A 57,123-nucleotide genomic window follows, 5' to 3' on the forward strand; every position below is an offset into this window, starting at 1 on the left:
CAATTTCACTGTAGAATAACCCCGCGCAAAGGCGTCAGGGGATGCCGGAGAGCGATTTTCCGAATACCGGGTGGGGTTTGCAGACCGGCAGTGGCCGCCTCGCCGGCACGGGCGGCGGCGGCAGGTCGGGGAAATCGCCGGGCGGGAGCGCGCGGATCAGGCGCAACTCGTCCGGCGCGAAGATGGCAAACGCACCCGCCTGCGGGGTCGTCATCATCGCGTCGAGGATATGCTCGTGGAGACTTTTCAACAGGCGGGACCGTCCCCTTGCGCGGAGCCTTTCCTCCTCGCTGCGGGATTTCCTCGCCCTTGCGGGTTTCGCCGCCCCGGGAGTGTCCTTCGTGAGCGACCATGGCACCGGGCAGACATCCGGCACGTCGACCCCTCTGGCCACCGACTTCAGCAGCGAGGTGATGACATTCCCCATCCCCCTGCGTCCGGCACGATCCAGCCATGCCCTTTCGGCACCATCCGCCGAGGCGACGGATTGCGCCAGGGAGTTGTCCTGCAACCGGCGGAACCAGTCGCGGGAGTGGAACAGCAGCAGACGGTGGAGGATCGCCCGAAGGCCATGACCGCCATGTGGGGACAGTCCCGCCCGCATCGCCGACAGGACACCTGCCACATGCGGCAGATGTTCCAACCCGTCGACCTCCGCCAAATCGAGCCGGACCGCCGGCCCCGCCAGCACCCCGCGCCGCCCGGTCGCCACCAGCCAGCACACCTTCAAAAACCGCGGTGCGCCCCAGCGAAAGACCCGGCCGGCGAGTTTGCGCGGCAATATGGGGGGTGTGGGAGAAGTGTGGGACATGGGGGGAGGTTATGATGGAAAGGCAGTACGAGAGTCAAGGATTATTTTCTTATTAATTCGACAATCCCTCATGCCCGCAATTCCCATGTATCGGGGTGTCACTGCAATTATTTAATACACATTAGTTGACTATCTGATATCAGATACTTTCACAGTTTGAGTAACTTACAGAAAAGAGACCGAACACAAGGACAGTTCGCCTCTCAGTTCAACAATCGACACGCAGGTTCCCGCCTGGACGAACCTGCCGTCCGCCGCCGCGGAGAAGGAGAAGACGATGAATATTCAGCGTTTCGAGCAACGGGACCAGGCGCGGTTGAAGTTCCATTACGATATCGAGTGCGAACTGGCCGACCGGTTGCGCCATTCGAGCCGTGCCGAGCGGATCGGCGGCCTCTACGGCCACGTCTACAACGAGCTCTTCCGGCGCGTGAGCGATCATCCGCAGCATATCAAGCGTCATCACGACGAACGGACGATGCAGGTCGGCATGTCGATCCGGGCCCTGCGTCCATGGCTGAACCCCGATGTCACGTTCCTCGAAATCGGCGCCGGCGATGCCGATCTCAGCCTGACCCTCGCCTCGCAGGTGCACAAGGCGATCGCACTGGACGTCGCCGAACTCGACGACGACGACCATGCCGGCACGCCGGGCTTCGAATTCGTGCTCTCCAACGGCATCGACCTGCCGCTCGGGGACGGGACCGTCGATGTCGCCTACAGCAACCAGCTCATCGAACACCTGCATCCCGACGACGCGCTCGAACAGATGCAGGAGGTCCGGCGGGTCCTGCGGCCCGGCGGCGTCTATCTGTGCTCCACCCCCAACCGCCTGAACGGCCCGCATGACATCTCGCAGCGATATGCGGATACGGCGCGCGGCTTCCATCTCAAGGAATACACCTATGGCGACCTTGCCCGGCTGATGCGGAGCGCCGGATTCGACCGGCTCGAAACGGTGATGATCATCAATGGCTGGCGCATGTCCCCCCCTCTGGCGCTGGTGGCGGTGCTGGAGGCCGTCGCCCGCATCGGCGGACGCGGGTTCGCCGGCAGCCGCCTCGTCGAACCGTTCCTGCGCATCCAGATTGCCGCCACCCGGTCGTGAACGCCCGGTACCGGGACCTTGCCGGACCTTCGTGACAATTCCTTGACGAAGGGGCGCTCCCACTTCAAAGATCGCACGCACAGATCAGGATCCTTTCAGGGAGGACGAGATGGTAGCGTTGACCCGACGGTTGCTCGCATGTGCAGTATTCGCCTTTGCCCTGCCGCAGGCGGTACTGGCCGAGGACTGCCCCCATGGCGACCTCGATGCCCGCTTTTGCGATGCCGATGGCGATCTCATCGCCGACATCCCGACCGATCCGGCCCAGCTCGTCGATCCCGACCAGCTGATCTTCGCCTATACCCCGGTCGAGGACCCGGCTGTCTATCGCGAGGCCTGGGCCGATTTCCTCACCTACCTGGAGGAGAAGACAGGCAAGACCGCCGTCTTCTTCCCGGTCCAGAGCAATGCCGCCCAGATCGAGGCGATGCGCTCCGGCCGCCTGCACATCGCCGGCTTCAACACCGGCTCCAATCCGCTGGCGGTGAACTGCGCCGGCTTCCGGCCGTTCACGATCATGGCCTCCAAGGACGGCCATTTCGGTTACGAGATGGAGATCATCACCTATCCGGGATCGGGTATCGAGAAGGTGGAGGATCTCAAGGGCAAGACGCTGGCCTTCACCTCACCCACCTCCAATTCCGGTTTCAAGGCTCCCTCCGCCCTGCTCAAGGGCGAGTTCGGGCTGGTGGCGGACACCGATTTCCAGACGACGTTCTCGGGCAAGCACGACAATTCGATCCTGGGCGTCGCCAACAAGGACTATGACGCGGCGTCGATCGCCAATTCGGTGCTGCACCGCATGGAGAGCCGCGATGTCGTCAAGCCCGAGCAGATCGTGAGCATCTACAAGTCGCAGACCTTCCCCACGACGGGCTTCGGCACGGTCTACAACCTGACACCGGAGTTGCAGGAGAAGATCAAGGAAGCGTTCTTCACCTTCCCGTGGGAGGGCAGTTCGCTCGAAAGGGAATTCTCCAAGTCGAACGAGGGCCAGTTCATTCCGATCACCTACAAGGACCAGTGGGAGGTCATCCGCAAGATCGATGCGGCCAACGACGTGTCCTACGCCTGCCAGTAGCGGGTCCGCGTGCTTACCCTCAAGGCGCTGACCAAGCGCTACCGTACGGGCGATCTCGCGCTCGATCATGTCGATCTCGACGTGCCGAAGGGGCAGGTCGTCGGCCTCATCGGTCCTTCGGGCGCCGGCAAGAGCACGATGATCCGCTGCATCAACCGGCTGGTTGAGCCGACCTCGGGCGAGGTCGTGCTCAACGGCGAGACCATCAGCAGCCTCGGTTCCGCCGGGCTGCGCCGCGCCCGCCGCCGCATCGGCATGATCTTCCAGGAATATGCGCTGGTCGAGAGGCTGTCGGTGATGGAGAACGTGCTCTCCGGCCGCCTCGGCTATGTCGGCTTCTGGCGCAGCTGGTTCAGGCGGTTTCCGAAGGCCGATGTCGAGGAAGCCCTGCGGTTGCTCGAACGGGTCGGGCTGGAGCAGTTCTACGACAAGCGGGCCGACGAGCTGTCGGGGGGCCAGCGGCAGCGCGTGGGCATCGCCCGTGCCCTGATCCAGGACCCCGAGCTGCTGCTGGTGGACGAGCCCACCGCCTCGCTCGATCCCAAGACGTCGAGGCAGATCATGCGACTCATCGGCGAATTGTGCGAGGAACGGGGTCTGGCGGCCATCATCAACATCCACGATGTCGCCCTCGCCCAGATGTTCGTTGCCCGCATCGTCGGCCTCAAGGCGGGGGCGATCGTCTATGACGGCCCGCCCGATGGACTCACCGCCGATGTCCTCACCACGATCTATGGCGAGGAGGACTGGACCCTGACCAAACCGGCGAAGTCCGGTACGGGAGGCGACGGCGACGAGGGCTTCGGTCAGGACGAGCGGCTGGCGGGGGCCCTTTGAGCGGCTCCCCGGCCATCGACGGGCTGCGCCCGTGGCGCGGCCGCCCGATCATCGCCGATCCGCGCCTGCGCTGGGGGCTCGGCATCGGCTTTGCCGTCTATCTCGTCCTGGCCCTCGGCAGCATCGAGGTGAACTGGCTGCGGGTGTGGGAGGGGCTCGACCGCGGCTGGGCCTTCATCCGCGCCTTCAGCGAGCCCGATTTCGTCAGCCGCTGGCGCGATATCAGCGAGGGGCTGATCGAGAGCCTGACCATGACGGTCGTATCGACCGTCGTCGGCATCGCGATATCCGTGCCCGTGGCGCTGGGGGCCGCGCGCAATCTGGCACCGCTGCCCGTCTACCTGCTGTGCCGCGGCATCATCACCCTGTCGCGTAGTTTCCAGGAGGTCATCGTCGCCATCCTGTTCGTGGCGATGTTCGGGTTCGGACCGTTCGCCGGAATGCTGACGCTGTCGTTCGCGACCATCGGCTTCCTCGCCAAGCTGCTCGCCGAGGATATCGAGGATATCGACAGGAGCCAGGCCGAGGCCGTGCAGGCGACCGGCGGGTCGTGGCTGCAATGGCTGAATTACGGTATCCAGCCGCAGGTCATGCCGCGACTGATCGGCCTGTCGCTCTATCGTCTCGACATCAACTTCCGTGAAAGCGCGGTGGTGGGGATCGTCGGTGCCGGCGGTATCGGCGCGACCCTGAACACCGCCTTCGACCGTTACGAATTCGACACCGCCGCCGCCATCCTGATCATCATCATCGCCATCGTCATGCTGGCCGAATACAGTTCGGGCCTGATCCGCCGGAAGGTGCAATGATGCCCATGACTGCGTCGAGAGCCTGGCAGCGCCGCACGACCTCCACGCAGCTGGCGATCTGGTTCGGCTGGCTGCTCGGTGTCGCCCTGTTCGTCTACTGCTGGCGGGAAATCTCGGCGGCGACCACATGGTTCTTCGTCACCGACAGCCCGCGGGTCATCGCCGACATCGGCAGCCGCATGGTGCCGCCCGCATGGTCCTATGTCCCGACGCTGTGGCAGCCGCTGTGGGACACGCTCAACATCGCGACGCTCGGAACACTGCTCGCCCTTGTCATGGCGGTCCCGGTGGCGTTCATGGCGGCATCCAACACGACGCCCAACACCTATATTGTCCGCCCGCTCGCCCTGCTCGTCATCGTGTCCTCGCGCTCGATCAATTCGCTGATCTGGGCGCTGCTGCTGGTGGCCGTCATGGGGCCGGGCGTGCTTGCAGGTGTATTCGCCATCTCGCTGCGCTCCATCGGCTTCATCGCAAAGCTGCTCTACGAGGCAATCGAGGAGATCGACACCACCCAGGTCGAGGCGATCGCCTCGACCGGCGCCAGCCGCACGCAGGTCATGGCCTGGGGCATTCTTCCCCAGATCATGCCCGCCTTTGCCGGCATCGCGGTGTTCCGCTGGGACATCAACATCCGCGAGTCCACCGTTCTCGGCCTGGTGGGAGCCGGTGGGATCGGCCTGCAGCTGCAATCCTCGCTCAACATTCTTGCCTGGCCGCAGGTCACCGTGATCCTGCTGTTGATCATCGCCACCGTACTGTTCAGCGAATGGGTGAGCGCCAGGGTCCGCCACGCGATCATCTGATCCCAACCGCAGATTATATCGGATCACGATTGCATCGGGACGCCTCGTTGTTGCGATGGACAGGCTTCGATCTACTTTAGAGTGATTTATTGTGACTTCGGGAGCAGCCCATTACGCTTGTCTTGCCGACAACGGACATTTCAGCTGATTTGCGGTATTCAACGGGAAGCCGCGCTCCTACAACCTCCCCGGTGAGTCGCCAAGCCATTTTCCTGGAGGGACATTGCAACATGGGTCGCAAGCCGGATTTTCTGATCATCGGGGCGATGAAATCCGGGACAACATCTCTTTGGGACGACCTTTGTCTCAATGAACAGTTCTTCCGTTCCCCCGAGAAAGAGCCGAATATTCTCATAAAATATGACAATAAAGATGAAATCATAAGACAGTATTCTTCACTGTTCAAAAGGGCGGATCAATCACAGATCTGCGGAGAAGCCTCGACCTGGTACACGAAACTTCCCCACTTCGATGGAGTCCCCCAGCGGGCCCATGATTCGATTGGCGACAATCTCAAGCTCGTCATGATCATGCGCGATCCCGTCAAGAGATTGTACAGCCACATCCAGCATCATCTCGTGATGGACTATGTCAAACCGGAGGATTGCGATCGGGTGATATTCGAAGACGAGCGTTATATCGCCTTCAGCGAATATGACCGGCAACTACAACCTTGGATTGATATTTTCGGGTTGTCCAACCTCCACTGCATCAGCCTCGTCGATTTCAGGAAGGACAGACACGAGACATTGAGGAAACTCTATGATTTTCTGGACATAAGAAATCACGACCAGATAAAGATCAACACGACCGTTTCCAACAGCGGGAATGAACTGCGAAGCAACCACAAATCAAGCTGGAGAAAATTCCTCAAGTCAAGATTCTACACGAGAGTTGTCCGTCCGAACACGCCGGAATTCCTGAGGAGCAGCATCCGCGACCGGTTGATGCCCATCAGGGAGGTTCCCGACTGGACCTTCTCCGAAGAAACAAGGAATTATATCAAAGGTCGACTGTCCGGCGTTCAGGAGCGACTTCAGCACCTGATCCATCACGACATCGTCATCAATGAGTAATCCCGCGCCATAGCAGCGCGTTGAAACCTGCAAATGATCGCAATGTTTCAGAATGCAAAAATTCTCTACCTGGCCCATGATTCGAACGACAGCCGCGTTCTCCATCGCGCGCGCGCTCTTCGCACATCAGGAGTCGATCTCATCGTAGCGGCATTCCACCGCACGAAAATACCTGGCCGGACAGGTAACGAATGGGCCTCGATCGACCTGGGCAGGACCGTCGACTATGCCTATTTCGATCGTGTTGTCCGCCTGTTCCTCGGGGCGGTCCGGTTGTGGCACATGCGGTCCCGGATCCGGTCGATCGATGCCGTCATTGCCCGCAATATCGAACAGTTGCTGCTCGCCTTGTGGGTCAGGCAGCTCTCCCACGGTCCTCTGCCCATTGCCTATGAGTGCCTGGACATTCACCGCATGATGCTGGGTACGGGTGTCACATCGAGAATTTTCCGCCTCGTTGAACGGTTCTGCCTGACACGCACGGAATTGCTGATCGTCAGTTCGCCCAGTTACATCGAGGAGTACTTTGCATCCCGGCAGCATTTTAGGGGAAGGTGGTTGCTGGTCGAAAACAAGCTGCCGGCAGAATTCACGGCGATACCGCGGTCATCCGGTGCGGCGGTGCAACCCGGGAGGCCGACGACGATCGGCTGGTTTGGAATGTTGCGCTGCATGAAGAGCTTCGACCTTCTGCTGAAGATTGCCGATGCGCGGCCGGACGATGTGCGCATTCTCATCCGCGGCAAGCCCACGGAAGTGACCGAGGACGCATTTCGCCGGATGATCGGCGACCGGCCCAATGTGGAATATGGCGGAGTGTACAGGAATCCCGACGATCTTGCCGAACTGTATTCCGCCATCGACCTGACCTGGGCCATCGACTTTTATCAGGAAGGCGATTGTTCCGAATGGCTGCTACCCAACAGGTTGTACGAGTCATGTTTTTTTACCGTCCCTTTGCTGGCGCGCGCCGGCACGACAACTGCCGCCTACACCTTAGAACGGAAGATCGGCTGGGTGCTCGTACCCCCGCTGGCGGAACATCTGCTCGTCCTGCTCGATGAATTGCGGGGGCCAGCCTATCGCACAGTCGTGACGCATATCGCCGCCATGCCCGTTCACAACTGGGTCGACAACGGCGAAGCATCCGACATCGTCGGAGGGCTGATCGAGCCGCCGCGTTCATGAAAGAAACGGGATAACCGGCTTGGACACCGAACAGCGCCGCAGGGCGGAAAACGTGACGATCACCGGTGGTGCTGCCGTGGCACGCAGCGCCATCTGGCGGATCCTGGAGGTTTCCGGCGCGGAGTTCCTGTCCTTCCTGTTCATGATCGTTCTGGCAAGACTCCTGTCGCCTTCCGACTACGGCCTCGTCGCGATCGCATCCGTGATCATCCTTGGCCTTCAGATGCTCGTTTATCATGGATTTGCCGAGAACATCATCCAGCGCAACGATCTGCAGGACGATCACCTGAATGCGGCCTTCTGGGCCAATGTCGGCCTCAGCTTCTGCCTGGCGCTCGTGTGCGTCCTTGTCGCGTGGCCCGTGGCCTTGATGACCGACAAGCCCGGATTTGCACCCGTCATGCTTGCGCTTGCACCGACGATGATCTCGTTCGGCGTGGTGGGCATCTATCAGGCCGTGATGCGCCGCGAACTGGCCTTCAAGGGACTAGCCATCCGCAGTCTGGCCTCGATCGGTGCCGGTGGAATGGCAGGCGTTCTGGCGGCTCTGGCCGGCTGGGGACCCTGGTCGCTCGTCACCCAGCAATTGTGCTATGCCGCCATGAACATGGCTGTCATCCTCGGGTTCTCCCGTTGGCAGCCGAGCTTCCGCTTCCCGCTCGCGCACCTCCGCAGCATGGTCGGCGCCGCGTGGCGCATCGCCGCGACCTGGCTCCTGGAAACCTTCTCCCGAAACGGCGCCATTCTCATTTTGGGAATATTCCTGCAAACATCTCAGGTCGGGTTGTTCTTCGTCGCCTACAGGGTTTTCATGGCGCTGAGCAACCTGACATTCTGGTCCGTCGGGGAAATCTCCCTGCCGGTCCTCTCGCGCCTTCAGGGAGAGCGCGAAACGGAGATCAGGGCCAGCCTGCAGACCCTCGACATGACGGCGCTGGTCTCGCTCGCCAGCTTCTGGGGACTGGCCGCCGTCGCGGATCCCCTGATCATGCTGCTGTTTGGCGAGACCTGGCGCGGCAGCGTCATGCCTCTGCAAATCCTGGCAGCCATCGGCATCCTCAATGGGATGACATCGACCACCAGCCAGATATTGACATCGTTCGGACATCCGGGCAGCTCCCTGAAGATCCAGATGCTGATTGCCCTGCTCCTGGCATCGTTCGTCACGATCACTGCTCCCTTCGGGCTGATTTCGGCCAGCCTGGGCATCGCGGCGGCGTTCATCGTCGCAACCCCCTTCGCGCTCTGGCTCCTGAGGAAGGATATCGGCGTCGACCTCACCACATTGGCTCGCCATCAGGCTCCCGTCTGGCTGGCGGCAGCCCTCATGACCGCCGCCGTGATCGTCCTTCGTTCCAGCCTCCCGGCGAACCTTCCTGCGATCCTGCATCTTGCCTGCGAGATCCCGGTGGGGATATCGGTGTTCACCGGTACCCTGTGGTGCCTGCGGCCATCCCTGCTGAGGACGGTGACGGAGGCATTGGTGGCAGCAACGAGGCGGCGATGATCCCCATCCCCCCGACCGGCTGCCGGGGATCCGGGGCATACCTCGCCATGACGAAGGGACAATGACCGGTCCGGTAATATCAACCCGGGCACCCCTTCCCGCCTGACAGAAATCCGCCCGGTGCGGAGGTTCTGCGGACTTGACGGACGTGCCGCGAACTTCGATCACCTCCAAGGGTGGTTCGACCCGGCACGGGGAACGATAGATGCCTGTTGCAAAGATGACGCCGGAAGCCTTCCATGAACTGGCCACCCAGGGTGTGCCTTATGTCGGGCAACTCGATTTCTCGGTGCTGCTCTTCGAGCATGGATGCGTGGATGTCATGTTGCCGCGCAAGGACCTGCTGCTGCGGCCCGGCGGAACGGTCTGCGGCCCGGCCATGATGGCCCTTGCGGATATCACCCTCTACGGCGTCTGCCTGTCGATGATCGGCGCCGTTTCGCTGGCCGTGACCACCGATATGAACATTCACTTCCTGCGCAGGCCGCAACCGGGCGCCCTGATCGCCCGCGGCCGCAATCTCAAGCTCGGACGAACACTGTTCGTCGGCGAGGTCACGATAGAAAGCGAGCATTCGGACAAAGCCGTCGCCCACGCGACCGGGACCTATTCGATCCCCCCGGACCAGGAGCGATGACGGCTGCGGGCAATCTTCGCGCCCTGCGCGCGACCCTCGCCGAACCGATCTATGGTCGCTACGTCGCCGGCAACAGCATTTCCCTCGTCGGCAACTGGATCCAGCGCACGGCCACCGCGTGGATCGCATGGGACCTGTCGCAAAGTGCTGCATTGCTGGGCCTCGTCGCGTTCTGCGAACTGTTCCCCGCCCTGATCGTCGGCCCCGTGGGCGGCGTCCTGGCCGACCGCCACGACCGGCGGAAGCTCATCATGCGTTTCCAGGTCGCCATGTTCGGTGTCGCCCTGGCCTTGTGGCTGGCCGAGGCCAGCGGTCATCTCGACACAGGCTGGCTCCTGGCACTGGTCCTGTTGCAGGGAACACTGGTCGGACTGAACCAGCCTGCACGACTTTCGATCATTCCGGCACTGGTCACCCATGCACATCTCGGCCCGGCCATCGCCATCAACAGCATGGTGTTCAACGCCGCGCGTTTCGTCGGCCCCGCCGTCGCCGGCTTTCTCATCGCCAGCTTCGGCACGGCCTGGACATTCCTTGTCAACGCCCTGACCTTTCTCCCCTTCCTGTGGGCCCTTTCGACGCTGGTTCCGACAGAAAGGCAACAACCGCTGGCGCGGGGCCGGTTTCTCACGCAGATCGTGGACGGTCTTCGCTACGTGCTGGATGCCCCCGCCCTCCGCGTCCTGTTCCTGCTGGTGATTGCCGGCGCGCTGCTGGTCCGTCCCCTGGGCGAACTGCTGCCGGCACTGGCCGACGGTGTCTTCGGCCGCGGTGCATCGGGTCTGGCCATGCTGAGCGCGTCCCTGGGACTGGGCGCAATCGTCGGTGGACTGATCGTCGCGTCGCGCGATGGCGGCCCTTCCGTCATGGCCCTGGCCTGGTGGCTCGCCGCCGGTGCGGTCTCGGTGCTGGCCGTGGCTTCCGCGCCGTCATTCGCGGTGACGATGGTGCTGGTCGGCCTGACCGGGATCTGCCTTGTCGGTTCGGGCGTCATGGCGCAAACCATGATGCAGATGCAGGTCGCGAGCGAGCTGCGCGGGCGGGTGATGAGTCTCTTCGGCCTGACGATGCGGGCAGCGCCCGCGCTGGGTGCCCTCGCACTGGGAAGCATTGCCGACGGTCTCGGCATCCGCATGACGCTCATCCTCGCCAACATCACCTTTCTGGCCATGCTCGCCCTTGCCGGAATACGGTGGTGGCGGAGCCGGATTGGGCGTTGACAGGACAGGCCCCTGCGACTAGAGATGCGCACCGCTGACGGGTGCCTGACGGTGCCCGCAAATTTTTTGTCGGTCCTGGGTTCGACGAATAGTGGGAACCACAGGCCACTGGACGAGCCCGGGAAAACCATGAAGACATATAGCGCCAAGCCCGGCGACATCGAGCGGGAATGGTTCGTGATCGACGCCGAAGGCCTTGTCCTCGGGCGTCTGGCTTCGATCGTCGCCAACCGTCTGCGCGGCAAGCACAAGGCCATGTACACCCCGCACATGGATTGCGGTGACCACATCGTCATCATCAATGCCGAAAAGATCGCCCTGACCGGCAAGAAGCTGGCCGACAAGACCTATTACCGGCACACCGGCTATCCGGGCGGCATCAAGGAATCGACGGCTGGCAAGATGCTGGCTGGCAAGCGTCCGGAGCAGGTCATCCAGCTCGCGGTCCAGCGCATGGTCCCGCGCGGGCCGCTGGGCAGTCAGGTGATGCGCAAGCTTCATGTCTACGCGGGCGGCGAGCACCCCCATCAGGCGCAGACGCCGAAGGAGCTCGATATCGCCGCAATGAACTCCAAGAACAGCAAGCTGGAGGCCGTCCATGGCTGAAACCGAATCGGCCTTCGCGAAACTCGCCCAGCTCAACGAGGGCGGCGTGGCGCAGGATCAGGCTGCCATTGCCGAACCCAAGATCGACAGTCTTGGCCGGTCCTACGCCACCGGTCGCCGCAAGGAGTCGGTGGCTCGTGTCTGGGTAAAGCCGGGCAGCGGCAGATTCACGGTGAATGGTCGCGAGATGCCGGCCTATTTCGCCCGTCCGACGCTGCAGATGATCATTGCCCAACCCTGCGAGACGATCAGCCGTGTTGGCCAGTACGACATTATCTGCACAGTCACGGGTGGTGGATTGTCCGGACAGGCCGGTGCGGTTCGCCATGGCCTCAGCCGTGCGCTCACCATGCAGGATCCATCCTTGCGCCCTGCCCTCAAGGCTCAGGGGTTCCTGACCCGAGACGACCGTCAGGTCGAGCGCAAGAAGTATGGCCGTCGCAAGGCTCGCCGCAGCTTCCAGTTCTCGAAGCGTTAAGGTTGTTTCACGCATTTTTGAACTGGTTTGGTGTGCAAAGGCAGGTAGGGCTCCAATAAAAGGATTCGAGTCTTATATAACTGAAATTTATCGGGTTCTCGCAATCCGGAAATGAATGAAAGGCCGTTGTGAAAATTCACGACGGCCTTTTTACTATTTGATCAAATCATATTGAGATTTCCGAACACACTGCTATAAAACTAGAAAGTTTATAACAATGAACATCCCTCAACCACGTCGGGTCGAGTCGTATGATTTCGTGTGCGCGATGGCATCGTCTATCGTTGCTGGTGGTATTCCTTTTATGGGCAGCGCCGATTTCGGCCACTGCGCAGGAGACGGCGAAAGTTGACCCGTCATTGTGGCTCTATGAGGTAAAGCCTGGCGACAATATCTGGACGATCAGCCGGCGGTTGCTTGTCGACTGGCATCGTTGGCCGGATGTCCAGGAGCGCAATCATATCACTCAACCAAGAGCCATACCGCCGGGTACCGTCATTGGTATTCCGCGCGACTGGCTTCGTCGCCGCCCCGGGCCGGCGACGATTTCGGCACTGTCAGGCACGGCATTCGCCGATGGTCCCGAGGGTCGGCACCCGCTCGAAGCCGGAGCCTCGGTGGATGCGGGGGAGATGATCGAGACCGGAGACCAGAGCTCGGTACAACTGACCTTCGTCGACGGTTCGACCGTGTCCATCTACGAAAAATCCCGTGTCGTGCTGCAAAAGCTGGATACGTTCGAGGGCACCCGTTCCGCCGACGTGCTGATACGGCTCGAAAGCGGCCGGCTGGATGCGAAGGTGGTGAAGGAACAGGACCGAGACTCGCGGTTCAACTTCCAGTCCCCGGCCCTGATCTCGGCCATACGCGGCACGCAGATCCGCACCGGGATGGTCGGTGGCAAGGACCGCGGCACGACCGAGGTTCTGGCGGGAACGGTCCATGTCGAGGCCGCGGGGTTGGCGGCCAGCGTCGACAAGGGATTTGGCACCGCAGCGAATGTCGGACAGGCAGCGGAGCCGCCCTCGCCACTACTTCCCGCCCCCGTACCGGTCACGGGCGACACACCTGTTCGCTCGCTGCCGGTCAGACTGACCGTCGTACCGGTCCAGGGCGCTGTTCGCTATCACGTCATCGTCGCCAGTTCCGACAGCCCAGCGGCGGCCCTTCTCGACCTTGTGAGCGATGAACCGTTCGTCGACGCGGCAAACCTCCGGGACGGTTCCTATCTGGTTCGCGCGCGCGGTGAGCCAGGGCGACATCGAGGGATACGATGCCCGATGGACCGTCGTCGTCGATGCCCATCCGGTGGCTCCGGACCTCATCCAGCCCACGCCGGGCTCGACGATCCGGACCGATCGGATACATCTGGAATGGGTGCCACGGGAGGATGGGACGACCTATCGCGTGCAGGTTTCGGACACGCCTGACTTCTCGTCACCGATCAGGGATGTCACCGGCCTGACATCAGCGGTGCTGGACCTGGACGAGATGGATGAAGGCCCGTTCCACTGGCGGGTCGCCTCGATCGACAGCGCAGGCAAGCAGGGCCCCTTCAGTACCGCGGCGATGTTCACCCACAGGCTGCAGCAGCCGCCCCCCGATCCGCGACTGGCCGATTTCGATGTCGAGGATGGCCGTATCGTCCTCGACCTGCCGACCGATGGCCGCCGTTTTCGCTATCAGGTTGCACGCGATCGCGACTTCACGTCGATCGTCGAGGATCGAACTGTCGACAAACCCGTAATATCCCTGGTTGGCCTTGTTCCCGACACGTATCACGTGCGCATTCTCAGCTATGAGGACGATGGCTATACGAGCGGGTTCGGTCCGTCGCGCAAGGTCGAACTCAAGCCCTGGCCCTACTGGCCGCTGATCCCTCTCCTGGCCTTGCTGGCCTTCCTGTAATGAAATTCGGCTCCGGCTTCCGCGACCGAATGCCGATAGCCCTACTCGCAGTCTGCCTTGCAGCCACCCTGGTAAAGTTCGGCCTGATCAAGCGCGAGGAACTCTGGGGACAGGACTGCCTGTCCTGGTTTTCGCCCTCTCCCGATTTCCACGATGTCGCGATGGTCGTGATCGACGATGCCAGCCTGGAGGAGTTCGGTCGTTGGCCGTGGTCGCGCGGGCTCCACGCGGAGATCATCGACCGCATCGCCCGCAACGGTGCCCGTTCGATCGGTGTCAACATCGTCTTCGCCGAACGCTCGAAAAATGATCCGGATGGCGACGAAGCACTGGTCGAAGCCGTTCGCCGGGCTGGCAACGTCGCCCTTGCGACCCTGCCGAAAACAACGGACCCGCTTGGCACGCCCTTCGAAGTGATGCCCTTTCCCGAACTCGCCGATGCCGCCGTCACATTGGGGGATGCCCAGATCGAACTGGACCCGGACATGCGTGCCCGGCAGATCAGCCGCGGCTCTCTGGCTCGTGTCACACTCGGCGTCGGCGGCAGCGAAACAACAATGCCGCGGGGCCTCGTTGGCATATTGCCGCCGATCCGCGACCTGCGGGACATCGACGTCATACCTGTTACCGACCTGCTGAGCGACACATTCCATACCAGCCGCCTGCGCAATCGCATGGTCATCGTCACCCAGACGGCCGAAGGGATGACCAACAAGGTCTGGCTCGGCTACTACAACACGCCCGACTTCGTTTCGACCGGCCTTGCCCAGACTCTCGCCCTGGCGGGCCTCGACGAACGACGCATCTTATGGATACCGCAGGCCCCGACAGCACTCGCGACTGGCCTGACGATCATCATGTTGCTGCCGTTCATGCTCCTCGGCCACGGTTTCGCGGCTGCCGTCATCGCGCTGGCGGTCGGCCTGCTGCTGGCCATCACCAGCGTTCTTGGCCTGCAACTGCTGCTGCCGGTCGTGGTGCCCACGACCATCACGCTGTCAACGCATGGCCTGTTCGGCGTGATCGGTTCGATCCGCCGGCATCGGCGCTCCGCACTTGCCGCCCAACGGGCCCACCGGGCGCTGGAGGCGATCTCGGATGCCGTCATCACGACCGCCGGCAATGGCCGGATCAACTATGCCAACCATTCAGCCATCGATCTTCTGGGGTCCGCCGACCGCGAGGTTGTCGGCGTCGATATCGGCGAGGTGCTGCCCGACACGGACCTGCATGACGATTCAGACCTCACCATTCAGGACCGGGAGGGCCGCCGCCGCATCTTTCGTACCCGTCGGCGCGAAATCATGAACGGCGACCGGACGGATGCGGTGATCGCATTGACCGATGTCACAGCCGACCGGCAGCTTGTCGAGGAGATCAACCAGCGGGCCTTGCGCGATTCGCTGACCGGCCTCGCCAACCGCCAGGCCATCGAGCAGCATCTGACCAAAATGATCTCGCGTCCTGACGCAAGGCAGACCGGATCGGCCGCCGCCATTCTCGATCTCGACCGCTTCAAGGCCATCAACGATGCCCTCGGCCACACGGCGGGCGACCACGTGATCTTCGAGCTGTGCTACCGGCTGGTCGAAGGCAGCCTTCCGGGCGATCGCCTGGGCCGCACCGGTGGTGACGAACTGACCCTGGTGCTCGACAATGTCGCCACACGCGATCAGGCCAACGAGCGAATCGTCCACTATCGCAACATTATCGCCAAACCGATCATGGTCCACGGGGAAGAATTGCACCTGCGAGCCAGTATCGGTGTGGCACTGTTCCCCGGTGATGGCGAAAACGCCGACGAACTGTTGCGCCATGCCGATGGTGCCTTGCAGCGCGCCAAGGAAATTGGCGGCAACGACGTTGTCTTCCATCAAAGTACCAGTTCGATCGACGGACGCGAGCGCCTGTGGCTCGAACGCGAACTTCGCATCGCCTTCCAGACCGACCAGCTCGAAATGCACTATCAACCGCGCTTCGAAATCGACACGCGCCAGATGACGGGTCTGGAGGCCCTGGTACGCTGGCGGCATCCACAGCGAGGGCTTGTGGCACCCGGAGCGTTCATCACCTTTGCCGAGGAAACCGGGCTGATCTGCGAACTGGGACGGCTGGTGCTGCGCAAATCCTGCCGGGAACTGGTTCAACGCACCGATGCAGGCGGCCGCGTTCGCCTTTCGGTCAATGCCTCGGTCGTCCAGTTGCGCTGCGATCCCGATTTCGTCGACTTCGTCAAGAATGTCCTGCATGAAACGGGCCTGCCTGCGGGTCGTCTCGAAATCGAAGTCACGGAAAGCCTGTTCCTCGACCCGGCACTGGCCCTTGTCGGCCAGCAGCTCGAAGGACTGGCCGGGCTGGGCATCCAGTTGTCGATCGACGATTTCGGCACCGGCTATTCATCTCTGGCCTATCTCAACCGTTTCCCCTTCTCACGCATCAAGATCGACCGGTCGTTCGTGAACCAGCTCAGCGTCGATCCCCACTCGCAAGCCATTGTCTCCGCCATCGTCGGGCTGGGGCATTCCCTGCACAAATCGACAACGGCCGAAGGTGTGGAGAATGCCGAGCAACTGACATTGCTGGCCGGCCTCGGCTGCGATGAGGTTCAGGGATTTCTCCTCGGCCGACCGCAACCTCTCGACGCCTTCCCGCAATTGTTCTGAATGATCGCTGCCCATCGGGCGCTTGCGGACGACAGGACTGGACAGCGGGATGCTGGAGTCGATAATCACGCCCCGTCCAACGATGCGAAGGGGAAGGCCATGCTGCTGGTGCTGGGATCGGTCAATGCTGACCTTTTGTTCAAGGTGAAGACCCTGCCGGCGCCCGGCGAAACGGTTCTGTGCCCTTCCTACGAGATGGCGCCCGGCGGCAAAGGTTCAAACCAGGCGGCCGCAGCCGCCAAGGCGGGCGGTGATGTCTCGTTCATCGGCCACCTGGGGAATGACGGCCATGCGCCCGAGCTGCGGCGCATCCTCGCCGCGGCCGGCATGAAGATCGATGGCCTCGCCACATCGCCAAATCCCACGGCAATCGCCGTGATTGGCATCGATGAGAATGGGGAAAACGTGATCATCGTCGCGAGCGGCGCCAATCTCGATACCAGTCATGAGCAGATTGCCGACGAGCGTCTTTATCCCGGTGTCACCGTTCTTTGCCAAAATGAAATTCGCCCTGAGGAGACCTTCCGCATTCTCGAACGGGCAAGCGCCCACGGCGCCCGGACGATCCTCAATCTCGCTCCGGCGTGCCGGGTTCCGGCGCCCACGCTCGATTCCATCGACGTGCTCGTGGTGAACGAGATCGAGGCGCGAATGGTCGCCGGCGACAACGACACGCCCCTTGAAGAACTCGCAAGACGGCTCGCCACGACCCACCACCTGACCTGCGTCGTCACGCTCGGCAGTGCGGGAGCCATGGCCCTGACCGCCGGAGGCGGACTGAAGGTCGGCGCACTGCGCATCAATCCCGTCGACACCACGGGTGCGGGCGACACCTTCGTCGGCGTTCTCGCCGCCTGTCTGGACGAAGGCATGTCGCTGGATGCAGCACTCCATCGCGCGGCCGTGGCCGGTGCCCTGTCCTGCGAGGCCGTCGGAGCCCAAAGCGCCCAGCCCCTGCGGACAGCCATCGAGGCCCGACTGGGCGAACTCGCTCCCCCGACACCCATGTGACGTGATCGGCCCGAGCCGGCTCGCCGACGCCCATGCGGCAACGTATCGTCAGCTTCGGGCCAGGGCGACCTGGACGACATCGGTGGAACCCGTTCTGAACCCTGCCTCGCAATAAGCGAGGTAATAGCGCCAGATGCGCTTGAAGCGCTCGTCGAATCCGAGCGGACCGAGATCATCCCACACGGACTGGAATCGCTCGTTCCACATCCGCAATGTTCGGGCATAGTCGAGCCCGAAAGCGTACAGGCCCTTCTCGCTCAGGCCGGCCTTCTCGAACTCCCGGCGAAGAGCCGAAATCGAAGGCAGACACCCACCGGGGAAAATGTACCGCTGAATGAAATCGGCGGTCCGGCGGTATCTATCGAAATAGGCATCGGCGATGGTGATGATCTGCAAACCGGCACGGCCTCCGGGCCTCAGGCACAGTGACAGCTTGTCGAAATAGGCTGGCCAGTAGCGCTCGCCCACCGCCTCGAACATCTCGATGGAGGCAATCGCATCGAACTGCCCGTCGAGATCGCGGTAGTCCTGATAGCGGATGTCGATGCGCTCGCCCAGTCCCGCTTCGTGGACGCGCCGGCAGGCCAGCTCATGCTGCGCACGCGAAATGGTGAGGCTGGTCACCTTCGCCCCGTGATGACGGGCCGCATGCAAGGCGAAACCGCCCCAGCCCGAGCCGATTTCCAGCACCTCCTGTCCCTGCTTCAGGCCGATCATCCGGCAAAGATGCTCGTACTTCGCCTCCTGCGCCGCCTCAAGATCGGCGGTCCCGGCTTCGAACAGGGCCGAGGAGTAGGTCATCGAAGGATCCAACCATGCGGAGAAGAACTCGTTGCCGAGATCGTAATGCGAATGGATATTGCGCTCCGCCTGCGCTGTGGAATTGTCATTGCGCCAGTGCTGGTACCATCGAACCAGCCGTGACGGCCACGGACCGTAATAGGTCTTGCGCCATGCTTCGTGGTTGCTGGCAAGCACATGGAGAAGGTCCGCCAGGTCGGGACTGTCGAAGTCGCCGGCGATGAAGCCTTCGGCAAAACCGACCGCCCCGTTGCGCAGATAGCGGAAGATGAGACGGCCGCGCCTGAGTTCCATGACTGCCGACGGCCCCGCTTCCCGTCCCTCGATCCGCTCGACGCTGCCATCGGGCATGGTCAGCGACAGGCTGCCACGATCAATCTTCCGCAACGTCCTGGCCAGGATCGTGGTGCCGATCCGGTCGACCCAGATTGCCGCCCGATCGTTCCGTCCCTGATGTTCGCCGGTCGCCGGTCGGGTCGTCTCGACGGTTCCGTTTGCGGTCCTTAACGCATTGCTTGCCATGATGCTTTCCGACTTTTCTTGATTCCCCCCAAGGCTTCATGGCGATCGTTCGGACCGTCCATGAACCCCCGACTGTTCATTCGACGGTTTTCGACGGGAAACCGGCGAATGACTTCCAACTCATCAGAAGATTACAGATAACGCAAGACAGTAACCGATGGTCAAATAGTTCTATTGTTGTACGATCCGGCATCCACCTCCCGAAAGTCCATGTGAAGGCGTCGATTCATGGTCTGCTCAACGGGAGATCTTCCACCATGGAAATGACTGGTCTACGAGAATTTGCATCTCAAGATTTCAACTTATAATTTTGGCATACTCACCATGCCAGTATATTCCAAAAGGGAACCGTCACGAACCGGAGTCCATTGATCGGGACACAACAATGACCGAAACGGGATTGTCGGGCAGGCCGGACGCGGCACGGAATGGTTCCGGGAGCCACGGGTCATCACCATCCCGGCCATGGCCCGCCATGCTCCCCGACACCGTCCGGCCCGCCCGACAAGCGAACGCCTGGCTTCGCACGATCGGTCATGATGCTGCGCGAATACGATGGGTATCGATCAGGGAAGCCGAGGAAGCCCCGCTATTCGAGTTGCTCGATGTTGAGACCAACGGTGATGGCACCGATGGCCTTGCCCGTTTCGGGATCGGCCACACTGACACTGACCTGCGACTGGAACATTTCGGTCGAGTCGTCGAACTCGATATCGTCGATGAACATCGCGTCGGCTCCGGCCTGATAGGTCTTCTGCCACTTGGCCTCGTCGCCCTGCCAGTAATCGCTCGTGATGTCGCTCTGACCGACATTCAACCCGCGATCGTCCATGAGAAACATTTCGGTGATGCGGGAACCGGATTCGGCCTTGCGCTGGACGAGAATTTTCGAGATCGGGCGCGATAAAATGTCGCGGATCATGGGTCCATCCCCCTGCTCCGCCTCCGAACGCCATGTCGCATCAAGGGATTCAATCCCTGCCTGATCGAGTCCCGCATGTTCGGCATTCTGCTTTCGCAACGCATCGACGATAGCCGGGTCCCTGAGCCAGGGTCTGATTTTCTGTTCGACGAATCGCTGGATCTGGGGGGCATATTCGTTGGCCATGACCGGCGACGCGGCCATCAGCGCAACGAGGAAGGCACAGGCGGAAACCGGTCGGTCCGTCAGCCGGAACAGCATGACCATACTCTCCTTGCAAGGAAACGATATCTGAGAATATCAACTCATGGGAGAATATGGAAATAATTTTTTCACGATTTAAGTCCCGCAAAATCAGTGGGCAATTAACCCGGAAGTTGGATTTCATCGCGTACCCTGTCGAAAATTGCAGGAGCCGGACGCGAGCATGAGCAGCAGGATATCGACATGGCTAGGTCAATACAGGATCGGCACACGCCTGATCGGAGCGTTCGCCCTGATCATTGCCTTGCTGGTCGCGGTGGGAAGTCTCGGGCTCGCCGCGCTCTTCAAGTTCAATACCGGAGTGTCGACGACAATCGAGATGAGCCATCTGACCAGGCAGCTCGGAATAACGTCCAGCCTCGCCAAGGACTATGTCGGCGGCAAGGGAGATGAGGTTGCGACCGAAGCCGAAAACAGCCTCGCCGGGCTGCGCAGCGCCGTTGTCGATGCCGTGAATGCCGGCGGCATCGAAGACCTGCATGATCTGGGCGAACAGCTCGTTGCATCGGTTTCCAACATCATCGCCGCGGAACGCGCCGTGCGGGCCGGACATGCGAAGATCGACGGGATCAATCAGGAATTCAACACGCTCATGAGCCGCATCGACGATGTGGAGCAGGCGGCATTCGACGAGAGCTCGAATCTCGACCACCAGCTTGCCGACACGGCGGCACGATCCCGCTCGATCGCCGATATCGCCCAGGCAATGCTGGAGAGCAGCATCCGTTCCAAGGCAACGCTGTTCCAGATCCTGACAACGAACAATCTCGACCTGGCTCCCGACATCAAGTCGTCGATCAACGATCTGTTCGGTTCGGCCCTCCGCCTGAAGAAACTCTCCGCGAACGACGACACGCGCAAGCAGGTGACGGTGATCGCCACCAATCTCTCGGCCTATCGTACGGGCCTGAACGACCTGCTCGACCTGCTCGCATCCGTAGACGCCATAGAGGTCGATCTGGCAGCGAAGCAGTCGGTACTCGCCGGAGCAGCCCATGATTTCGCGGCCGCAGGCGAGGCCCTTTCCGGTGTCGCCGCCGATGGAGGCCCTGCCTCGACAACTGATGCCGGAACACGACTCGACCTTGCCTTGCGCATTGGCGAAGTCATGAGACAGATCGAGAAGGCCCGGCTGGCCGAGGCCAGACTTGTCGCCACCGGTGACACGATCCACGAGGAGGAGCTTTCCGGGGCCGTCAAGAGCGTCTTCATCGGTGCGATGAAGCTGAAGAAGGCCCTTCCCGGCGAACCGGGCGCGCATAACGTCCAGGCCATGATGAATGCCGCCCAGACCTACCGCAAGGAGCTGGCGGAACTGTACCGTGCCGTGCGTGCCCGCAGCGATGCCAAGGCCCGCCTTGACCGCCTCCGCGACCAGACGATCGGCCATGCCACGGAGATCGCGAACGAAGTGGCATCGGTCGCCAAGAACGAACTGGACAGCGTCGAACGCGGGCTCCGGGAAAGCGATGCCGCCCGTAACGCACTCTCCATCCACCGCCATACCATGGACCTGGTGGCGACCCTGCGACTGCTCGGCACCGATGCCCACCGCCTTTCGCTGCAGATCGCCGAAAGCGAAGCCGACACCATTACAACGTTCAAGCGGCGGTCAGGCATTCTGGCAGGAAAAACAGGCGCGGCCATGAGTGCGCTCATCAAGCAGGCATCGACCCACGACCTGGAGGAAGTGGCCACACTCTCCGACAAGATGAGCGTGCTGCTTCAACGATATCTGCAGGGAATCCGTGACCTGGCAGGCACCGTTTCCGAGCAGATTGCCGGCCGCGAACAACTCGACGCGAGCATGATGCAGTTCGAACGGCAACTCAGCACCGCCGTTGCCGATCAGGAGGCGGACATGACAGCCATTTACTCGGTCGCGAGAGTCGGAATCGTTGCCGGCACGCTGGTGGCCCTGGCATTGTGCCTGATACTCGCCTGGGCCATGACGAACAGCATGACCATGCCCATTCGCGACATTGTCGCGGCCTTCGAGAAGGTGCGTGCCGGAAAGCTCGACCTTGCCGTTCCGGGAACCGGTCGCCGGGACGAATTCAGCAGCATTGCCCAGGCCGTCGAGCAGTTCCGGCTACGTTCGGCAAAGATCCAGGAACTGGAGGAACGCCTGGAACGGCGGGTGATGGCCGTGGTCGAGAAGCTCGCCGGCAGCGCGGAGATCATGAACACCTCATCGGTGACCATGCTCCAGTCCATGCGGGCCGCCAGCGAAGCGACCCGGTCGGTGGCCGAGGCCAGCCAGCTATCCGCATCGAACGCTGCCGCCATGTCGGGAGCCGGGGAGGAACTCGATACCACCGTTTGCCAGGTAGCGGAGCGCATAGAGGAGTCGCGCAAGATCGTCATCCAGGCATCTTCCCAGATCAACGAGACACGCTCGACATTCCAGAATCTGGAGGTCTCGGCCCAGCAGGTAGGCGCGGTCGTCAGCCTCATCCGGGACATCGCCGAACAGACCAATCTCCTGGCGCTCAACGCCACCATCGAGGCGGCTCGTGCGGGCGAGGCCGGCCGCGGCTTTGCCGTGGTAGCCGCGGAGGTCAAGGCGCTCGCTCACCAGACGGCGACCGCCACGCGCGATATCGAGGAGCATATCGCCTCAATGGGCAGCAACACCCGGGCCACAGCCGATGCCGTGGACAGTTTTGCGGGTGTCATCGAGAAGCTCACCGAGATCGCCATCAGTGTCGCCAGCGCCGCCGAGCAGCAGGCCGCGGCGACGCACGAGATCGTCGGCAACATTCACGAAGTTTCAGACGGCGCCCGGTCCCTCCAGGGACATGGCGAGGAACTGTCGGGCACGGTCGAAGCCACCATGATGGCAGCGGGTACCGTCGAAACGGCGGCGCGCGATCTGCGAACCCAGACCGACAACCTGTCGGCTACCATCCACGACTTCATTCAGGAGGTGAAGGCCGCCTGACCCCGATGACGGACGGACATGGACGATTGCCATCGGGCACATGGTGGTGGCCGGTGACTTCCACGAGTCGGAAAGAACCACACCTCGGATGTCGCAGGCTTGCCGCCCGCGCGTGCGGGAGGTAGCTTCCGCGGACGCAACGACACGATCATCTTCAAGTCACGGGGGAAATGGCTATGGCGAAGACGGCATTCATCGGTCTTGGAGTGATGGGCTATCCCATGGCCGGGCATATGGCAGCCAGGGGTCATGACGTGAAAGTCTGGAACCGAACCGGTGAAAAGTCCGTCCGATGGCGGGAACAGCACGGCGGCCAGGCCATGGCGACCCCGCGCGAGGCTGCCGAAGGCAGCGAACTGGTCATGATGTGCGTCGGCAACGACAATGACGTTCGTTCGGTGGTCTACGGGGAGGATGGCGTCCTTGCCGGCCTGAAGGAAGGCAGCGTCCTCGTCGATCACACCACCGCCTCGGCCGAGCTTGCCCGCGAACTCGGCACAGCGTGCAGCGAGAAGGGAGTGGGCTTCGTCGACGCCCCGGTTTCCGGTGGTCAGGCCGGAGCGGAGAATGGGGTGCTTTCCGTCATGTGCGGCGGTGCCATCGTCGACTTCACCCGTGCGGAAGGAGTGATGCAGGCCTATGGTCGCACGATCACCCTGATCGGCGATATCGGTGCCGGACAGCTTACCAAGATGGTCAACCAGATCTGCATTGCAGGTCTCGTTCAGGGCCTGTCGGAAGCCTGCAATTTCGCCCTGCGGGCCGGTCTCGACACCGACAAGGTGCTTGGCGTGATCGCCGGTGGTGCTGCCGGATCCTGGCAGATGCAGAACCGCTGGAAGACGATGGTGGAAGACAAGTTCGATTTCGGCTTTGCCGTCGACTGGATGCGCAAGGACCTGCGTATCTGCCTCGAGGAAGCGCGCAACAACGGCGCGGCCTTGCCTGTCACCGCGCTGGTGGACCAGTTCTACCGGCAGGTCCAACAACAGGGCGGCGGTCGCTGGGACACCTCGAGCCTGTTGCGGAACCTCACCGTCAAGGACTGACGAACGGGGTCGTGGACGGTATCCCGTTTTCGAAGGGCTTGGAGAAGCGGAACGTTCGTACCATATCTGTGGTTAGGGACATGCCCGTCGAAAGGGGTGTTCCGCGTGATCCGGCATGCCGGCCTTTCGGGTGTCGTGGGACAGGATGAGCACATGAACGAACGAAACGCGCGTTTTTCCATCGGCCAGATCGTCAAACACCGGATCTTCCCGTTTCGAGGTGTGATTTTCGACGTCGATCCGGAGTTCAGCAATTCGGAAGAATGGTACAAGTCCATTCCCGAAGACATGCGTCCCCGCAAGGACCAGCCATTCTACCATCTGCTCGCCGAAAATTCGGAGGCCTACTATATTGCCTATGTCTCCGAGCAGAATCTTCGGGACGATGCAACCGGAGGCCCGATAGGCCACCCCCAGGTCAGCGAGATCTTTGACGAGATCGAGGAGGGTCACTACAAGCCGAAGCAGCATTACGCCCACTGACTTCAACGAGCTGGCCTCAGCGCCAGATCATAGCCAGAGCCCCGCAGGCGGGTGTCGGTATCGGGCATTGCTGCGGGTATCGGAGGAAACATGAAATTCTTCGTCGACACAGGTGATGTCAACGAGATCCGCGAACTTGCCGAAACAGGCCTTGTCGACGGAGTGACGACCAATCCGACCCTCATCGCCAAGACGGGACGCGACTTCATCGAGGTCGTCGAAGAGATCTGCTCGATCGTCGACGGTCCCGTGAGTGCGGAAGTCGCCGCCACGGATCTTGCCGGAATGCTCGCCGAGGGCCGCCGCCTGCGCGAGATTGCCCCCAATGTCTGCATCAAGGTGCCGCTCACCTGGGATGGCCTCAAGGCGTGCAAGGCTCTCTCCGACGAAGGTACCCAGGTGAATGTCACCTTGTGCTTTTCCCCGGCCCAGGCCCTTCTGGCCGGGAAATGCGGTGCAACCTTCATATCGCCGTTCGTCGGCCGGCTCGATGATATCGGCATCGACGGCATGCAGCTTATCGCCGATGTGGTCGAGATTTACAGCCAGTACCCGTCCATCACCACCGAGGTCCTGGTCGCTTCCGTGCGCTCGCCCAACCATGTCATCGACGCGGCCAAGATGGGAGCGCATGTCGCCACTCTGCCCCCCAAGGTCCTCCACCAGCTCGCCATGCATCCATTGACCGACAAGGGCCTCGAAGCCTTCGTCAAGGACTGGGCATCGACCGGACAGAAAATCGTCTGACAGGCTGTAAAAAGCATCCTGGATCCATGGCGCCGCCAATGAAAGAAAGGCGGCGCGACCGTTCTTTGCGACCGTCGTTCACATTTGCCGGCAGAGCGTCCGGTGCCGCGTGGACAAGCGGCAGGCGGTACGCGCAGCCTCCCCCACCATTTGGGCGTTGTTCGTCAAACGAAGATGGTGGAAAGGAAGAAGAGGGTCAGCAGCCACCATGCCGCCAGGTGGATGACATATACGAATGCGCGAACACACCGGCTTTGGGCGCTGTAGACTCCATAATGCCCCAGGGAAACCGCCGGCAGGCAGACATCGAACGCGTAAGTGAGAAGACTGAACCCGCGTCCGCGATCGTCGGCATCCACCGCATTGAATCCCTGTACCCGGGTTGCACGACCATCCCCGAATTCCGACAGAGGCATCGACTCCAGCTTCCTGCGCTGCCGGTCCCACGTCCGGAAATCCCGAAACCCGGATGACGGGTCCCCTTCATCCTCCCGTGTCTTTCCAGGCCGGATATAGCCACGCGTGTCCCTGTAGAGCTTCAAAAGAACAGCGCATGGTCTGTGAAAAACGCACCATAACCCGTAGTGGTAGCTCAACAGGGTCCACCAGGCGAACAGGATCAGAAGGGGGAGCAACATGATCGCATATTCGGGATTGGTGCCGAAGCTCGACGGCCAGAGCGCTCCGTAGCGCACCCGTTCGACCACCCAGCGACGGGCAGCCTTGAACCAGCACCACAAGGGCGACGAACCGACGGTCTCGCCAGCGCCGATACAGAATTGACCGTTCGCGGCATCAGCCGGCCCGTCATCCAGGCCCGTCGCACCGGCTTCCCTGAACAGATCGAACGAACGGCGGATGGGCGGCCAGCCCGGCCACTCCGAAACCGGCTCGTAGATGATCTCCTTGGCCTCCTCCTTGAGCTCCCTGCCCTCGAAGAGCCGACCCCGGCTGAACAGATAATCCGCAAGCATGATCAGGATCTGGTACTGGTCGTGACTGTTCCGGCTGTCGTTCCCGATCAGGATCTTCCGCCATGCCCGGACGACATCGGTAATGACGTCGATATCGTTCACCGCCATTCCTCCGGCAGACCCGATCCGACCATCCTGCCCCGTGAAACCCCGGTCGGCTTCCCGGCCATAGACATCGCCGAGCTGGTCGAATTCCAGCCCCACACCCGTCCATCCCCATTCACACCCCGACATCGGCAATTCGATGTTCAGGACGGCAAGCCTCGCTTCCGACAGGTCCAGCGTCGTGCGCTTCCCGGACCAGTTCTCGATGCGCCTGTTGCAGCCAGGTCTGCGGGGATCCAGTGTCCGGCTCAGATCCCTGAGCCAGAAATCCCGATGCGTCCGGCCGTTTTCGTCGACCAGCCTGACGATCTGTTCCAGGCGATAGTCGTCACTCCACCGGCAACTCTCGCGAATGTTCAGCTGCGTATCGAGAACCGTGCCATTGAGCTTTATTCGTCCGGGCCAGGGCATCCCGGGCCATGCCGCCTCGAATTCCGATGATTTCATGTCCCCGCAGGCGACAGGTGTCAGGAAATCGGCCGATGTCAGCCGCGGCAGGTAGATTTCCGCCGGGCCTCGAAGACGGTTGTAGGTCAGGTCAAGAAGCGGCCTCCGCTTCACCTCGGTACCGGACGCATCGCTCGACACGATCATCGGTGGCAGGTTGTAGGGGGAAATCAGGAGATCGCCGTTGATCTGGTTACCACTGACCTCGAACCCGCTGAATCCCTTGAGATACCTATCCCTGTCGATCCATAGATAAGTGGAAAATATGTTTCCTTTTATCACAAGATATCCACGATATTCGTTCTTGAATAATGATATATTGAACAGATTATTATTTTCTATCGCCAGCAGGCTGGAAAACCTGTTGTTCGATACACTGAGCCTTTTTGCATCCCCATCGATGAAGAAGACGGTCTGGTCGAAAAAATTGTCATCGATCAGGATATCGCTGCCTTCGACAACCAGCTTTTGCCCATAGAACGCCGGCCAGCTTCTTCCCTGGACACTGTCCCGCGCAAAAAAGTCGTTATGCTCGAGAACCAGCCCATCAACGATATGCGTTTCGCGCATCCGCAGCTGGCTTTCCCTGGTCCCGTCGAACTCACGGTCAGGCTTCCGCGAGGGATCGACGAACCTGTTCCTGGCGAAATTGACCCCTCTGCCGAAACGGACATTCTCGATCCGGAGCATGTCGCAAAAACGGTTGCCCTCAAAGAGCACCGCCCCGCCGATGGTCGAATTGAGAAGATCGAAACTGCTCTGGAACTGCGACTCCCGGATTTCCAGGAATGCCCCGAAGGACGCATGGTCGATATGCAGGCCTTCGGCGAAATAGCTGTCCCTGATGCCAATCCCCTTGGGGAATTGAACATGACGGAAGTGGCGCGATACCGGCAGGTCGCCACCTTCGCCCGTCGTGCCGAGCCCGGCCATGAAGTCGATCTTCTCGAAGAAGATCGCCTTGTCCACGACCGACCAGTCTATCTGCTGGAGAGGACCGACCCGGAAATTCCTGAAATGCACGGTCGTTACCGGAGCACGATCGACAACCCCGCCACGTTCGATGAGCTTCACGATCTGGCGATTGTACAGGAATGGCTTGGCCATGCCCGCCATGCCCCTGTCGGGAACAACCGGTGCTGCTCCATCCTTCGATGAAAGACAGGCTGTTGCGTTACGCTCGTCCGTGATTTCAGGGAAACGACGACCGCCCGACCCCGAATCGATCGTCAGGGCACCTCCCTGAATGGAAATATCGAATGGGCAGGAAGCCACCTTACGACCGAGGATGGAACAGATTTTCAACCGGACGCGCCGTTCGTCGAAGCTCGTCTGGCCCCGAGCGTGTCGCATTTCACCCGCAACAACGGCAAACAACAACATCGGACAGGCAATCAGGATGATGCTGCGACCGAACCGCATCATCCGCCTGTCAGTTCGAGGAAACCCCATGATACACCTGCCACCCCGCACAGGAGATCAGGTCATGAACAACATCATTCCCGCTGGAAAACCGAAAGAACCAGCCTGCCGCCAGTCAGCGGCAGGTATTCGTTTCGGTACAGTTCTGCTGGTTCAGTTCGTCCACCGAACTCCCGTCGCCGGGACTTGCCCAATACAGCCCGCTTCCGGCCATCAACAATACAATCAGGAAGATGCCAGCCAAAAATTGACGGTTCATGATCCGTCTCCAGTATCGATTGTCTGATTAATCGAACTAGAGACTATCACAGATTTACCAAAATTCAAAACGGTTCACCTTCCCAAGATATCCGATATTCGTCAAAGGCGATCCGGAAAGTCCCGGTATAGCGCAAATCCGAGGTTTGCCACCTTGCCATAGACAGCCGCATGCAGGCTGGCGGCGGGTTGATCGTTGCGGGCAGCGACGGCGAAGGCGTTGTCGAGTTGCGCCAGATCGCGGGTTTCGATCATGATGTGGAAATCCCCCAGATCGAGACTGGAGAGGCCAAGCTTGCGGCGGGTGAGGCGCCATCCGTGAATGGCCCCCTCACGGCGCAGATGACCGAGCCAGGCATCGACGGCCGATGCGAAATCATGTGCAGCGACGCCCGGCAGCAGGTCGCAGGTGATGTGGTAGATATCCATGGCAGCCCCCTCAGACGCTGATATGACCTTCCATGACCTGAACCGCCCCACCCTTGACATAGACGTCGGTGACCCGGCCCGCCGACTTGATGGCGCGCATCTCGATGACGCTCGGACGGCCCATCTCGACCCCCTGCCCCAGGCGCCAGCACCAGCTTCCATCGACTTCCGGCCTCTGATGGGCCAGAAGCCCCGCAAGAGCGCCGGCGGCACTGCCGGTCGCGGGATCCTCGGAAATGCCGAACCCCGGCGCAAACAGCCGGGCACGCAAGTCGACATCGAGACCGTCAGTCTGGCGCGTGAAGACAAAGGCCTCGCGCCGCAACGGGTGACCGTTGGCCATGCCCTTGAACGATGCCGATGCAAGCACTTCGAGATCGCTCACCTCGATGATCGGAAAAGGCAGGCCCACTCCGGCGAAACAGGGGGCGGCGACGATCGCCCCGGCTTCGAGCCCCAGTGCGAGCATCGCATCGGCCCGGGTAAGCTGTTCCCCAAGGCGGAACGGCTGTGGCGCACGGAACTCGGCCATGCCCGCGGCGTCAAGGACCACCTCGACCGGGCCGGCCGTCTCCTCCAGCACCACCCGGCGATCATCGACACGACCAAGATCTGCCAGGGCAATGGCCGTCCCCACAGTGGGATGTCCGGCAAACGGCAGTTCCGCACGCGGCGTGAAGATCCTCACACGCGGGCCAAATCCCCTTTCGCTGGATGTGACAAAGGTGGTCTCCGACAGATTGAACTCCCGGGCAATATCCTGCATCTGCACAGTATCGAGCCCGTCGGCATCGGGCAGGATCGCCAGCGGATTGCCACCGAAGCGTTCGCTGGCGAAGACGTCATAGGTGAGGAACCGGTAGCGCATCACCCGTCGCGCCCCATCGCCAGCCGCAATGCATCGTCACCCTCCCAGAACGGCCGCGCCGATTCGGCGGCGGCCCGATCCGCCGTGACCGCGATGTCGTCCAGCCGATGCCGGTCGAGCCGGCCCAGGGCCCGTCGCGTGCGCTGCCGGGCAATCCACACATCGACGAGACAAAGCAGGCGCCATGCGAAGCGATTCCGAGTCAATTCCGATTCAATGGTCGAAAACCGATCAAGAACAAGCATACGTACCATCATCCACCCCTCGCTGACATGCGCACCCACATCATGCTTGCAGACAATTCCGAGTCAATATAATCATTGTCACCCTATCAATATGAGGCAAAATCCCGTGCTCGATGACCTGAAGATCGCCACCGGCACCATGCCCCGCTACCGCGCCCTGGCCCTGGCCATCGAGGAGCAGATCCAGGACGGCCGGATCGCCGGAGGCTACCGCCTGCCGCCGCAGCGACGCCTTGCCTATGCGCTCGATGTCACCATCGGCACCGTCGGACGCGCCTACGAATTGCTGATCCAGCGCGGGCTCGCCCGCGGCGAGGTCGGGCGCGGCACCTATGTCCTCGACCCGTCGGCCGGCGGCAGCCAGATCGGCGTGCACGGCACCGATGGCGGGAACGGCATCGTCGACCTGAGCACGAACAACCCGATCCCGACAGCGGCGTGCGAGGAATTGCGCGGATTGCTCGTGTCATTGCTTCAATCGCCGCGAGTCGATCACTTCCTTGCCAACTATCCCTCCACCATGGGTTCGCTGGCCAATCGTCGGGCGGCGAGTCAATGGCTGACGCATCTGGGGGTTTCCTGCCCTGCCGAGCAGATCGTCATCACCGGCGGAGCACAGGGAGGGCTCGCCGCCGCCCTCGCCGCCCTCACGCGCCCTGGAGACGGTCTCCTGCTCGAACAACTGACCTATCCGCGCTTCGCCTCGCTCGCCCGCACCTTCAGCCTGCGCCCCGAAGGTGTCGCCATCGACGCCAACGGGCTCATCCCCGAAGCGCTCGATTCGGCCTGCAGGCAGGGGCGCGGCAAGGTGCTCATCCTCTCGACCAGCATGAACAACCCGACCACCGCCATGCTCGACGAAGCCCGTCGACGCGAGATCGCGAGGATCGCCGACCGGCACGACCTGCTGCTGATCGAGGACGATGTCTACGGCCCGCTGGTTTCCGGCCGGCCGAGACCTCTCGCCACAATCGCACCGGAACGCACGGTCTACATCTCCAGTGTGTCCAAGTTTCTAGCCCCCGGCCAGCGACTCGGCATAGTGGCGGCACCGACCCGGGTCATACCCATGATCAACCAGCGCCACGCCGATCTTGCCCTGAGCGCGCCCAGCCTTACCGCCGAACTCATGGCCCACGCCCAGGCGCACGGCCTGCTGGAGAAGGCCGAAATCCTGCAACGCAAGGCGGTCGCACGGCGACAGGCCCTCGTCCGCAACCATCTCGTGCACGGTCACATTCTCAGCAATGCGCTCGCCCTGCATGTCTGGCTGGAAACACCGCCCGGCCTCGACCCCGACCAGCTTGTCGTGCGGCTCGCGGGCGAAGGGCTGAGAATCGCCTCGGCTCGGGAGTTTTCGACAACTCAGGAAATTCCGCGGGCAGTACGAATCTCCATCGGCGGTTCACTGGACGATACGGAGCTCGTTTCGGCGATCTCGCGGATCAACCACGCCCTCACGCTGCCTTCCGCCGGTGCGGCGATCTGACATCGCGAGCGGAAAACCGGCCGGCCCTTCCCGTCAGCGGTAGCAGCACAACAGCTTGAGCTCGACCGTACCGCCGTCGCTGGCGGCCTCGCCGACCGGCTGGAACCCTGCCTGGAAGCGTACCGCCAACCGCTGCGTCGGCATTCCGTTGGCCACGAGATAGTCGACCACCGTCCCCAGCCGGAGCAATGACATTTCCCAGGCACCGACGGAAACGCCGGCCTGCCGCGCCGCCTCGCCGGCGTGTCCTTCGAGCAGGATCAGCCAGTCACGATCCGCCGGAATCTCGGAGATCGTCCTCGCAAGGTCGAGAACCGCCGCATCGAGCCTGCCGCGCAGCTTGTCGTCGATGGTCGAGCTGTCCGCAGCGAATTCGATCTCGGACTGAAACACGAAACGGCTGGCCGACCCCGAGCCGATCGACGAGGACGAGGCCAGCGCCTCCTCCAGCCGCATGAAGTTCGCCCCCCGGTAGCGGGCACGGACATCGGCCTGATCCTGCATCGCCGCGGCCAGCCGCCTATAGAGGTCGTCGGCTTCGGCATCCCGTTCGGCCAGCCGATTTTCCGCCGACCAGAGCAGGCCGAGCAGCACGAGGCAGGCCACGGCAAGACCGCCGGCGGCAAGGCTCAGAGTGCGGCCGGAGAACAGCCAGTTCACATCGCGTTCGACAACCACCTGCGCCCTCGGGCGCATCGGCCGCTTGGGCTCTTCGACCGCAAGGCGTTCGGCATCGTACTGCATGCGCTTGCGGGCATCGCGAAGGTTGTCATAGGCCTCGCGCAACAGCCGGAACTGGTCGCCATTGGCGCGCTCGTTCCCCTGATCGGGATGAAAGATCTTCGCCCGTTCCCGAAAGGCGATGCGGATGTCTTCTGCACTGGCCGTCGGTGGAACACCCATGATGCGATAATAGCCCTTGGGGTCGGCAGCCGCCGGCATATGCTTCATCTCCTTGGCCTGTCGGGTCGGGGCGAATATATAAAGCGGAACACGGGCTCCACAAGCCCGGCCGGCTCCCTATTCGCCGGTTCGGCACGGTGCCGTCAAGATGCCGTCCCTCGCCGTTTTCGTCTGGCCAGATCGTGGTGGTGCCGATAAACCATTATCATGAAACGGTTTCGAGAGTCGCGACGATCGCAGGGAACGGCTTGAGGAGAGAAATGCCGTGTCACTTCGAAAGGCGTTCAGGCAATGGCTGAAACCCCGGACCGGTGTCACACGCCAGGCCGTGCGGGTACGGCCGGCACAGGCCAGACCACGGGATTTCCAGCGCAGTCGGGTCTATGGCTGGGAACGCGGCCATGTCCTGCCGCTTGCCTGCGACCCGCTGAGCCTCGACGGCTGCCGTGAGCTCGTGCATCGGGTCTATGCCGATCGCGAGGCCAACCGCCGTCACTGCCGGGACTGGACGCCACCCGAGGTGACCGACGGACGTGGCCGCCGGCATGCCTGCGGATCGAGAACGGTGATTAAGCTGCCGCGCTGGGCGCGCACGCCCGCGGTCGTCCTGCACGAATGCGCCCACGGCCTGTCGCATGACGGTCACGGCCCCGGGTTCGTGCGGACCTATGTCGAACTGCTGGTGGATTTCGCAGGGTTCGAACGGGCCTACCTCGAACGCACGCTCACCGTGGCCGGCGTGCGGTGCGACGCAGTGTCGGACGGATCGGCCACGGCTCCTCCCGCAACCTTCACCTGACGGCGCCATTCCTCCTTCGAGAAAAAAATCCCCTTCGATGACATGCTGGCGCCCATTTACCGGCAATTAACGCGCGCACGGTAAGATGTCCGCGTGATGATGCAATTCGAACTGACACCGAACGACAGCCTCAAGACGTTTCAATCGGGCCTGCCTGACGTCGGCCCCTTTGACTGTGTCTCGGAGCATGAAAACAGCCGCCGCCGCGTGCTGCTGCTGGGCCATGGCCTCGCCTGGGGCGAAGTGGCGGGAGCGGAGATGCCGCTGGTGGTCTCGTGGCGGGCGCGGATCGTCATGCGGCGGGACAACTGGAACGAGCCGGTCGCCGCCGGCATCGTCACCACTCTTCGCAACCGCATCAACACCATCCGCGGCCGCTGGCTGGTGGACATCCGGACCGAGGCACGCAGTCTTCCGCGCGCGGATGTCCTGAGCCTCGTGCGCGAGGACATCGAGCGCGGCGAGCTTCCCAACAGGTTGCTGTACAACCGCGGGGTCCGCAACATCGTGCTCGAACAGGTCGGACGCCTGCAAAGGCGCGTCGGCGTCGACCCTGCCTTCAACTGGCGCCGTGTCCGCGTCCATATCGACGCCACGTCCTGAGACGGGTTTGCGCCCGACTGTCAGGAGTCGCGGGTGCCGGAACTCAGTCCTGCCGTTCTCGGGTCAGCTCGCCCACCAGCGCCCCGACGATCAGCGCGACCGAACAGGCGCCCGGATCGATATGCCCCTTGCCGGCGTCGCCCATGGCGGCCGCCTTGCCGCGCATGGGAACCATGTAGCTGGTCCGGTGCAGCGCATGGCCGCAGACGGAAATGGCGAGATCGTCGAGGCCGTTCTCGTGTCCCTGGCCGATGGCCCTGGACAGCCGGTCGGACAATGGTTGCAGTACGTCGAACATGGTCTTCATGCCGACATCGACGTCCCCGTCGGCACGCAGACGCTCCACACCGGCTTCCAGCATCCGCGCGAGTTCCCGCGCTCCCGGCCGGCCCTGCGGTGCTGCTGACGCCATCGCGTCGACGACGCTTGCCATGTAGCGCCCCCCCGCTCCGCCCGCATGCTCGCGGAACAGTAGCGCGGTACGCCGCATGGCCGCTTCCAGCGGCAATGCCTCGATCCCGGCCGCCTCGCCCTGCACCGCCTCGATCCCGGCGAGCATGTTGCGACCATGATCGCCGTCGCCCAGCGCCTCGTCGAGCGCATCGAGTTCGTCACAATGCCTGCCCAGGGTTCCGGCGACCGTATCGATGAGGCGAACATACCATTCACCGCTCATTCGAGCCTCCCTTGATTGAAGCGGATCGTTGATGGTCTCCACTCTGGGCGAACGCGGCCGCCACTGGCAAGGTGGCCCGGTGTCGCTGGTCACTCCGGCCGGGGACCGATGTCCTCGCCCGGATCGCCGCGCATCGTGTAGCCGCCGTCCACAGGCCAGACCACGCCGGTGATGAAGCCCGAGTCGGGATGGGCCAGGAAGGCGATCACGCGGGCGACCTCCTCAGGCCGTCCCCAGCGGCCGACCGGCGTCCGTTCGGCGTAGAGGTCGTAGTCGAGCATACCGCGCTGCGCCCGATCACGAAGCACGTCGGTGAAGATGTAACCCGGTGCAACGGCATTGACCGTGATGCCATGGCGCGCATTTTCCATCGCCAGCCCACGGGTCAGCCCGTTCATGCCGGTCTTGGCCACGCAGTAGCCCAGCCGGTTCGGAAGGCCGACGATTCCCAGCACCGACGACAGGTTGATGATGCGCCCGAATCCCGCGGCCCGCATCGCCGGCACGCAGAGATGCGCGAAATGCGCGGCACCGCCCAGATGAACCGCGAGCATCCGGTTGAAATTGTCCAGAGGCTGGTCGTGATGCGGCATGACCGCCTGCGGCATGATACCGGCATTGTTGACCAGGACCGACACCGATCGGAGTTCGACGGAGATCCGCTCCAGAGCCACCCTGCAGGCATCCGCATCCGTTACGTCCGCCTGCGCCCCGCAAGCGCGGACACCGGCTTGTCCGGCGACATCAGCTGCCGCAGCCTCGGCGGCATCGCCATCCAGATCGACGATTGCGATGTCGGCCCCCATCGCCGCCAGCGCCCGCGCCGTCGCCAGGCCGATGCCGCGTGCGCCCCCCGTCACCAGCGCGGTCCGGCCCGCAAGCCCGTCTCGTGCCATTGTCAACCTCCCCTTGATGTCACCCGACAGATGGTAGCGAAAGACCGCAGGATGGGAAGTCCATCAAAGGGAAATCCCCGACCGCCGGTTCTCCCCGCGATCGAACCGCCGGCCATGCCCGAACGGGCAAAAACCGTGGCCGGTCATCCGCATGGGCCAGCCACGGCTTGCCCGGCGTGGTCAGGCCCGTTACATCAGCGTCAAGGACATCACACTCACAGCCGCATGGAATGTCATGGAAACGCGCGGAAATCTCGTCGACCTCATCGGCAACACCCCTCTTCTCCGCCTGCGCCACCTGTCGGACGAGACCGGCTGCGAGATCCTGGGCAAGTGCGAGTTCCTCAATCCGGGCGGGTCGATCAAGGATCGCGCGGCACTCGCCATTATCGAGGATGCCGAAGCGAGCGGCCACCTGCGGCCGGGGGGCCTGATCGTCGAGGGAACGGCCGGAAATACCGGCATCGGCCTTGCCGTGGTGGGCAATGCCAAGGGTTATCGGACGGTCATCGTCATCCCCGAAACGCAGAGCCAGGAAAAGAAAGACATGATCCGGGCCTGCGGGGCGAAGCTGATCGAGGTACCGGCCGTCCCCTACAGGGATGACAACAATTATGTGAAATATTCGGGCAGGCTGGCCGCCGAACTGGCACAGAGTGAGAAGAACGGCGCCATATGGGCCAACCAGTTCGATAACGTCGCCAACCGCAATGGCCACTTCAACCACCTTGGCGTCGAGATCTGGCGCCAGACGGAAGGCCGGATCGACGCATTCACCTGTGCCGTCGGCACGGGCGGAACGCTTGCGGGCGTCGCCATGCGGCTCAAGAAGGAAAAGCCGGGCGTCCGCATCCAGCTTGCCGATCCGATGGGTGCGGCCCTTTATCACTATGTCAGGCACGGTGAGTTGAAGGCGGAGGGAAGTTCGATCACCGAAGGTATCGGCCAGGGGCGAATCACTGCCAACCTGGAAGATGCCCCCATCGATGACGCCTACCAGATCACCGATGCCGAAGCCCTGCCCTATCTCTACCGGATCATTCAGGAAGAGGGACTGGTCCTGGGCGGGTCCTCCGCCATCAATGTCGCCTCGGCGGTGCGGCTCGCCAGAGAGATGGGTCCGGGTCACACCATCGTCACCGTCCTTTGCGATTATGGCTCGCGCTATCAATCCAAGCTTTTCAATCCGGCATTCCTGCGCGAGAAGGACTTGCCGGTACCGCCCTGGTTCGAAGGCTGAACCATCCGGTGCCGGCTGCGCCGCATCGCACCGCAAGAACAGGAGAAACGCGCCGATGGCCCTGTCATCGAACTCGCCACTGGTCACCACCGCATGGCTTGCGGAAAATCTTCCGGCGCCCGATCTGCGTGTGGTGGATGCCACCTGGTTCATGCCCAGTACCGGCCGGGATGCAAGGCGGGAATATGACGATGCCCATATCCCCGGTGCCGTCCATTTCGACATCGATGATATCGCCGACGAGAAATCCGACCTGCCGCACATGGTGCCAAGCCCGGTGAAATTCGCGGCGCGCGTGCGCAAGCTGGGACTGGGCGATGGCTCGCGCATCGTCGTCTATGACAACAACCTGTTCGCCGCCAGTGCCCGTGCATGGTGGATGTTCCGCCTGTTCGGCCATGACGACGTCGCGGTGCTCGACGGCGGGCTGGGCAAGTGGGTTGCCGAAGGGCGCGAGGTCGAGGACCTGCCATCACGTCCGACCGAACGGCACTTCACCTCAAGGCAGAACAATTTCCTGCTGCGTGACATCGACCAGATGCGCGGCAATCTCACCTCGCGGCGCGAGCAGGTGCTCGATGCCCGGCCATCAGGCCGCTTCGATGGCAGCGAACCCGAGCCGCGGCCGGGCCTGCGCGGCGGCCATATCCCCGGCAGCCGGAACCTGCCGGCCGGTGATGTGATCGCCGCCGACGGAACCCTGAAAACGGCAGCGGAACTGGCATCGCTGGTGGATACGGCCGGCATCGACATGTCCCGTCCGGTAACGACGACCTGCGGCTCCGGCGTCACCGCAGCCACGCTCGCCCTGGCCCTGGCCGTCATCGGCAAGAGCGATGTCGCCGTCTACGACGGTTCGTGGTCCGAGTGGGGAGCACAACCCGATACTCCGGTCGAACGCTGAGAATGCCGGACACGCCAGCAGAGGATGCGACCGGACGTCCCAAGGTCGTCGGGCGGGTGCAGGCGACGGTCAGCTATCTGGAAATGCTGAAGCGCCCGGTCTCCGCTCCCCTGCAACCGCCCGCCGAGGGCTGCGAAATCGTCAAGGCCATCCGGCCGACCGTCGCGTTCTACCGGTTTCTCTACGGGACCGTCGGTGGGCCATGGCTCTGGTGGTCACGGCGCTACCTGAGAGATGAAGAACTTGTCGCCATTATCCATGATGAGAAGGTCGACATTCGCGTACTCTGGGTCCACGGGGTCCCGGCTGGCTTCGTCGAATTCGACGGCCGCGAGGACGGCGAGGTCGAACTGGCGTTCTTCGGGCTGATGCCTGAATTCATAGGTCGCGGGCTGGGGCGATACCTGCTGGACTGGTCGGTCCATCATGCCTGGCGGCGGCCGATCCGGCGGCTTTGGGTCCATACCTGCGATCTCGATCACCCGCGTGCTCTCGCCGGTTATGAAAATGCGGGCTTTTCCCTCTTCGATCGCGAACAGTCTTACGAGAACTTGCTGGAAAACATGACACTACCACAACATGTAGCGGACAGGATAATTGAAGCGCCATAGATACTGGCCATCATCGTGTTGCTGCGCTACAGCATGCCTGTCCGGTGCGGAACAGGCGGCACGATCCTGCCACCGGGTCGATCACGCCTGTCAAACCGCATGGAGGGGATCAGTCAGGATTACGGCACAGGGGACGTCCCTGTGTCATGCGAGGAGCCATAGGCGATGATCAGCGAAGCCCGACAGGCTGACATTCTGGGTGAGCGTTTGCGTGACGTCGGCTTCAGTGATCGTGCCGTGGGCCTGATTCTCGAACAGGTCCAGAGCCTGCGACAGGAATTTCCACCGACTGGGCCGTCGACCGTAACTGCGGTGTCCCCGGGCCTCGACGAAGATGCGACGGCCTATGAGGTCGATCGCACGGTCGAGGTATCGGCCGAGGAGCAAACCGTGACAACCGGAGCACGTCCCCGTCCGGCACGTGTCGACACCCCCACGAGTTCCACGCCCGACGCCATCGACACCCCGGAAGGCCAGTTGATCGAGCCCGACCTGCCCGTGTTGGGTGCAGGGCTGATTGTCTGGGTCATGGTGCTGGTCGGCAGCTGGTCCGGGCTGAGTTGCTCGCCCACCCTTCTCGGAGTAGGCGAGGTCGAGATCGTCGGCAGCGGTTGCGGGGTATCGGCCCCCGGCTTGCTGAGTTTTGCCGGCCTTGTCACCGTATTGTGGCTGCTGGCGCCGGCAGCGTGGAATCCCCTGCGCAGCCTGCTGCGCCTGCCCCGCCTCGCCATCCAGCCGGCGCTGCGGGCCATGGCCATCTGGCTGGGCCTGTCTCTGCTCATCCTCACCACGCTGGTCATGGCCTCGTTGTCCTGAGCGGTACCGTGAACGGTCGCGGCCAGTTTTGAACTGATCCAATTCCGAACAGTGACGATTGGCGTTGAGATCCGCGCCTCTCGATGCGAGATCCTTGCGCATCGATTGCACACAAGCTCCGGAGAGCGCCCCATGCCGAGAGGCCGACTGAAACACTGGATCCTCGCCACCCCCCTGTTGCTGGCGGCGCTGCCGCTGCAGGCAGCCGAACTCAATCTCTACAGCTCGCGCCACTACGATACCGACGAAAAACTCTACAGCGCGTTCACCGAAGAAACCGGCATCCGGGTCAACCGCATCGACGGCGATGCCGACGAACTCATCGAACGCATCCGGCTGGAGGGCGAAAGCAGCCCCGCCGACGTGCTGATCACCGTCGACGCGGGCCGGTTGTGGCGGGCCGAGGAGGCCGGCATCTTCGCGTCGCTGCATTCCGAGGTCCTGGAAAGCAGGATACCGGCTTCCTTGCGCGATCCCGATGGCCGGTGGTTCGGATTCACCACCCGCGCACGCGTGATCGTCTACGACAAGGACCGCGTCGATCCCTCGTTGATCCAGACCTACGAGGATCTCGCCGATCCCGAACTCAAGGGACTGGTCTGCATCCGCAGCAGCACCAACATGTACAACCTGTCATTGCTGGCGAGCATCATCGAACATGACGGCGTGGATGCGGCCACTGACTGGGCCAAAGGAGTGGTGGGCAACTTCGCCCGCGCACCGGAAGGCAACGACACGTCGCAGATCGAGGCCGTGGCTGCCGGTCAATGTGGCGTTGCGCTGGCCAACAGCTATTACGTCGCCAGGATCATGAATGCCGGCGATGATGCCAGCAGGGAAGTCGCCGGCAGGATCTCCGTGATCTTTCCCAATCAGGCCGACCGCGGCACCCACATCAACATTTCCGGTGCCGGCATGATCGCCTCCGCGCCGCACAAGGACGAGGCCAGGGCTTTTCTCGAATTTCTTGCCAGCGACGAGGCCCAGGCACTGCTGGCCAATGGCAACAACGAATATGCCGTGGTCGAAGGTGTGAAACTCGACAATCCGGCACTGGACGAGCTGGGCTCCTTCAAGGCCGATCCCGTCAATGTCCAGGTGCTCGGCGAGAACCAGCCTCTGGCACAGATCGTGTTCGACGAGGCCGGATGGCGCTGATCTGAAGACCGGTATCGTCCGGGCACGGCTATATGGGATCGCGTTCTTCGGGCTCAGTCCCACTCCTCGCCGAGCCCGGCGATCCCGCAACCGAGATGGGCGACATCCGTGTAGCCCATCTCCATGAGGGTGACGGCTCCCAATGCCGAACGTCCCCCTACTGCACAATACAGCAGAATGGGTCGGTCCTCGCTGAATTGCGGATTGTACAACGGACTCGCCGGGTCGGCGACAAATTCGAGCAGCCCGCGAGGCACGTGGACAGCGCCCTCGATCATGCCTTCATCGATCTCCTCGCCTTCGCGCAGGTCGACGATGAGAACATCGGCAGAAGCGATCCACGCCCGTGCAGCGTCCATATCGAGCGACCGGACACGGGCGAGCGCCTCGGCAACCATCGCCAGGCTCGAACGGATCGCCATGCCAGCCTCCTTATCTCGTCGATTGCCTCCGGTGCGAGAAATTACAGTCAACACGAGCCATATCCGTTTGGCGACAGGCGCCCGATCAGGATGTCGTGATCGACAGTGGCAGAACGATGCCCCGCTCCTCCCGTTCATCGACGTCGACAATCTCACCATAGCCGAATCCGTTGAAACGGGTCTTGAGCGCTATGCTGTAGGCACCGGTGAGATCGAAGCGCACCCAATGATCACGAGCGATATCATTGGGAAGCCGATATGGGGTATAGAGCTTGTCCGTGGGGTCGCACGTCACCCCCATGATCTCGAACTCGGCGAGCGGCCCCGAAGGCGGATCGCCGTCGAGCGCCATCGCGGTAGCCGGAAAATGGATCCTGCCGGTCATCGATTCCGAAAGGGAGCCCCACACGCCTTCATTGACATACAATCTGGAACCCTTTCGCAGCAGCACACGAGCCAGAGTGGTGAAGGCCGGCGCGGCGATAGCTCTTCCGGGCTCGCACAGGATACGGGTCGCAGGAGGCAGGTCGAGTTTCGCTACCTCGTCGGCAATGACGGAAAAGATCGACCGGAGCGGCACCTCGACCGTCCCTCCGTAGGCAGCAGGAAAGCCGCCTCCCACATCGAGCGCAAGGACCGGTACCGCGGCCTCCCGCATCACGTCGCCGCACAACCGGATGGCCCTGGTCCATGCAGTCGGATCCGTCACCTGCGAGCCCACGTGAAAGCACAGACCCACGGAAAACCCCTCGAAAGCGGCCTTTTGCATCAGCGCCACCGTATCGGCGGGCGTCGCACCGAATTTGGCCGACAGGTCGTAGGTCGCATCCCCCGGTGTCGCCATGCGCACCATCACGGTCGTCGAATAGCGATCGCCGTGAATGGCTTCCTCGATCTTGCCCAGTTCATCCCGATGGTCGACGGCGAAGTGGTTGACGCCAAAACGGTGCGAAGCGGCATCGATCTCTTCCACCGTCTTGACCGGATGCATGAAGAACAGTTCGCTCTTCGGCGCCATTGTCCTCGCCAGTTCAATCTCCGGCATCGAGGCGACATCGAACTGATGGAAGCCGCAATCGACCAGTGTACGCAGCAATCTTGGCTCGGGATTGCACTTGACCGCATACATCGGTTCGCCGGGAAAATCCTTGAGGAAGGTCTCGGCGGCCCGTTGAAGACGCCCTTGATGCAGACAGTAGAGCGTGCCATCGGGGCGCCGCGCCCTCAGGGCCTCGAGCTCAGACCGATAGTGCATTCGACCGCCCTTGTTCAATTTCCGGTTGATCGAATATGTAACAGTTTGGTGTCAAAATCCATAGGAGGAAAACGCGAGACGTTGATATTCACTTGTGGCATATCGGTGACATGCCAATCAAACCGCAACTCCGCTGGTTCTATCCCATCGACTGGCCGCAAATCAGCCGCCAGATCCGTTTCGGTCGGGCGCAAGGGCGCTGTGAGCAGTGCGGGCGACCCGACAAGCGGGCAATCCGTCAACTGGTTGACGGACGCTGGTATGACGAGAGCGGCGGCCTCTGGCGCGACGATGCCGGCAAGGCCGCCAACTGGCCCGATGTCGTCGAATACAGCACGGTCCGTATCCGTCACGTACGCCTTGCGACAGCCCATCTCGACCATGATCCCGGCAATTCCCGGCACGAGAACTTGCGCGCACTCTGCCAGCGCTGCCACCTGCACCATGACCGTGAAGAGCACGTCCGCAGACGGCGGGTGACGGTCCTCATGCGGCGTGCCCTCGGCGATCTTTTCCACGGCCCCTACCGCCACGGCTAGCCCGTTTCGCTACCCGGCACCGCGCGGCAACCCATCGTACGCTGGTCGCGGAACATCTCTTATTCATAATCTGATGATTCGGGCAGGCAATTCCTTGACATCAATCATGTCTTGGCCTTGCTTTGCAGCCAAAGCAGCTCTCACCCGGTCACCGATGGATATTTATCTGCCTGTCGCCGAGCTATCGGTGAATCTGTTCATGATTCTGGGGCTGGGAGGCGCCATCGGCTTCGTGTCGGGCGTTTTCGGTGTCGGTGGCGGGTTCTTGATGACACCACTGCTCATCTTCATCGGCATTCCCCCGGCTGTCGCCGTCGGCTCCGTGTCGGCGCAGGTTCTGGCCTCGTCGGTCTCCGGCGTGCTCGCGCACATGCGCCGGCAGACCGTCGACCTGAAAATGGGGCTGCTGCTCACGGTCGGCGGCTCCATCGGCTCGGCCGCCGGCGTGTTCATCTTCGGCTGGCTGCAGACACTGGGCCAGGTCGATATCTTCATCTCGATCTGCTACGTGGTCTTCCTCGGCACCATCGGCGGCCTCATGTTCATCGAGAGCCTCAACACGCTCATCCGCAGCAAGCGCAAGTCAGGCGGGTCGCGGCGCAAGCTGCACCAGCACCACTGGATGCATGGCCTGCCGCTGAAGATGCGTTTCCAGCGTTCCAGGCTCTATATCAGCATCATCATGCCCTCGGTGGTCGGATTGCTGGTCGGTCTCCTCGGTGCCGTCATGGGCGTCGGCGGCGGCTTCATCATGGTCCCGGCGATGATCTACATCATCGGCATGCCGACCAACATCGTTGTCGGAACATCGCTGTTCCAGATCGCCCTGGTGACCATGATCACCACCTATCTCCACGCCTATAACAATTATGCAGTCGACATCGTTCTCGCATTGCTGCTGATCGCCGGTGCGGTTGTCGGCGCCCAGTTCGGCTCACGCGTGGGAGCCCTGCTGCGCGGCGAACACCTGCGCATCCTGCTGGCGCTGATGGTGCTGGCGGTGTGCGTCAAGCTCGCCTACGACCTCATCGCCAGCCCCGCCGACCCTTACTCGATTGCGGTCATCGCCCACTGAATCCGTTATCATTCCGGCAAAATCCGGGGGCGGTCGATCAGATCCCGTCGCGACGGTATATCGTGCGCCCGTCGACCAACGTGCGGTGGACCTTGCCATTGACCAGCCTCCCCTCGAAGGCGGTATTCTTCGCAAGACTGGAAAGTCCGGCCTCGCTGATCTTCCACGGCGCATCGGGGTCGAACAGGACGAGGTCCGCGGGAGCGCCGACAGCCAGCCGCCCGGCATTCAGCCCAAGCAGTTGCGCCGGTGCCCAGGTCATCTTGCGCAGCAGGCCAAGCAGGCTCATCTGCCCGTCATGGTACAGCCTCAGCGACACCGACAACATTGTCTCGATGCCAATGACGCCGCTGGCCGCCTGCGCGAACGGCTGACGCTTGCTGTCCTGATCCTGCGGGTCATGATCCGATGCGATGACATCGATCGTGCCGTCGCGCAGCCCCTCGACCACGGCCCGCCTGTCCACTTCGCTGCGCAAGGGCGGCGACACCTTGGCAAAGGTGCGATAGCCCTCCACCTCAAGCTCGTTGAGGGCCAGATGATGCGGCGTGGTCTCGGCAGTCACCCGCAGACCGCGGGCCTTCGCCTGACGGACCGCCTCGATGGCCGCGGCCGTGGAGACATGCGCAACGTGGTAGCGGGCGCCGGTCATCTCCACCAGGCGCAGGTCGCGCTCGACCATCATCACTTCGGCACAACGGGGGATACCTGCCAGACCGAGCCGCACGGAGGTGGCCCCGTCATTCATCACTCCACCACGCGCAAGGCTCGGCTCTTCGGGATGCTGGACGATCAGGGCATCGATGGACGTGGCATAAGCCAGCGCCCGGCGCATCATCTGGGCATCGGCCAGCGCCTTTGCCCCATCGGTGAAGGCGACTGCCCCCGCCTCGCGCAGCAATCCCAGTTCGGCAAGCTGCTGACCCGCTAGTCCCCTGGTCAACGCGGCATAGGGATAGATCTTCACTGAACGGAGCTGGCGGGCCTTGCGGGCAACGAACTGCAGCATCGCCGGATCATCGACCGGCGGGTTGGTACCGGGCAGCAGCGCCACCGACGTGACGCCACCGGCCGCTGCCGCGCGCGCGCCGCTTTCGAGGCGCTCCTTGTGTTCGAAGCCGGGCTCGCCGAACTGGGCCCGCATGTCGACAAGACCGGGGGCCAGACACAGACCGCCTGCATCGATCAGCTCGTAGCGACCACGCGGCGGCGCAAGGAAGCCGCCGATGCCGGTGATGATGCCCTGTTCCACCCTCAACTCGCCGATGCGGTCGAGACCGGTTGCCGGGTCCAGCAGGCGGGCATTGGTGATGAGACAACCCGTCGGGTCGCTGTCTTCTCTCATGCCATCCTCACAGACGACCGGAACGGAAGGGACCGGGCAGGACGGCCGTCATGCCGTCGCCCGCAATTGCCGGGTCAGCACGTCAAGGCAGGCCATCCGTACCGCGACCCCCATCTCGACCTGATCGAGCACGGCACTGCGGTCGATATCGTCGGCCACCACCCCATCGATCTCGACGCCCCGATTCATCGGCCCGGGATGCATGATCAAAGCATCGGGCCGGGCATGGGCCAGCTTGTCGCGGGTCAGCCCGTAGCGCTCGAAATATTCGCGGATGGATGGCACATAACTGCCCTGCATGCGTTCGAGCTGAAGGCGCAGCATCATGACGATGTCGACCCCCTCCAGCCCCTTGCGCATGTCGGTATGGAGCTCCGCACCAAAGGTCTCCATGGCCAGCGGCAACAGGGTCGGTGGACCGACCAGCCGCACCCTCGCCCCCATGGACAGCAGCAGGTGCAGGTTGGAGCGGGCGACACGCGAGTGCAGCACGTCACCGCAGATGGCCACGACCAGCCCCTCGATCCGTCCCTTGCGCCGGCGGATGGTGAGCGCGTCCAGAAGGCCCTGCGTGGGGTGTTCGTGACTGCCGTCACCGGCGTTGATGACGGCACAGCGCACATGACGTGCCAGCAACTCGACCGCACCACTTTCCTGATGACGCACCACCAGCACGTCGGGGTGCATGGCATTGAGCGTCATCGCGGTGTCGATCAGGGTCTCCCCCTTCTTGATCGAGGACCCGGACACCGACATGTTGACCACATCGGCTCCCAGCCTCTTGCCCGCAAGTTCGAACGAGGTGCGCGTGCGCGTCGAATTCTCGAAGAACAGGTTGATCTGGGTAAGGCCGCGCAACAGGTTGAGCTTCTTGTCGGTACGGCGGGACTGCTCGACATAGCCGTCAGCGCAATCCAACAGGTCCCTGATCTCGAAGGGCTGCAGGCCCTCGATGCCGAGCAGGTGCTCGCGTCGATAGGAAAGCTGAGGTTCGGCGGTCATTTCGGCCGCCCTTATGTCCGCGTTTCCACCACGTTGCAAGAGCGATCACACCTGCGGTTCCGGGGCACCCGAGACGATCAATGGTTCGCGGAACGCTTCACGACCAGATCGGCAAGCACGGCAGCTCCGAGTTCGAACGACCGGCATCGGGCGGCATGGTCGTGGATCATCGCCGTGACGATCACTTCGTCGGGACGGTAATGCTCGACCAGCCCCTGCATCTGGTGCCGGACCGTCGTCGGCGACCCGGTCGCCGAGCAGGACAGCGCATTTCTCGCCTGCGAGAGAATCTCGCCAGGCAGAAGGGATTCGATGTCCTCGACGGGTGCCGGAAGGCGTCCCGGACGCCCGGTGCGCAATCGGGCAAAGGCCAGCAGTTGCGACGTCCGCAGCCACTGCGCCTCCTCGTCGCTGTCCGCGACGAACATGCCGGCGGCCATCATCGCATGGGGGCGATCGAGCCATTTCGATACGCGAAATTCTCTCCGGTATGTGGAAAATGCCTGTTCGAGCATTTTCGGCGCGAAGTGCGACGCAAAAGCGTAAGGCAGGCCGAGATAGGCGGCAAGCTGGGCGCCGAACAGGCTGGATCCCAGGATCCATACCGGTACGTGGCTGCCGGCCCCCGGCACGGCCCGCACGGCTGCCTCCTCGGGCTGATCTTCGAGATAGGACAATATCTCCACGACATCCTCGGGAAACTTGTCGGCACTGTCGAAATAGCGGCGCAGGGCCCGGGCCGTCGTCTGGTCGGTACCCGGCGCCCGCCCCAGCCCCAGATCGATGCGGCCGGGGAACAGCGCTTCAAGCGTGCCGAACTGTTCGGCCACCACCAACGGCGCATGATTGGGAAGCATGATGCCCCCCGCTCCGACCCGCATGGAGCGGGTACGTGCGGCAACCTGACCGATGACAACGGCCGTCGCCGCAGAAGCGATGCCGGGCATGTTGTGATGTTCGGCCAGCCAGTACCGGTGGTAGCCCAGGGCTTCCGCGCGAACGGCAAGGTCAAGCGTATTGCCCAGCGCCTCCCCCGGTGTCGCTCCCTCGCTTACCGGAGCCAGATCAAGCAGCGAATAACGTTCCATGGCCAGCCCTTCCCGCCACAGGGGCTCGTGTCCACCCCGCGATCGTTCCTGTTCGACAAATGGCGATCAGGGTAAATTGGACAAGGTCCCCGATGAGATCATAACTGGGCAGCCGACCTGCAAAAGTCGCCGATCGTCAAAATGAGTCCTTGCGTTTGCGAATTTCGGCGAACACCTCGGCATTACTGGCCCGCTGCATGCCGAGACGGGCACGGATTGCCGGATCGCCGGGGCGCAGGAACGGGTTGGTCTGCCGCTCCAGCCCGAGAGTGGTGGGAATCGTGGGCTCGCCCCGCCGTCGCTCACCGTCGATTTCCGCCGCCCGGCGGATCAGCAACTCATTGTCCGGATCGACGGAAAGCGCGAACCGCGCATTGCTCAAGGTGTATTCATGGCCACAATAGACTGCGGTCTCATCGGGCATGGAGGCATATTTCGACAGTGAATGCCACATCTGTTCCGGAGTTCCCTCGAACAGCCGGCCACATCCCAGCGCGAACAGTGTATCTCCCGAAAAGAGCATCTTCGATTGCGGGAAATACAGGCTGATATGGCCGCGGGTGTGGCCCGGCGTCTCAAGCACAACGGCCCGCTGACTGCCGAAATCGAGATGATCTCCTTCTGCCAGCAATACATCCATGTCGGGAATACGCTGGCGCTCGGCCGCCGGACCGGCAAGTCTCGCGCCGGTTTCCGCCTTGAGTTCGGCGTTGCCGGCGGTGTGATCGGCGTGATGATGGGTATTGATGATCCAGTCCAGCTTGCGCCCATGGCGTTCGAGAGCTGCCAGAACACCACCGGCATCGGCTGGATCGACGACACCGCTCGTGTTCGTGACCGAATCGAACAGCAAAAACATATAGTTGTCACTAAGTGCAGGTATCAGTTCGACTTGCAACATGGCCACGGTTCACCTCCCTTTGACGACCCTCGCCGCCGATGGACTTGGCAACTGCCCATCGCGACGCCCAATATCACCCCCGGCGTCGGGCTGAAATCAAGGCTTGCACTCCTCCAAGGCAGTTCCTTGAGCATCGGCCGGTGCTCGCCTATGACAGTTCGCGGCTGTGAGAACCATGACACGGACGTCAAATGCGCCCTGACATCAGCCAGCTGATTTCCTTCTACGACAGCCTGTTGGGAGAAACTACCCGCAGGTTGATCAATGTCGAGCTGCGCCAGCTCTGGCCCGACGTGACGGGACGGGCGATGCTCGGGCTGGGCTTTCCGGGCCCGTATCTTGCCCCCTTCGACGAAGCCGAAAGGCGGCTGGCGCTGATGCCGGCGACCCAGGGCGTGACACGCTGGCCCATGCACGGCATCAACGCGGCTGCCCTCGGGCGCGAGGATGAACTGCCTTTTGCCGACTGCAGCTTCGAGTGCGTCCTCATGACCCATGCGCTCGAGTGTTCCCCGCATCCCAACCGCCTGATGCGCGAGGTCTGGCGCATACTCGCCGATGGCGGCCGCCTGATCGTGGTCGTCCCCAACCGCAGCGGGCTGTGGTGCTGGAGCGAACAGACGCCGTTCGGCTATGGCCAGCCGTTCACCAAGGGGCAGCTTGAACGCACGCTCCGCAATCACCTGTTCAGTATCGGGGGACAGCGCACCGCGCTGATCATGCCGCCCTTTCGCCGTTCCCTCGCGCGTCGCCTCACCATACCGGTCGAACGCATCGGCGTGCGCTACCTGCCGCAGCTGGCCGGCGTGCTGATCATCGACGCGCAAAAGCAGATCTATGCCGGTACCGCGCGCGTGGCGGCGCTACGGCCGTCCAGCCGGCGTTACCTTCCCGTGATCGAGAATCCTGTCGCCTGTTACAGACAAGATTGACCACGACGACGATATTTGATCAAATGGTCAAATATCGGATTTCGCAGGTTTCGCCATTCGCACAAGGGGAGGTGTCCATGGCCGCAGATCTCGGGCAACGTGAAATCGACATTCGCGCCGGTCGCCTCGATTCCGCTGACTATGCGGAGAATTTCGACGACCTGCACCCACCTCTCGACGGGCATGAGGCCAAGGTCGAGGCGGACCGCTGCTACTACTGCTACGACGCCCCCTGCATGCAGGCCTGTCCGACCCATATCGACATCCCGCTGTTCATTCGCCAGATTGCCACGGGAAATCCCGCAGGCTCCGCCAGAACGATCCTGACATCCAACATCCTGGGAGGAATGTGCGCGCGCGTCTGCCCGACGGAGACGCTGTGCGAGGAAGTCTGCGTCCGCGAGGTCAATGAGGGCAAGCCGGTCCGCATCGGTGAATTGCAGCGTTATGCCACCGATCACCTCACCGACCGCGACAACCATCCTTTCGAACGGGCCGCATCCACCGGCAGGCGTGTGGCCGTCGTCGGCGCCGGCCCGGCGGGACTTTCATGCGCCCATCGCCTCGCCATGCTCGGCCATGACGTCACACTGTACGATGCCCGCGACAAACCCGGCGGTCTCAACGAGTTCGGTATCGCCCGCTACAAGAGCACCGGTGATTTCGCCCAGCGCGAAGTCCGGTTCGTCCTGGGTATCGGCGGGATCACACTCCGGACCGGGCAGCGGCTGGGCGACGATTTCACGCTCGACCGGCTCAAGGCCGATCATGACGCGGTCTTTCTCGGACTGGGTCTCGGGTCGGTCAATGCCCTCGGTATCGATGGCGAGGATCTCGACGGTGTCCTCGACGCCGTGCGCTACATTGCCGACCTCAGGCAGGCTGCGGATCCCGCCACCCTGCCCGTGGGACGTCACGTCGTGGTGGTCGGAGGCGGGATGACCGCCATCGACATTGCCGTACAGACCCGGCTCCTCGGTGCTGAACAGGTCACCATTGTCTATCGTCGCGGCCAGGAACGGATGAACGCCAGCGTGTTCGAGCAGGATCTCGCCCAGACTCACGGCGTCACCATTCGCACCCATGCCGGCCCGGTGCGGGCCATCGGCGGAAGCGACGGTCGGTTGCGTGCGGTCGAATTCGAGTACATGAGCGAGAATGAGGACGGACGACTTTGCGGGACAGGCGAACGATTCACCTTGCCGGCTGACCAGTTGTTCAAGGCCATCGGCCAGTCCTTCGCCTCTGCGGAGGGCCTGTCGCTGGCCACGAACGGGGGCCGCATAACCGTCGATTCCGAGCGTCGCACCAGCGATTCGCACATCTGGGCCGGCGGGGACTGCGTTGACGGTGGCGAGGATCTCACCGTGACCGCCGTCGAGGACGGCAAGATCGCCGCCCTTTCCATCCATCGCATGCTGACGGGGGCCTGAACCATGGCCGATCTGCGCAACGATTTTCTCGGCATCAAGTCTCCCAACCCGTTCTGGCTGGCCTCGGCCCCGCCGACCGATCGCGAGACCAACGTGGTGCGCGCCTTCAAGGCAGGCTGGGGCGGCGTGGTGTGGAAGACGCTTGGCGAAGATCCGCATGTGGTGAATGTCAACGGGCCGAGATATGGGGCCATTCACAGCGGTGACCGCCGGCTCATCGGCTTCAACAACATCGAACTCATCACCGACCGGCCGCTGGAAGTGAACCTGCGCGAGATCAAGCAGGTCAAGCGCGACTGGCCCGACCGGGCTCTGGTGGTATCGTTGATGGTCCCCTGCGAGGAGGCCAATTGGAAGGCCATCCTGGCCCGGGTCGAGGATACCGGCGCCGATGGTGTGGAGCTCAATTTCGGCTGCCCGCACGGTATGTCGGAGCGCGGCATGGGCTCCGCCGTCGGTCAGGTGCCCGAATATGTCGAGATGGTCGCCCGCTGGTGCAAGGCCCACACCCGCATGCCGGTGATCGTCAAGCTCACGCCCAATGTCACCGACATCAGGCAGCCTGCCCGCGGTGCACGCAGGGGCGGTGCAGATGCGGTGTCACTCATCAACACCGTCAACTCGGTCATGGGCGTCGACCTCGACCTGATGGCGCCCGAGCCGCATGTCGACGGCAAGGGCACGCATGGCGGCTATTGCGGCCCGGCGGTCAAGCCGATCGCCCTGCACATGGTCTCCGACATCGCCCGCGACCCGGAAACCGCCGGCCTGCCAATCTCGGCCATCGGCGGCATCACCACATGGCGGGATGCGGCGGAATTCATGGCCATGGGTGCGGGCAACGTCCAGGTCTGCACCGCCGCCATGACCTACGGCTTCCGCATCATCGACGAACTCACCAGCGGTCTTTCGGAATGGATGGACGGGAAGGGCTACGCCACGACCGCCGATTTTGTCGGCAAGGCGGTACCCAATGTCACCGACTGGCAGTTTCTCAATCTCAACTATGTCGTCAAGGCGAAGATCCACCAGGAATTGTGCATCCAGTGCGGCCGCTGCCATATCGCCTGCGAGGACACCTCGCACCAGGCGATCACCAGCATGGTCGACGGCGAGCGCCGCTTCGAGGTGATCGACGAGGAATGCGTCGGCTGCAATCTGTGCGTCAATGTCTGTCCGATCGAGGGTTGCATCACCATGGAACGGATGACCGAAGGCACCGATCCCCGCACGGGGCAGCCCATCAGCGACAAGTACACCAACTGGACGGCCCATCCCAACAATCCCCAGCGCCAGGCGGCCGAATAGGCATCCTCCCCGCGCCATGGACAGGATCGGGCGACATCCCCGATGACGAAGACGGGTCTCGCCCATCTGGCCATGCTCGTCTTTGCCACGGCGGTCAGCACCTCGTTCACGGTGGGAGCGGCCATCACCCATGACGTCGATCCGCTGGCCCTGACGTTCCTGCGTTTCGTCATGGCGGCCGCGATCTTTGCCGGACTGATGGCAGGAAGCGGACATCTTGCGCGTCCCACCATCGGCGACATGGCTCGGTATGCGACCATCTCCATTTTGCTGTGCATCTATTTCGTCACGATGTTCTACGGCCTTCGCTGGGCCGACCCGGTGAGCCTTGGCGCGATCTTCACCCTCGCCCCGCTGTTCACCGCCGGCATCTCGCGCCTGCTCGTCGGCCAGCGGACCAGCCTTGCCGTCGCCGCCGGCCTGACCGTGGCCGCGAGCGGTGCCATATGGGTCCTGTTCGACGGCAGCCTCGAACGCCTGGCCGGCTTTGCCGTCGGCCGCGGCGAATGGATCTTCCTTGTCGGCACGATGGCCTATGCCACCTATTCCCCCATGGTACGGAAGTTGCACCGCGGCGAAAGCCTGCTGGTGATGAATTTCTGGGTCCTGCTGCTGGGTGCGGTCATGCTCGCCACCGTCGGCGCGTCGGCCATCGCCGACACCTCCTGGACCGCGCTGTCGTGGCGGGTCTATGCCGGCATCGCATGGCTCGCCGCCGTCAGCACGGCGCTGAGCTTTTCCATGATCAAATATGCCAGCCTCCACCTCCCCGCCGCCAAGGTCCTCGCCTACACCTATCTGATCCCCGCACTCGTCCTGGCCCAGACAACACTGCTGGGCGGCCCGCGCCCGAGTCTGTCCGAAGCCGCGGGAATCATGGTGATCACGGGTGCGATGCTGGTCCTTCAGCGGACAGGATAGGTTTCTTGCTCAACTCGTCACGTCGCACCGGTTCCACACCTCGACATCAGCCGCGCCCGGCCAGAGGATGTGGATCGTTTCGTCGTTGAGCTGGCGCATTTGCACATCACCTCCCGCCCCCGGTTCACCGGCGGGAATGATGTAGATGAAGGTATGGCGACCATAATCGCCTGGAATCCGGTTGCCGCCGGGCGTGACGATCGACGGGCCGTCGATGGTGAGCAAGCGACCATCGACGGCACACCAGTGGCCGTCGATGCGATCGGCACGGGCGGCGACGGGCAGGGCAAGGACGGCGACAAGAACGCACATCCCGCCGATGGCGAGACGGACGGACCTCGATGTCCGGCGAAGACGATGTCCTGATCGAGATGACTGCATGGCGGTTCCTCGGCTTGGCACCACCGCCGGAAGATCAGCTCTCCGGTTTGCCGTTGCTGCGGTAGCGCTCGATGATCGGCCGCGACTGCGACACTTCCTGGTCCCAGGGAAAAAGAATCCACGTGTCCTGGCTGACCTCAGTGATATAGGTGTCGACGATCTCACGACCAGCAGGTTTCGCGTAGACCGTCGCGAAGTGTGCCTTGGGCAGCATCTCGCGGACGATGCGTCCGGTCTGACCGGTATCCACCAGATCGTCGACGATCAACCACCCTTCACCGTCGCCATCCTTGCTCTTGAGAATGTCCGGCGCACGCTGCTGGGTATCGTCATAAGTGGAGATGCACACGGTATCGATGACCCGGACATCGAGTTCGCGGCTGATGATATGGGCCGGAACGAGGCCGCCACGCGTGATCGCGATAATCCCCTTCCACGGACCACCGGCGGCCAGGCGCCAGGACAGGGCCTTGGCATCCCGGTGAAGTTCCTCCCAGGAAACAGGGAAATAGCGCGTATAGGTCTCGCTCACGCGGGTTATCCTCAATGATGGCGGTGGGTGGGCGAAAGCTCGCGGCGCGGGCGACACTTGTCAAGAAGCAGCAGCAATCCGCCCTCCTCTTTGTCCGGGCAGGGGCTTGAGAACGGCTTGAAGGACGATCACTATACGGCGGAAACCACGGCAATGCCTTACCCGCAAGGAGATCTGTGCCCATGTTCGATGATGACGAGCCGCGCAGGAAGCCGGCAACCGAGCTCGGGCAATCGCTCGCGACGCACTCGGTCGACGAGCTGGAAGCCTATGTACGTGCGCTCAAGGCCGAGATTGTGCGGGTACAGGCCGAGATCGCCAAGCGCTCGGACGTGCGCAGCGCCGCCGAGGCGCTGTTCAGGAAACCCGGCGGCTGATGAGCGATGGCCTCTTATTGCAGCCGGTGTGGCGGCCCGATCCGGCAAGGAATACCCGACGGTGATGATCGCCAACGGGATATCTGCCAGGACTGTGGCGAAATTCACTATGTGAACCCGAAGATCGTCGTCGGTGCGGTCTGCGAACATGGCGACCAGTTGCTCCTCTGCCGCCGCGCGATCGAGCCGCGTACCGGCTACTGGACAATTCCGGCCGGTTACATGGAGATTGGCGAAACCGCCGAACAGGGGGCCATCCGCGAGGCGTGGGAGGAAGCCCGCGCCCGCATCGAGATCACCGGCCTCATCGCCTCGTACAGCGTCATTCGTCCGCCTCAGGTCCAGCTCCTCTATCGTGCCGTGCTGCTCGACGCGCAGGTCGCCGCCGGACCCGAAAGCCTTGAGGTGGGACTGTTCACCTGGGACACCGTTCCATGGGAGGAACTGGCCTTTACGACCGTGCGCTGGGTCCTCGAGCGCGCACTCGAACTGCGCGACCATGAGGGCGATCTGATAACGGTCGGTAATCCCGCCTGAACATCCGCTACCATGCGGTTCTTTCCGGACCGTGGATGGGCGACACCAAAACACGTTGTTGACAGGAAAGTCCGAATTGCCGAAGGTCCTCTTACCGCTTCGGCAACCTGCCGACGTGCAGTCTCTCTTTGTTGGGATCTGTTAAGCAATGCGACGACGATGTGATCGAGGAAGCTCCTGCCGCTGATGCGGACCGGATTTGACCGGCCCGGCAGTGGCCCGTCGATATTCCGTATGAAGCTTGCCTGAAGGACATCGCTCCATTGGTTCAGATTCGTCATGAGCTCGCCACCGATCTGTCTTCGGTCGAAGAGTTGCTGGACATTGCATTCGGCACTGGCCGGCATTCGAAGACGTCCTATCGCTACCGCGACGGCATCGACCCGATTGCCGGACTGTCACGGATTGCCGAAGACACGGACGGCGCGCTGATCGGCACGATCCGCTACTGGCCGATCGACCTCTCCGGTCACGGTCCTGCACTGCTGTTGGGCCCGCTCGCCATCCGCCCGGACCACCACGGCCGGGGCATAGGGCGTGCGCTGGTATTCAGCACACTCGCGGATGCCGAAGCCATGGGACATGAAATCGTTTTCCTGGTCGGCGATCCTGCCTATTACAGCCGCTTTGCCTTTGCCCTCGCCCCTGCCCGCATCGTCATGCCGGGAGAGCGGCCCGAACGGCTGCAATACCGCCTTCTGGGCGAGGGCCGACTGCCGGATGCGGCCTCCACGATCCTGCGCGCGAGGTGTCTTCGAGACAAGGTGGCCGCTGTGAAGCCGCCCGAACCCGCCTTTGCAGTCCGCTCTCGGGGCTGACGCGGATCAACCCGGGCTGTCATTGTCCTCCGTCCTGCCGAACATGCGCTGCGTATCGAAGGTCGGGAATTTCCCCCATCGAAGATAAGGGATGATGTTGGCATAATCGTCGGTCCACAGACGCTGGCCGGGCGCTGCATCTAGCGGCTGCCACGACTTGCCCAGTTTCAGCCGGTCAATGACCGCGCGGCTCCTTGCCAGCACCACCCACTGCGAGGAGCTGTGCAACCAGTCCCGACCGCCCGTATTGTCCCATAGAACGGAGCCGACAAGCCCGACCGATGCTGCGATATTGCTCACTGCAGGACGAAGATTGATGGTGCGGTTGGAGATATGGACCATCAGAACTCCATCGTCGCTCAACCTGGAGCGATAGAGCCCGAAGGCTTCCCTCGTCATCAGGTGGAGCGGGATGACATCGGAGGTGAAGGCATCAAGGATCAGCAGGTCAATCTTGCCTTCTTGGGCCTGCCGAAGTTCCAGTCGGCCGTCACCGATGCGAATGCGGGCATCCGGCGCACACCGGCTCAGGAAGCTGAAATAGCCGCTGTCGCGCGCAATGCTCACGACAGTCGGATCGATCTCGACAAACGTCCAGGGACCGGCCTCGGGCGCAAACCGGTAACAGGCCACCGAGCCGGCGCCAAGCCCGACGACCCAGCGTTCGACATGCCCGGTCCGCTTGACCATGGCTCGCATGACGTCTCCTAGCGGGCCATCCGGGTGATAGTAGGAAAGCGGTGTTGTCGCGAGTGCCGGATCGAGCGCTTCCACGCCATGCATCGTGGTGCCGTGGATCAGTTTGTTGACGATCTGTCCCGGCTTTTCCGAAGTCTGGTCCACGGTGTAGATACCGAAGAAACTCCGCTCGCGCAGCAGGACCTCTGGAGATCCGGCCCACCACAGGCCGAAAATGGAGCTCATGAAGATGGTTGCCAGACCGCGCGGAGCGTTCTTGAGGATCGTGCCGAAAACCGGCACCAGCACGAGGAAAAGCGGAAGCCATGAGAAATCGGGGTCGAGCCTGTTCAGCACAGGCTCCAGCAGGATCAGGATGGCTCCGCCTGCCAGATACAGCCACCAGCGCCGGTCCATCGACGGCGACATCGCCGGCAGGCTGCACAGACTTGCTGCGATCAACAGCGGCAACTCGTATTGACGCGAGAAGATCAGGGGAGCGATCAGGGTCGAGAACGTGCCGCCAGCGACGCCTCCTGTTGCCATTACCAGGTAGAAAAGCGTCAGGTGTTGTGCATCTGGCCGCAACGAAGCCAGACGCTGATGACATGCAAGCGCAAGGACGAACAGGAGCGCCAGGGCAACGACAAGTTCAAAGAGCCAGTTCAACGGCAGGCCGAAGGCGACAATTGCCAGCATGACCGGAATCGGCACGAGGAAGCGCAGGACGAAGTCGGCACGAAATATCGGCGATCTGGCAAACGCGATGATGAAGGTGAGCAGATAGAGGGTCAACGGGATCACCCACACCATCGGCGCCGAAACGATATCGGTGGTGATGTGGAGGGTCGTGGCATGGAGCAGTCCGGAGGGCAGTGCGGCCAGCAACAGCCAGGAGACGATGCCCGAAGCCCCGACGGCACCGTCGGGCATCCCGTGACGGGACACCGCAGTCTGGCCGGCGGGGCGCTCGTGACGCAGCGCCTGAATACCGCATGCTACCACGAGGGCACATAACGCCAGATAGATGACGGTCCACAGAACCGCCTGATGACGCAGTCCGATCAGTGGTTCGACAATGAATGGATAACCCAGGAGAGCCAGAATCGAGCCCGCATTGCTGGATGCGTACAGGAAGTAGGGATCGGCGGCATTCTCGTCATCGGTCTGCGAGAACCAGCGTTGGAGGAAGGGGGCGGACGCCGAGACGATGACGAAAGGCAACCCCACCGAGACCAGCATCAAACCCAGCAACCGC

General features: G+C 62.5%; 57 protein-coding genes (1 of these 57 only partly in view). 38 read left to right on the forward strand and 19 right to left on the reverse strand.

Annotation, left to right across the window (positions count from 1 at the left end):
• Positions 1-34: 34 nt before the first annotated feature.
• A complete protein-coding gene (locus H6851_01880; GenBank protein MCB9942361.1) occupies positions 35-811 on the reverse strand; it encodes a hypothetical protein in 777 nt (258 codons plus the stop codon).
• 277 nt (positions 812-1,088) lie between these two features.
• Here H6851_01880 and H6851_01885 point away from each other — a divergent pair, with 277 nt between their 5' ends.
• The 16 genes from H6851_01885 (at position 1,089) to H6851_01960 (ending at position 17,746) form a co-directional block, all read left to right on the forward strand.
• Positions 1,089-1,919 carry a class I SAM-dependent methyltransferase gene (locus tag H6851_01885; protein MCB9942362.1) on the forward strand — a complete coding sequence of 277 codons (831 nt, stop codon included), beginning with the start codon at positions 1,089-1,091 and terminating at the stop codon, positions 1,917-1,919.
• A gap of 109 nt (positions 1,920-2,028) precedes the next feature.
• On the forward strand, positions 2,029-3,000 hold the full coding sequence (gene phnD, locus H6851_01890; protein MCB9942363.1) for a phosphate/phosphite/phosphonate ABC transporter substrate-binding protein: 972 nt from the start codon (positions 2,029-2,031) through the stop codon (positions 2,998-3,000).
• A gap of 9 nt (positions 3,001-3,009) precedes the next feature.
• Complete coding sequence (gene phnC, locus H6851_01895; GenBank protein ID MCB9942364.1) at positions 3,010-3,837, forward strand: phosphonate ABC transporter ATP-binding protein; 828 nt, start codon at positions 3,010-3,012, stop codon at positions 3,835-3,837.
• A 14-nt stretch (positions 3,838-3,851) separates the two neighbouring features.
• On the forward strand, positions 3,852-4,646 hold the full coding sequence (phnE, locus tag H6851_01900; protein MCB9942365.1) for a phosphonate ABC transporter, permease protein PhnE: 795 nt from the start codon (positions 3,852-3,854) through the stop codon (positions 4,644-4,646).
• Positions 4,646-5,452: a phosphonate ABC transporter, permease protein PhnE gene (phnE, locus tag H6851_01905; GenBank protein ID MCB9942366.1), complete on the forward strand. Its 807-nt coding sequence runs from the start codon at positions 4,646-4,648 to the stop codon at positions 5,450-5,452. Before phnE (H6851_01900) ends, phnE (H6851_01905) begins: the two co-directional genes overlap by 1 nt.
• A gap of 122 nt (positions 5,453-5,574) precedes the next feature.
• Positions 5,575-6,528, forward strand: a complete 954-nt coding sequence (locus H6851_01910; protein MCB9942367.1) for a sulfotransferase domain-containing protein — start codon at positions 5,575-5,577, stop codon at positions 6,526-6,528.
• Between the two features lie 33 nt (positions 6,529-6,561).
• Positions 6,562-7,716, forward strand: coding sequence for a hypothetical protein (locus tag H6851_01915; protein ID MCB9942368.1), 1,155 nt, complete (start codon positions 6,562-6,564; stop codon positions 7,714-7,716).
• A gap of 19 nt (positions 7,717-7,735) precedes the next feature.
• Positions 7,736-9,223 (forward strand): lipopolysaccharide biosynthesis protein, encoded by a 1,488-nt coding sequence (locus tag H6851_01920; protein ID MCB9942369.1) that lies wholly within the window; start codon positions 7,736-7,738, stop codon positions 9,221-9,223.
• 220 nt (positions 9,224-9,443) lie between these two features.
• Positions 9,444-9,860: a PaaI family thioesterase gene (locus H6851_01925; GenBank protein MCB9942370.1), complete on the forward strand. Its 417-nt coding sequence runs from the start codon at positions 9,444-9,446 to the stop codon at positions 9,858-9,860.
• Positions 9,857-11,080, forward strand: a complete 1,224-nt coding sequence (locus H6851_01930) for an MFS transporter (protein MCB9942371.1) — start codon at positions 9,857-9,859, stop codon at positions 11,078-11,080. The genes H6851_01925 and H6851_01930 overlap by 4 nt, the downstream gene beginning before the upstream one ends.
• 129 nt (positions 11,081-11,209) lie before the next feature.
• Positions 11,210-11,686 (forward strand): 50S ribosomal protein L13, encoded by a 477-nt coding sequence (gene rplM / locus H6851_01935; GenBank protein MCB9942372.1) that lies wholly within the window; start codon positions 11,210-11,212, stop codon positions 11,684-11,686.
• Positions 11,679-12,164 carry a 30S ribosomal protein S9 gene (gene rpsI / locus H6851_01940; protein MCB9942373.1) on the forward strand — a complete coding sequence of 162 codons (486 nt, stop codon included), beginning with the start codon at positions 11,679-11,681 and terminating at the stop codon, positions 12,162-12,164. The genes rplM and rpsI overlap by 8 nt, the downstream gene beginning before the upstream one ends.
• 284 nt (positions 12,165-12,448) lie before the next feature.
• Complete coding sequence (locus tag H6851_01945; GenBank protein MCB9942374.1) at positions 12,449-13,594, forward strand: FecR domain-containing protein; 1,146 nt, start codon at positions 12,449-12,451, stop codon at positions 13,592-13,594.
• On the forward strand, positions 13,572-14,072 hold the full coding sequence (locus tag H6851_01950) for a hypothetical protein (protein MCB9942375.1): 501 nt from the start codon (positions 13,572-13,574) through the stop codon (positions 14,070-14,072). The genes H6851_01945 and H6851_01950 overlap by 23 nt, the downstream gene beginning before the upstream one ends.
• Positions 14,072-16,735: an EAL domain-containing protein gene (locus H6851_01955; protein ID MCB9942376.1), complete on the forward strand. Its 2,664-nt coding sequence runs from the start codon at positions 14,072-14,074 to the stop codon at positions 16,733-16,735. Before H6851_01950 ends, H6851_01955 begins: the two co-directional genes overlap by 1 nt.
• Entirely contained in the window at positions 16,736-17,746 is a 1,011-nt protein-coding gene (locus H6851_01960) for a ribokinase (GenBank protein MCB9942377.1), read from the forward strand.
• 48 nt (positions 17,747-17,794) lie between these two features.
• On the opposite strand, the gene H6851_01965 is transcribed toward H6851_01960, so the two are convergent.
• A complete protein-coding gene (locus tag H6851_01965; protein ID MCB9942378.1) occupies positions 17,795-18,925 on the reverse strand; it encodes a class I SAM-dependent methyltransferase in 1,131 nt (376 codons plus the stop codon).
• Positions 18,926-19,658: 733 nt separating this feature from the next.
• Positions 19,659-20,177: a hypothetical protein gene (locus H6851_01970; GenBank protein ID MCB9942379.1), complete on the reverse strand. Its 519-nt coding sequence runs from the start codon at positions 20,175-20,177 to the stop codon at positions 19,659-19,661.
• Between the two features lie 241 nt (positions 20,178-20,418).
• Between H6851_01970 and H6851_01975 the strand changes: the two genes are divergently transcribed.
• From H6851_01975 to fsa, 4 genes are all read left to right on the forward strand, one after another.
• Positions 20,419-23,199, forward strand: coding sequence for a methyl-accepting chemotaxis protein (locus H6851_01975; protein ID MCB9942380.1), 2,781 nt, complete (start codon positions 20,419-20,421; stop codon positions 23,197-23,199).
• A 176-nt stretch (positions 23,200-23,375) separates the two neighbouring features.
• A complete protein-coding gene (locus H6851_01980; protein MCB9942381.1) occupies positions 23,376-24,248 on the forward strand; it encodes an NAD(P)-dependent oxidoreductase in 873 nt (290 codons plus the stop codon).
• A gap of 153 nt (positions 24,249-24,401) precedes the next feature.
• On the forward strand, positions 24,402-24,731 hold the full coding sequence (hspQ, locus tag H6851_01985) for a heat shock protein HspQ (protein ID MCB9942382.1): 330 nt from the start codon (positions 24,402-24,404) through the stop codon (positions 24,729-24,731).
• Between the two features lie 90 nt (positions 24,732-24,821).
• The gene (fsa, locus tag H6851_01990) at positions 24,822-25,478 is read left to right on the forward strand and encodes a fructose-6-phosphate aldolase (GenBank protein MCB9942383.1); all 657 of its coding nucleotides are present in this window, start codon (positions 24,822-24,824) and stop codon (positions 25,476-25,478) included.
• A 164-nt stretch (positions 25,479-25,642) separates the two neighbouring features.
• Here fsa and H6851_01995 read toward each other — a convergent pair whose 3' ends face one another.
• Entirely contained in the window at positions 25,643-28,456 is a 2,814-nt protein-coding gene (locus H6851_01995; GenBank protein ID MCB9942384.1) for a hypothetical protein, read from the reverse strand.
• A 34-nt stretch (positions 28,457-28,490) separates the two neighbouring features.
• On the opposite strand from H6851_01995, the gene H6851_02000 reads away from it, so the two are divergent.
• The gene (locus tag H6851_02000) at positions 28,491-28,712 is read left to right on the forward strand and encodes a hypothetical protein (protein ID MCB9942385.1); all 222 of its coding nucleotides are present in this window, start codon (positions 28,491-28,493) and stop codon (positions 28,710-28,712) included.
• A 74-nt stretch (positions 28,713-28,786) separates the two neighbouring features.
• Here the strand turns inward: H6851_02000 and H6851_02005 are convergent, their stop codons facing one another.
• From H6851_02005 to H6851_02015, 3 genes are read right to left on the reverse strand one after another with little or no spacing between them, the layout of a single operon-like run.
• Complete coding sequence (locus H6851_02005) at positions 28,787-29,113, reverse strand: hypothetical protein (GenBank protein MCB9942386.1); 327 nt, start codon at positions 29,111-29,113, stop codon at positions 28,787-28,789.
• 10 nt (positions 29,114-29,123) lie between these two features.
• Positions 29,124-29,981 (reverse strand): PhzF family phenazine biosynthesis protein, encoded by an 858-nt coding sequence (locus tag H6851_02010; protein ID MCB9942387.1) that lies wholly within the window; start codon positions 29,979-29,981, stop codon positions 29,124-29,126.
• The gene (locus tag H6851_02015) at positions 29,981-30,187 is read right to left on the reverse strand and encodes a hypothetical protein (protein MCB9942388.1); all 207 of its coding nucleotides are present in this window, start codon (positions 30,185-30,187) and stop codon (positions 29,981-29,983) included. Before H6851_02015 ends, H6851_02010 begins: the two co-directional genes overlap by 1 nt.
• A 145-nt stretch (positions 30,188-30,332) precedes the next feature.
• Between H6851_02015 and H6851_02020 the strand changes: the two genes are divergently transcribed.
• Positions 30,333-31,715, forward strand: a complete 1,383-nt coding sequence (locus tag H6851_02020) for a PLP-dependent aminotransferase family protein (GenBank protein MCB9942389.1) — start codon at positions 30,333-30,335, stop codon at positions 31,713-31,715.
• A gap of 33 nt (positions 31,716-31,748) precedes the next feature.
• Here the strand turns inward: H6851_02020 and H6851_02025 are convergent, their stop codons facing one another.
• Positions 31,749-32,657 (reverse strand): DnaJ domain-containing protein, encoded by a 909-nt coding sequence (locus tag H6851_02025; protein ID MCB9942390.1) that lies wholly within the window; start codon positions 32,655-32,657, stop codon positions 31,749-31,751.
• A 226-nt stretch (positions 32,658-32,883) separates the two neighbouring features.
• Here H6851_02025 and H6851_02030 point away from each other — a divergent pair, with 226 nt between their 5' ends.
• Positions 32,884-33,417: a hypothetical protein gene (locus H6851_02030; protein ID MCB9942391.1), complete on the forward strand. Its 534-nt coding sequence runs from the start codon at positions 32,884-32,886 to the stop codon at positions 33,415-33,417.
• Between the two features lie 96 nt (positions 33,418-33,513).
• Positions 33,514-34,020: a hypothetical protein gene (locus H6851_02035; GenBank protein ID MCB9942392.1), complete on the forward strand. Its 507-nt coding sequence runs from the start codon at positions 33,514-33,516 to the stop codon at positions 34,018-34,020.
• 43 nt (positions 34,021-34,063) lie between these two features.
• Here H6851_02035 and H6851_02040 read toward each other — a convergent pair whose 3' ends face one another.
• Together H6851_02040 and H6851_02045 are read right to left on the reverse strand one after the other, a co-directional pair.
• Positions 34,064-34,696, reverse strand: a complete 633-nt coding sequence (locus H6851_02040; GenBank protein ID MCB9942393.1) for a DAK2 domain-containing protein — start codon at positions 34,694-34,696, stop codon at positions 34,064-34,066.
• 89 nt (positions 34,697-34,785) lie between these two features.
• On the reverse strand, positions 34,786-35,592 hold the full coding sequence (locus H6851_02045; protein ID MCB9942394.1) for an SDR family oxidoreductase: 807 nt from the start codon (positions 35,590-35,592) through the stop codon (positions 34,786-34,788).
• A gap of 235 nt (positions 35,593-35,827) precedes the next feature.
• Between H6851_02045 and H6851_02050 the strand changes: the two genes are divergently transcribed.
• The 5 genes from H6851_02050 (at position 35,828) to H6851_02070 (ending at position 40,321) form a co-directional block, all read left to right on the forward strand.
• Positions 35,828-36,832 carry a cysteine synthase A gene (locus H6851_02050; protein ID MCB9942395.1) on the forward strand — a complete coding sequence of 335 codons (1,005 nt, stop codon included), beginning with the start codon at positions 35,828-35,830 and terminating at the stop codon, positions 36,830-36,832.
• A 55-nt stretch (positions 36,833-36,887) separates the two neighbouring features.
• The gene (gene sseA, locus H6851_02055) at positions 36,888-37,736 is read left to right on the forward strand and encodes a 3-mercaptopyruvate sulfurtransferase (protein MCB9942396.1); all 849 of its coding nucleotides are present in this window, start codon (positions 36,888-36,890) and stop codon (positions 37,734-37,736) included.
• Between the two features lie 2 nt (positions 37,737-37,738).
• Complete coding sequence (locus tag H6851_02060) at positions 37,739-38,347, forward strand: GNAT family N-acetyltransferase (protein ID MCB9942397.1); 609 nt, start codon at positions 37,739-37,741, stop codon at positions 38,345-38,347.
• A gap of 165 nt (positions 38,348-38,512) precedes the next feature.
• Positions 38,513-39,163, forward strand: coding sequence for a hypothetical protein (locus tag H6851_02065; protein MCB9942398.1), 651 nt, complete (start codon positions 38,513-38,515; stop codon positions 39,161-39,163).
• A 132-nt stretch (positions 39,164-39,295) separates the two neighbouring features.
• Positions 39,296-40,321, forward strand: a complete 1,026-nt coding sequence (locus H6851_02070; protein ID MCB9942399.1) for a Fe(3+) ABC transporter substrate-binding protein — start codon at positions 39,296-39,298, stop codon at positions 40,319-40,321.
• Positions 40,322-40,374: 53 nt separating this feature from the next.
• Here the strand turns inward: H6851_02070 and H6851_02075 are convergent, their stop codons facing one another.
• Together H6851_02075 and H6851_02080 are read right to left on the reverse strand one after the other, a co-directional pair.
• Positions 40,375-40,743, reverse strand: coding sequence for a rhodanese-like domain-containing protein (locus tag H6851_02075; GenBank protein ID MCB9942400.1), 369 nt, complete (start codon positions 40,741-40,743; stop codon positions 40,375-40,377).
• Positions 40,744-40,828: 85 nt separating this feature from the next.
• Positions 40,829-41,998: an ornithine decarboxylase gene (locus H6851_02080; GenBank protein ID MCB9942401.1), complete on the reverse strand. Its 1,170-nt coding sequence runs from the start codon at positions 41,996-41,998 to the stop codon at positions 40,829-40,831.
• A 110-nt stretch (positions 41,999-42,108) separates the two neighbouring features.
• On the opposite strand from H6851_02080, the gene H6851_02085 reads away from it, so the two are divergent.
• Both H6851_02085 and H6851_02090 read left to right on the forward strand, forming a co-directional pair.
• A complete protein-coding gene (locus tag H6851_02085) occupies positions 42,109-42,537 on the forward strand; it encodes a hypothetical protein (protein ID MCB9942402.1) in 429 nt (142 codons plus the stop codon).
• A 154-nt stretch (positions 42,538-42,691) separates the two neighbouring features.
• Complete coding sequence (locus H6851_02090; protein MCB9942403.1) at positions 42,692-43,612, forward strand: sulfite exporter TauE/SafE family protein; 921 nt, start codon at positions 42,692-42,694, stop codon at positions 43,610-43,612.
• Between the two features lie 37 nt (positions 43,613-43,649).
• Here H6851_02090 and pyrC read toward each other — a convergent pair whose 3' ends face one another.
• The 4 genes from pyrC to gloB form a co-directional block, all read right to left on the reverse strand.
• Entirely contained in the window at positions 43,650-44,957 is a 1,308-nt protein-coding gene (pyrC, locus tag H6851_02095; GenBank protein ID MCB9942404.1) for a dihydroorotase, read from the reverse strand.
• Between the two features lie 48 nt (positions 44,958-45,005).
• Positions 45,006-45,959, reverse strand: coding sequence for an aspartate carbamoyltransferase catalytic subunit (locus H6851_02100; GenBank protein MCB9942405.1), 954 nt, complete (start codon positions 45,957-45,959; stop codon positions 45,006-45,008).
• Positions 45,960-46,036: 77 nt separating this feature from the next.
• Positions 46,037-47,047 carry an LLM class flavin-dependent oxidoreductase gene (locus H6851_02105; GenBank protein MCB9942406.1) on the reverse strand — a complete coding sequence of 337 codons (1,011 nt, stop codon included), beginning with the start codon at positions 47,045-47,047 and terminating at the stop codon, positions 46,037-46,039.
• A gap of 136 nt (positions 47,048-47,183) precedes the next feature.
• Positions 47,184-47,948: a hydroxyacylglutathione hydrolase gene (gene gloB / locus H6851_02110; GenBank protein MCB9942407.1), complete on the reverse strand. Its 765-nt coding sequence runs from the start codon at positions 47,946-47,948 to the stop codon at positions 47,184-47,186.
• 191 nt (positions 47,949-48,139) lie between these two features.
• Between gloB and H6851_02115 the strand changes: the two genes are divergently transcribed.
• The 4 genes from H6851_02115 (at position 48,140) to H6851_02130 (ending at position 52,542) form a co-directional block, all read left to right on the forward strand.
• Positions 48,140-48,880, forward strand: a complete 741-nt coding sequence (locus tag H6851_02115; protein MCB9942408.1) for a methyltransferase domain-containing protein — start codon at positions 48,140-48,142, stop codon at positions 48,878-48,880.
• 77 nt (positions 48,881-48,957) lie between these two features.
• Positions 48,958-50,313 (forward strand): NAD(P)-dependent oxidoreductase, encoded by a 1,356-nt coding sequence (locus tag H6851_02120; GenBank protein MCB9942409.1) that lies wholly within the window; start codon positions 48,958-48,960, stop codon positions 50,311-50,313.
• A gap of 3 nt (positions 50,314-50,316) precedes the next feature.
• Positions 50,317-51,621 (forward strand): NAD-dependent dihydropyrimidine dehydrogenase subunit PreA, encoded by a 1,305-nt coding sequence (gene preA / locus H6851_02125; GenBank protein MCB9942410.1) that lies wholly within the window; start codon positions 50,317-50,319, stop codon positions 51,619-51,621.
• A gap of 42 nt (positions 51,622-51,663) precedes the next feature.
• Entirely contained in the window at positions 51,664-52,542 is an 879-nt protein-coding gene (locus H6851_02130; GenBank protein ID MCB9942411.1) for a DMT family transporter, read from the forward strand.
• Positions 52,543-52,551: 9 nt separating this feature from the next.
• Here H6851_02130 and H6851_02135 read toward each other — a convergent pair whose 3' ends face one another.
• Complete coding sequence (locus H6851_02135) at positions 52,552-52,923, reverse strand: hypothetical protein (protein ID MCB9942412.1); 372 nt, start codon at positions 52,921-52,923, stop codon at positions 52,552-52,554.
• A gap of 34 nt (positions 52,924-52,957) precedes the next feature.
• Positions 52,958-53,464, reverse strand: a complete 507-nt coding sequence (gpt, locus tag H6851_02140; protein MCB9942413.1) for a xanthine phosphoribosyltransferase — start codon at positions 53,462-53,464, stop codon at positions 52,958-52,960.
• Positions 53,465-53,631: 167 nt separating this feature from the next.
• Between gpt and H6851_02145 the strand changes: the two genes are divergently transcribed.
• From H6851_02145 to H6851_02155, 3 genes are all read left to right on the forward strand, one after another.
• Entirely contained in the window at positions 53,632-53,832 is a 201-nt protein-coding gene (locus H6851_02145; protein ID MCB9942414.1) for a DUF1192 domain-containing protein, read from the forward strand.
• A gap of 6 nt (positions 53,833-53,838) precedes the next feature.
• Positions 53,839-54,369, forward strand: coding sequence for an NUDIX hydrolase (locus H6851_02150; GenBank protein MCB9942415.1), 531 nt, complete (start codon positions 53,839-53,841; stop codon positions 54,367-54,369).
• 263 nt (positions 54,370-54,632) lie between these two features.
• On the forward strand, positions 54,633-55,187 hold the full coding sequence (locus H6851_02155; protein ID MCB9942416.1) for an N-acetyltransferase: 555 nt from the start codon (positions 54,633-54,635) through the stop codon (positions 55,185-55,187).
• A 6-nt stretch (positions 55,188-55,193) separates the two neighbouring features.
• Here the strand turns inward: H6851_02155 and H6851_02160 are convergent, their stop codons facing one another.
• Positions 55,194-57,123, reverse strand: partial view of a fused MFS/spermidine synthase gene (locus tag H6851_02160; GenBank protein MCB9942417.1) — the 3' portion only. It continues 302 nt past the right edge of the window; the window shows 1,930 of its 2,232 coding nt (coding positions 303-2,232); its start codon lies off the right edge, out of view — the gene reads right to left on this strand; the stop codon is at positions 55,194-55,196.

Source organism: Geminicoccaceae bacterium (assembly GCA_020638465.1).
Classification (GTDB): domain Bacteria; phylum Pseudomonadota; class Alphaproteobacteria; order Geminicoccales; family Geminicoccaceae; genus JAGREO01.

Excerpts from the sequence above, each read along its gene's own strand:
- H6851_01880 (MCB9942361.1), bottom strand. The coding sequence starts at position 811 with ATGTCCCACACTTCTCCCACACCCCCCATATTGCCGCGCAAACTCGCC.
- H6851_01885 (MCB9942362.1), top strand. The coding sequence starts at position 1,089 with ATGAATATTCAGCGTTTCGAGCAACGGGACCAGGCGCGGTTGAAGTTC.
- phnD (MCB9942363.1), top strand. The coding sequence starts at position 2,029 with ATGGTAGCGTTGACCCGACGGTTGCTCGCATGTGCAGTATTCGCCTTT.
- phnE (MCB9942366.1), top strand. The coding sequence starts at position 4,646 with ATGCCCATGACTGCGTCGAGAGCCTGGCAGCGCCGCACGACCTCCACG.
- H6851_01915 (MCB9942368.1), top strand. The coding sequence starts at position 6,562 with ATGATCGCAATGTTTCAGAATGCAAAAATTCTCTACCTGGCCCATGAT.
- H6851_01925 (MCB9942370.1), top strand. The coding sequence starts at position 9,444 with ATGACGCCGGAAGCCTTCCATGAACTGGCCACCCAGGGTGTGCCTTAT.
- H6851_01930 (MCB9942371.1), top strand. The coding sequence starts at position 9,857 with ATGACGGCTGCGGGCAATCTTCGCGCCCTGCGCGCGACCCTCGCCGAA.
- rplM (MCB9942372.1), top strand. The coding sequence starts at position 11,210 with ATGAAGACATATAGCGCCAAGCCCGGCGACATCGAGCGGGAATGGTTC.
- rpsI (MCB9942373.1), top strand. The coding sequence starts at position 11,679 with ATGGCTGAAACCGAATCGGCCTTCGCGAAACTCGCCCAGCTCAACGAG.
- H6851_01955 (MCB9942376.1), top strand. The coding sequence starts at position 14,072 with ATGAAATTCGGCTCCGGCTTCCGCGACCGAATGCCGATAGCCCTACTC.
- H6851_01960 (MCB9942377.1), top strand. The coding sequence starts at position 16,736 with ATGATCGCTGCCCATCGGGCGCTTGCGGACGACAGGACTGGACAGCGG.
- H6851_01970 (MCB9942379.1), bottom strand. The coding sequence starts at position 20,177 with ATGGCCAACGAATATGCCCCCCAGATCCAGCGATTCGTCGAACAGAAA.
- H6851_01975 (MCB9942380.1), top strand. The coding sequence starts at position 20,419 with ATGAGCAGCAGGATATCGACATGGCTAGGTCAATACAGGATCGGCACA.
- H6851_01980 (MCB9942381.1), top strand. The coding sequence starts at position 23,376 with ATGGCGAAGACGGCATTCATCGGTCTTGGAGTGATGGGCTATCCCATG.
- hspQ (MCB9942382.1), top strand. The coding sequence starts at position 24,402 with ATGAACGAACGAAACGCGCGTTTTTCCATCGGCCAGATCGTCAAACAC.
- fsa (MCB9942383.1), top strand. The coding sequence starts at position 24,822 with ATGAAATTCTTCGTCGACACAGGTGATGTCAACGAGATCCGCGAACTT.
- H6851_01995 (MCB9942384.1), bottom strand. The coding sequence starts at position 28,456 with ATGGGGTTTCCTCGAACTGACAGGCGGATGATGCGGTTCGGTCGCAGC.
- H6851_02000 (MCB9942385.1), top strand. The coding sequence starts at position 28,491 with ATGAACAACATCATTCCCGCTGGAAAACCGAAAGAACCAGCCTGCCGC.
- H6851_02005 (MCB9942386.1), bottom strand. The coding sequence starts at position 29,113 with ATGGATATCTACCACATCACCTGCGACCTGCTGCCGGGCGTCGCTGCA.
- H6851_02010 (MCB9942387.1), bottom strand. The coding sequence starts at position 29,981 with ATGCGCTACCGGTTCCTCACCTATGACGTCTTCGCCAGCGAACGCTTC.
- H6851_02025 (MCB9942390.1), bottom strand. The coding sequence starts at position 32,657 with ATGCCGGCGGCTGCCGACCCCAAGGGCTATTATCGCATCATGGGTGTT.
- H6851_02035 (MCB9942392.1), top strand. The coding sequence starts at position 33,514 with ATGATGCAATTCGAACTGACACCGAACGACAGCCTCAAGACGTTTCAA.
- H6851_02040 (MCB9942393.1), bottom strand. The coding sequence starts at position 34,696 with ATGAGCGGTGAATGGTATGTTCGCCTCATCGATACGGTCGCCGGAACC.
- H6851_02045 (MCB9942394.1), bottom strand. The coding sequence starts at position 35,592 with ATGGCACGAGACGGGCTTGCGGGCCGGACCGCGCTGGTGACGGGGGGC.
- H6851_02050 (MCB9942395.1), top strand. The coding sequence starts at position 35,828 with ATGGAAACGCGCGGAAATCTCGTCGACCTCATCGGCAACACCCCTCTT.
- sseA (MCB9942396.1), top strand. The coding sequence starts at position 36,888 with ATGGCCCTGTCATCGAACTCGCCACTGGTCACCACCGCATGGCTTGCG.
- H6851_02060 (MCB9942397.1), top strand. The coding sequence starts at position 37,739 with ATGCCGGACACGCCAGCAGAGGATGCGACCGGACGTCCCAAGGTCGTC.
- H6851_02065 (MCB9942398.1), top strand. The coding sequence starts at position 38,513 with ATGATCAGCGAAGCCCGACAGGCTGACATTCTGGGTGAGCGTTTGCGT.
- H6851_02070 (MCB9942399.1), top strand. The coding sequence starts at position 39,296 with ATGCCGAGAGGCCGACTGAAACACTGGATCCTCGCCACCCCCCTGTTG.
- H6851_02075 (MCB9942400.1), bottom strand. The coding sequence starts at position 40,743 with ATGGCGATCCGTTCGAGCCTGGCGATGGTTGCCGAGGCGCTCGCCCGT.
- H6851_02080 (MCB9942401.1), bottom strand. The coding sequence starts at position 41,998 with ATGCACTATCGGTCTGAGCTCGAGGCCCTGAGGGCGCGGCGCCCCGAT.
- H6851_02085 (MCB9942402.1), top strand. The coding sequence starts at position 42,109 with ATGCCAATCAAACCGCAACTCCGCTGGTTCTATCCCATCGACTGGCCG.
- H6851_02090 (MCB9942403.1), top strand. The coding sequence starts at position 42,692 with ATGGATATTTATCTGCCTGTCGCCGAGCTATCGGTGAATCTGTTCATG.
- pyrC (MCB9942404.1), bottom strand. The coding sequence starts at position 44,957 with ATGAGAGAAGACAGCGACCCGACGGGTTGTCTCATCACCAATGCCCGC.
- H6851_02100 (MCB9942405.1), bottom strand. The coding sequence starts at position 45,959 with ATGACCGCCGAACCTCAGCTTTCCTATCGACGCGAGCACCTGCTCGGC.
- H6851_02105 (MCB9942406.1), bottom strand. The coding sequence starts at position 47,047 with ATGGAACGTTATTCGCTGCTTGATCTGGCTCCGGTAAGCGAGGGAGCG.
- gloB (MCB9942407.1), bottom strand. The coding sequence starts at position 47,948 with ATGTTGCAAGTCGAACTGATACCTGCACTTAGTGACAACTATATGTTT.
- H6851_02115 (MCB9942408.1), top strand. The coding sequence starts at position 48,140 with ATGCGCCCTGACATCAGCCAGCTGATTTCCTTCTACGACAGCCTGTTG.
- H6851_02120 (MCB9942409.1), top strand. The coding sequence starts at position 48,958 with ATGGCCGCAGATCTCGGGCAACGTGAAATCGACATTCGCGCCGGTCGC.
- preA (MCB9942410.1), top strand. The coding sequence starts at position 50,317 with ATGGCCGATCTGCGCAACGATTTTCTCGGCATCAAGTCTCCCAACCCG.
- H6851_02130 (MCB9942411.1), top strand. The coding sequence starts at position 51,664 with ATGACGAAGACGGGTCTCGCCCATCTGGCCATGCTCGTCTTTGCCACG.
- H6851_02135 (MCB9942412.1), bottom strand. The coding sequence starts at position 52,923 with ATGCAGTCATCTCGATCAGGACATCGTCTTCGCCGGACATCGAGGTCC.
- H6851_02150 (MCB9942415.1), top strand. The coding sequence starts at position 53,839 with ATGGCCTCTTATTGCAGCCGGTGTGGCGGCCCGATCCGGCAAGGAATA.